Raw genomic sequence first — 57,671 nt, 5'->3', positions numbered from 1 at the left:
ACTTGAATTCCTTCTGATTCTAAAAGTTGCTGCATTAAGTTTGTTCCTCCAAAATGATGTTTTCCAGAAAGCAACCCTACACGATTTACAACTCTATGAGCTGGAATATCGTCCATATTATGAGAAGCATTCATAGCCCAACCGACCATTCTTGCTGAACGAGCTGCTCCAAGTGCTTTTGCAATGGCTCCATAGGAAGTCACTTTGCCATAAGGAATTTGTCGAGCTACTTTATAAACTCGCTCAAAAAAATTGTCATTATTAGGGTTCTGTTTTTGCAAATCAATTATGTTGAAAACATTTTATACAAAGAAGTTATTGCTACAATTCCGGTTACAGCTGCAATTAAAAAATTAATATTATTGGTAATAAATCCAACCCTATGCTCTATTTTTTTGAATAATAATGCATAAATATAAAAAATAAAATAAGTTCCTAATGCTGCTGCAATGGAGAAAATTATAATTGACAATAAACTAAAGTTAAAAATATTTTTAGAAGCTAATGTTAAACTTAAAAAAGCATAATATGGAACTGCAAACATATTTAAAGAAGACAAGGTAATTCCATAAATAATTCGGTTTTTTTTATCTTTTATTTCAACCTCTACATTTGGTTTTTTAGATTTCAATCCAGCATAAATAAATCCAATTGTCAGAAGAATAAAAATTACAACTCCAAATTTCTTTAAGTTATCACTAATTACTGGATGACTATCTAAAAATTTTGCAAAATATAAACCAGTAAAACATTGAATTAAAACTACAAAAACAGCACCATAAGCAAAAAGTAAAGCTTGTTTTTTATTCTCGGTTATGCTCAATTTAGCAATAGTCATATTTAGCATTCCTGGAGGAAAAATGCCTATTGCAGCAATAAAAAAACCTAGAACAAATGGTAGAATTATAGACATGAATGTGTTTTATTTTATTCTGAATTTAATATAAGTAATAGCTTTATTTTTCTCTAAATATTGATTTTCATAAAACGTTTGTATACTTGTAACCTCTTCTGGTGAACCTTCATTTTTATATACATCATGATTGGCATAAATAACTTCATGACCTTCACCGTGTAATAATCCTAAAGTATAACCATGCATGAACTCGCTATCTGTTTTTAAATTCATAATTCCATTTTCTTTCAACACTCTTTTGTAGCGTTGTAAAAACTCAGTATTAGTCATTCTATGCTTAGTTCGCTTATATTTTATCTGAGGATCAGGAAAAGTAATCCATATTTCATCCACTTCATTTTCGGCAAAACAATCTTCAATTAATTCAATTTGAGTTCGCAAAAAAGCTACGTTTTTCATTCCTTCTTCAACAGCTGTTTTTGCACCACGCCAAAACCTTGCTCCTTTGATATCAATTCCTATGAAATTTTTATTGGGACTATGCTTTGCTAAACCTACGGAATATTCTCCTTTTCCACAACCTAATTCTAATACTAAAGGATTGTCATTTTTAAAGAAATCGCTATTCCATTTACCTTTCAAAGGGAAATTTCCAGAAGTTACTTCATCTCTCGTTGGCTGAAATACATTTTCAAAAGTTTCGTTTTCTTTAAAGCGCTTTAATTTGTTCTTACTTCCCACTGAAATTTAATTTTTGGTAAAATTAATAAAAATAAAGTTTTGATAATCTTTATATAACTTTATTACTTCTAAAAAGTTCTTTTTTTGTAAAAATATTTTATTTTGAAGAAAAGAAAAGTTGAACTGGTTGTAATTTCTGATGTACATCTTGGAACATATGGGTGTCATGCTAAAGAATTACTGGATTATTTAAATTCAATTAAACCAAAAACACTGATTTTAAATGGTGATATAATTGATATTTGGCAATTTAGAAAATCCTATTTCCCACAAAGTCATTTAAATGTTATCAAAAAAATAATTTCTTTAAGTTCAAAAGGCACAAAAGTGCATTATTTGACAGGAAATCACGATGAATTTTTACGAAAATTTACTGATTTACAAATGGGTAGTTTGAGTTTACTGAATAAATTAGTGATAGATTTAGACGGACAAAAAGCTTGGATTTTTCATGGTGATGTTTTTGATTCTTCCATAACGCATGCTAAATGGCTAGCAAAATTAGGTGGTTGGGGTTATGATTTGCTTATTTTAATTAACCGATTCATCAATTGGATTTTATCCAAAATGAAAAAAGAACCTTATTCACTTTCCAAAAAGATTAAAAACAACGTAAAATCTGCTGTAAAATTCATTACCAATTTTGAAAATGTTTGTACCGAATTAGCTATTGAGAACAACTATGATTATGTAATATGCGGCCACATTCATGAACCAAAAATGGAAAAAATCAAAACCGATAAAGGTGAAACGATGTATCTAAATTCAGGTGATTGGATTGAAAACTTGACCGCTTTGGAATACAACAATAAAAAATGGAAATTGTATCGACATGAGTTGCATAAAATTGCTGTAGATGAGGAACATTTTGAATATGAAAATAAATTAGCGGAACAATTTATTTCTGTTTTAAAAAATTAAATTTGTAAACAATTCATTGCCATGAAGAAAATTATAGTTGCTCCTTTAAATTGGGGTTTAGGTCATGCTACTAGATGTATTCCAATTATTCAAGGATTATTGGATAATGGTTACGAACCTATAATTGCTTCAGATGGAGTTGCTTTGGAGTTACTAAAAAAAGAATTTCCTAAACTTATTTCTTTTGAATTGCCTTCCTACAATATTCAATATGCTCAAAAAGGCAAAAATTTTAAATGGAAAATGATTGCACAAATCCCAAAAATCATTTCAACCATAAAAAAAGAAAGAAGAAAAATACATAAAATTCTTAAAGCCTATAATTTTGATGGAATAATTTCGGATAATCGTTTAGGTGTTTATTCAAAAGATGTTCCTTCTGTTTTTATTACACATCAATTAAATGTTTTAACCGGAAACACTTCTTGGATTACCACAAAATTACACAAAAAATACATTCAAAAATTCAATGAGTGTTGGGTTCCTGATGTTGAGAAAAATCCAAATTTATCTGGAAAATTAGGTCATCCGACAGAATTAATAAAAAATGTAAAATATATTGGTCCATTAAGTAGATTGTGCAAAAAACCAATGCCAATTAAATATGATTTGATGGTTTTACTTTCTGGACCTGAACCTCAACGTACTATTTTAGAAGACAAAATCATTACTGAATTAGAACACTATCCAAAAAAAGTAATTTTTATTAAAGGAGTAATTGAAAAAAAGCAATTTAAAGAAAAAATAGGAAATATTACCTTTTATAATTTTATGAATAGTGAAGAACTTGAAACCACTTTTAATGAAAGTAATCATATTCTTTGTCGTTCTGGTTATACTACTGTTATGGATTTAGCCAAATTAAATAAGAAAGCTTTTTTTATTCCAACTCCTGGTCAATATGAACAAGAATATTTAGCTAAAAAATTTGACAAGGAAGGCATTATTCCAAGTTGTAAACAAGAAAAATTTAAAATCGAAAAGTTAGAAAAGATTACTTTCTATAAAGGCTTTACTAATTATAGCAAAAAAATAACTTGGAAAGAATTATTTGATCTTTTCTAAAGTAAAAGAGAATTCTGAACCAACACCATATTCGCTTTCTATATAGATTTTTTCATCGTGACCTTCCACAATATGTTTTACTATTGCTAAACCTAATCCAGATCCACCTTCGCTACGAGCACCACTTTTATCAACTCTATAAAAACGTTCAAACAATCTTGAAATGTGCTTCTTTTCTATTCCTTCACCATTGTCAGTAATTCTTACAATGACTTTATTATTAACTAAATCTTCAATACTAACTTCAGTTGTGCCATTTTCTTTTCCATATTTAATGGAATTCATAACCAAATTAGTAACAACTTGTTGAATTTTTTCGTGATCCGCAAAAACTAAAACTTTTTGTTTGTATTTAACATCAAAAGTAAGTGTGATATTTTTCTTTGAAGCGCGCATTTCTAATAAATCGAACACATTTTGTACCACTTCAACTATATCAAATTCTGATAATTCAAGATTAATATCTCCAGTTTCAAGCTTGGTTATCATATCCAAATCTTTTACAATATAGATAAGACGTTCAACTCCTTTTTCGGCACGTTGTAAATATTTTTTTCGAATATTTTTATCGTCCATTGCACCATCTAAAAGTGTCAACAGATAACCTTGAACCGTGAAAAGTGGTGTTTTTAATTCATGAGAAACATTTCCTAAAAATTCTCGTCTGTATTCTTCTCGAATTTTTAAGGTTTCAATTTCAAGCTTTTTATCTTTTGCAAATTTTTGAACTTCTTTAGTCAAAGTTGCCATGTCAGTAGTAATAGACTGATTTCTAAAAGAGCTATTTTCTAAAAGTGAAACATCATCATAAATCTTTTTAACCCTTTTATAAATAAATTTTTCTACACGATATTGCAATACAAGAAAAGAAAAGGAAAAAGTGGCTATTATAAATAATACAAAATATAGAATTGGTATCTCTGTTATAAAAAAATGAGTTATTCCTAATAAAACACCCAAAAACAGACTTATGTATAAAGAAGATATTGTGGCAAATTTGTATGACTTTTTGAAATTAAATAGCATTAAAATTCAATTTTATACCCTACTCCTTTAATAGTTTTGAAGAAGTCATCTCCAATTTTTTCACGAAGTTTTCTAATATGAACATCAATAGTTCTTCCACCAACAATTACTTCGTTACCCCAAACTTTATCAAGGATTTCATCTCTTTTAAATACTTTTCCAGGTTTTGAAGCTAATAAATAAAATAATTCAAATTCTTTTCTTGGTAAAATTATCTCTTTACCGTCTTTAACAATTTTATATTCTTCTCTATTAATTTCAATACCATTAACATTTAATATATCTTCTTTTTCTTCTTTTTCTTTTAAACGTCTTAATAAAGCCTTAACCTTGCTAACAAGAATTTTTGGTTTTATGGGTTTAGAAATGTAATCATCTGCTCCTGCATCAAAACCTGCTAATTGCGAATAATCTTCAGCACGAGCCGTTAAAAAAGTAATAATTGTATTTTCTAATTCGGGTAATTTTCTAATGTTTTCACAGGCTTCAATACCATCCATCTCTGGCATCATCACGTCCATGATAATTAAATGAGGAATTTCTTTTTTGGCTTTTGTAACAGCTTCTCTACCATTAGTTGCAGTAACTACTTGATAGCCTTCTTGTGATAAATTATAACCTACGATTTCTAAGATATCTGGCTCATCATCAACCAATAAAATTTTAATTTCTCTTTTTTTCATGTAACAAAAAGTTTTGATTTTGTTTGACAAATGTAAAGATAAAATAAAATCTTTTAACCAGTTAACAATAATTTAATCTATTAACATTATGGTAACCTCAGATAAACCTATTCATAACAAACGAGTAACACTAAAGTAATTTAACGACACGTTCTTTGCACAAAATATAAAATCACAAAATGAGACTACAATTTTTATTATTTACCTTATTATTATCTTCTTTCTGTTTTGCACAAAAAGCTACAGTTTCTGGTGTTATACTAGATAAAGAATATGACAACGAACCTTTAGCTTTTGCTAATGTTATGCTGAAAGGCACTTCAAATGGTACTTCAACAGATGAGAATGGGAAATATACTTTAACTGTTTCTCCAGGAAGCTATACTTTAGTAGTAGGATTTCTTGGATACAAATCTGCAGAAATTCCTTTTACTGTAAAAGCAAACGAGAAAAAAGTTATTAACTACACTTTAGAAACTGAAGGTGTAACACTTGAAGATGTTGTATTAACTGCAACAGTTACACAAGAAAGTGTTAAGGCCCTTTTGCAAGAGCAACAAAAAGCAGTTGAAATTAAACAATCAATTGGAGCAGAAGAAATCTCAAACAAAGGTATTAGTGATGTAGCTGCTGCTGTAACTAAAACAACAGGAATTACTAAACAAGAAGGTTCAGGAAGTATCTACGTTAGAGGATTAGGTGATAGATATAATTCTACTACTTTAAACGGCTTGCCATTACCATCAAATGACCCTACAAAGAAAAATATTAATTTAGAAATTTTCTCAACTGATATTGTAGAGTACATTGGAATAGACAAAACTTTTAATTATAAAAATTATGGAGATTTTGCTGGAGCAAATGTTGATATTGTCTCAAAAAATTATAAAGGTGATGGAACTTTAGAAGTTGGAACTGGTTTTGGAGGAAATTCAAATGCAATGCAACAAGATAAATTCTACCTTCAAGATGGTCCTAGCTTTCATGGTTTTAGTAATGAACCAATTCCTAATGATCCTTTGTCAGCCTATAACTTTTCTACTAGTTGGGACAAACAAGCTGCAACACCTGTAAATAGTTCTTTATATCTAAGAGGTGGAGATTCATATTCATTTGGGGATTATAGCAAAATCAGTTTCTTTGTAAATGCTTCTTTTGACAATGCATATACTTACAAAGAAGGTGTTAGAAGAGGTAGTGTAAATGCTCAAAGTTTAGCTATTAAAGATCTTACAAGAAAAGCATATGATTATCAAACCAATTCAAATGCAATGGCAAACATTAATTATAGAATCAATGAAAATCATAGCCTTCGAATTAATTCAATGTTAATTAACTCAGCTTCTCAAAACCATGAAGAGTTCAACGGAATTATTGATGCAAACGGAACAGCACAAAATGGTGGTGGTTTTATACGTCGTTCAACTTTTGACAGAACTTACTTATTGGTAAACCAACTTTTAGGTGACCATAAATTTGGAGAAAGAATAAAATTAGATTGGGGATTATCATACAACTCATTGACAAATGTGATTCCAGATCGTATGCAAAACACAATAGTTCCTATTCAATTTGATGACCCAAATTCTCGTTTAGTAGCTTCTGATATCAATCAAGCAGATAACCACAGATATTATCAAGAGATGACTGATGATGAGATTGCAGGTAACATAAATTTATCTTACAAATTTGGAAAAAATGAAGATGGTAATTACAAAGGAAAATTAATTGGAGGTTATAGTGCTCGTTATAAAGAAATTAACTTTGACGCAACTCAAATTAACTTAGCAGTTACAAGAAGTAACTTCGATTCACAACCAACAGTAGACTTAAATAATCTTGATGGATATTTCAACCAATCAAATCTTGATGCTAACTTCTTTAAATTAAGAACTTTTAGAGGAGACGTTAATACTGCAAACGCATTGGATCCTCAAAATTTTAATGGTCAACAAATAATTTCTGCTGGATTTGGAGCTATTGAATACCAATTTACCCCAAAATTATATGTTATTGGTGCTTTTCGTTCTGAATTCATTATTCAAGATATTTTTTATGATACTTCATTAAAACAAGGAAAGACACTTTTTGACACTATGGAATATCTACCATCTCTATCTGCTAAATATGAATTAAATGAAAAACAAAATTTAAAATTAGCAGCTAGTAAAACCTATACTTTACCACAATACAAAGAAAGAGCACCTTTCTTATTTGAACAAGTTGGACAATCTTACCAAGGGAATACTAATCTTTACAATTCAACTGACTACAATTTTGATTTAAAATGGGAATATTTTCCTAAAGGTGGTGAAGTTATATCTATAACAGGTTTTGGAAAATATATCCAAAATCCAATCAACGAAGTTATTATTGCATCAGCAACTAATGATATTTCTTGGGTAAATTCAGGAGAAAAAGCAGTTGGTATTGGTGCTGAGTTAGAAATCAGAAAAGATATCTTTAGTTTAGAAGGTTCTAATGATAAGAAAATTAATCTTTCTTCAGGATTAAATATATCTTATTTACATACAGATCAAGATTTAGATTCTGAAAAAGTATTTAGAGAAACTAATGGAACTTTTACTTCTTTCTTCACAAATAAAAATTCAAGATTAACAGGTGCATCAGATTTATTGGTTAATGCGGACGTAAGTTACAATCAAGCATTCTCATCTGAGCAATCTTTAACAGCAACTTTATCAGGAGCTTATTTCTCAGACAGAATATATTCTTTAGGGTCATCTTTAAAAGGAGACTTAGTGGATAGTGAAGTCATTACTTTAGATTTTATTTTAAAATTTAAATTAAATAAGAACATTGGATTTGGCATCAGTGCAAAGAATTTAACTAATCCTACAATTGAAAGAGTACAAAAAGGTGCTACAATTGAAGATGTTAAATATAATGATGTAGTAGTTGACTCTTATAAAAAAGGTAGAAACTTTAGTTTTTCAATGAAATATTCATTCTAAACAATTAGTTAACATTAAATAAATATTAGAGAGGTTTTTATAAAGCCTCTCTTTTTATTTTTAATAAACACTTAACATACAGGTAAAATTATAGTAGCACTACACAACTACATTTGTACCATCAAAATTAAATAACACAAAAAACACAATGAAAAAACTTATTTTATCAACATTAGCAATTGCTGCTTTAGTATTTACATCTTGTTCAAGAGATGAAGATTCAACTCCAACCCCAAGTGGTGTGGTTAACATTAATTCAGAAGATTTTAAAGGAGAATTAACTGCTGGTCAATCAGCTACTTTAGACGCTTCTAAAACTTATAAATTAACAGGTTCATTCATAATTAAAGCAGGTGCTACATTAACTATTCCTGCTGGAACAAGAATTGAAGCTACTGGTGGAACTTCTTCTTATATTGCTGTTGCTCAAGACGGATTAATTTACATTAACGGAACTGCAACTAGTCCAGTAGTTATGACAAGTGGTAAATCTGTTAAAGCTACAGGTGACTGGGGTGGTTTAGTTATTTGCGGAAGAGCAAATACTAACAAAGGTGGTTCAAACGGTGAAACAGCAACTTCTGAAGTTGGAGATTTAACTTACGGTGGAACTGAAAACAATGATAGCTCAGGAGTTATCAAGTATTTAAGAGTTGAGTACACTGGTGCTGCTTTTAATGCTGATAAAGAATTTAATGGAGTATCGCTTTTTGGTGTAGGTGCTGGTACTACATTTGAATATGTTCAAGCTTACAAAAGTGGTGATGATGGAATCGAATTTTTTGGTGGAGCTGTAAATGCAAAATATTTAATCGCTTTACATAGTGAAGATGATGCATTAGATTTTGCTGATGGATTCTCAGGTTCAATTGAATTTGGTTACATTAAAGATGTTGCAAAAGCTGGAATTGAAGGTTCAAACAATGGAGATAATGGATCTGCATTACCAACAACAAATGCTACTTTAAAAAACATATCTATTGTTAAAGGAGCATTAGCTGGACAAGAACATGGAATGTATATTAAAGAAGGTGGTGGAAAATGGACTGCTCAAAATATCTATATTCAAGATTTTGCTAAAGGAATCAAAATTAATGCTACAGATGCTCCAGCAAATGCAAGTATTACTAATGGATTTATTACTTTTAGTCCAATACAATTTTCAAACATTGCAGGTGACTTATCAGAATATGCTGGTACAAATACAACATATATGACTCAAGGAACTGCTAATGGTGCTGGAAACAACGGAGATACTCCAAGTTGGGCTGCTGGATGGACTGTAGGTCTATAATTAAACCAAGATAAAACTTATAATTAATCCCTCTTCGGAGGGATTTTTTTTGTGGTATACTTATTGTTATTAATATTTTTGTATATTTACACTATTAAATTCATCCCCAAATGAAGAAAAATTACGTTTTAACTCTAATTTTAGCATTTTGCTTCCTTACTTTCGAAGGTTTTTCGCAAGAAAGCAAGTCTGCTATGGGTAATTCTCAAGAACCTACTATTGAAGGATTATCAATCTACCCAAACCCCGTTAGTAACGGCAAATTGTACATTACATCAAAATTAGGATTAGAAAAAGAAATTCAAATTTATGATGTACTGGGCAAAAAAGTGTTTGACACTACTACAAGCGTAAAAGAAATTAATATTTCAAACTTAAACGCTGGAGTCTATATTATAAAAATCAAAGAAAAAGAAGCAACTACCTCAAGAAAACTTATAATCAAGTAGTTAATAGGTATTTTTTTTTATTTTTTGTATATTATTATTTTGTTAACTATTTCACAGTTATGCAAAAAATAACTACTTTTGTAACAAATTAAAAAAAACAAAAAATGAAAAAACTTTACTTTTTATCTTTATTATTAGGTTCTGCAATTGGTTTTGCTCAACCTGTTTTGACAGCAGTTGTAGATGGGCCATGTACAGGAGGTACTCCTAAAATGTGTGAAATTTTTGCTAAAGGGACTGTTGATTTTACACAGTTTTCAATACAAAACCAAACTAATGCTGGAACTACTTGGGGAGCAACTCTTGACTTATCTCCTCTTGGAACAAGAACTAATGAATTTGTTTATGTATTAAACACTGGAAGTTTAGTTTTTGCAACTCCTGAATTCCCTTCTGTTGTTGCAGGGAACTCTATTGAAGGTGGTGTGTTAAATTTAAATGGAGACGATCGAATTAGAATTATCAACACTGCAACAACTACTGTGATTGATCAATTTGGAGTTTCTGATGTTGACGGAACTGGAACAACTTGGGAATGGTTAGATACTTATGCAAAAAGAAACAATGGTACTGGACCTGATGCAGGTTTTGTTGAAGCTAACTGGACATTTGCTGCTGTTGATGGTTTAGATGGAACAGGAACATGCTCTAATGCTACAAACCCTACATTACAAACTATAGTTGGTTTAGGAGGTTATACATTATCTACAAAAACTTTTGATGCAATCGCTGGTTTATCATTATATCCAAACCCAGTTTCTGGAAATGTATTAAACATTACTTCTGCTGCTAATTTAGATATGAATGTAGCTATTTTTGATGTATTAGGAAAACAAGTTATCAATACAAAAGTAACTAACAACACTGTAAACGTTTCTAACTTAAACGCTGGTGTTTATATCGTTAAAATTACTGAAGACGGAAAAACTGCAACTAGAAAATTAGTAGTAAAATAGGTTTAGATGCTGAAATAAATTCAGCATGACAAAATATATATTAAAAGCATCAACATTACGTTGGTGCTTTTTTATTTTATATTTTTGCTAAAAAATTTACATTGATTCATTCTAACGATATATTTACCATTGCTTCCAAAAAGGAATTTGAGAAAATCGCACTTAAGGTTTTCCGTTTTCAATTTGATAATAATATCGTATATCAAGAATTTTGTCAACTTTTAAATAAGAACAAAGAAAATGTAAAGTCTCTAACTGAAATTCCATTTTTACCGATTCAATTTTTTAAAAGCCACAAAGTTTTAAGTTCTAAAGATGTTATTCAAACAACATTTACAAGTAGTGGAACAACCGGAATGCAAACCAGCAAACATTTAGTAACAGACATTTCTTTATATGAAGAAAGTTATAGAAGTGCTTTTTCTGAATTTTATGGAAACATTGAAGATTATTGTGTTTTGGCTTTGCTTCCTTCCTATTTAGACCGAGAAGGTTCTTCTTTAATTCACATGGTTGATGATTTGATTCAGAAAAGTAATCATATAGATAGCGGGTTTTATTTAAACAACTATGAACATCTTTTAGCAAAATTAATGCAATTAGATGCTATGGGTGAAAATGTTTTATTAATTGGTGTTTCTTACGCGCTTTTGGATTTAGTAGATGCTATAAATAAAAAAGAACATTCTTTTTTAGAAGCTTGGAAAGGATTAAAAAATACTATCATTATGGAAACTGGTGGCATGAAAGGCAAAAGAAAAGAAATGATTCGAGAAGAATTACATGAGATTTTATGCCAAGGTTTTGGTGTTCCTGTAATTCATTCTGAATATGGAATGACTGAATTATTATCTCAAGCTTATTCATTAGGAAACGGAATTTTTGAATGTCCCAATTGGATGCAAATCTTAATCAGAGATACTGAAGATGCTTTGTCTTATGTAAACGAAGGCAAAACAGGTGGAATTAACATCATTGATTTGGCTAATATCAATTCATGTTCGTTTATTGCTACGCAAGATTTAGGCAAAAAATATCCCAACCATTCTTTCGAAGTGCTGGGACGTTTTGATAATTCTGATATTCGTGGATGTAACCTTATGGTTATTTAGTTTTTGTTGAATCGAATTACAATTTAACGATTTCACAGTTTAACAATTAAACAAATTTAACCACAAAATAATTTTTCTTTCCTCTTTGCAATAAAACAAATTTGTTACTTACTAAATCATTTGAAGTCAGATTGAATTCTTCTGTAACTTTTTCTTTATTTACTGAAATTGAATTTTCTTTCAAAGCTCTTCTTGCTTCTCCGTTTGAAACTAAAAATCCCGTTTTTTCATTTAATAATGTAACGATGTCAATTCCTTCATTTAAATCCGACAAAGAAACTTCAGCTTGAGGAATTCCTTCAAAAATTTCAGCTAATTGATTTTCGTTTAGTGTTTTTAAATCTGACATGTCTTTACTAAAGAAAGCTCCAGATGCAAAAATAGCACTGTCTAAATCTTCTTTTGAATGTACTAACAACATTAATTCTTCTGCCAAACGTTTTTGTAAAACTCTTAAATGTGGAGCTTCGTTATGTTCAGCAATTACAGCTTCAATCGTTTCTTTATCCAAAAATGTAAAAATCTTAATATATTTTTCAGCATCAACATCTGAAGTATTTAACCAAAATTGGTAGAATTTATAAGGTGACGTTTTATCAGCTGTTAACCAAACATTTCCTCCTTCTGATTTTCCAAATTTAGAACCATCAGCTTTTGTAATTAACGGACAAGTCATTGCATAAGCTTTTGAACGCTCTTCATTATCCACGTTCATTCTACGCACTAATTCTGTTCCAGTTGTGATGTTTCCCCATTGGTCACTTCCACCCATTTGTAACAAACAGTTGTATTCTTTATTCAAATGGTAAAAATCATATCCTTGAATTAGTTGGTAAGTGAACTCTGTAAAACTCATCCCTTCACCAGCATCACCAGACAAACGTTTTTTTACAGAATCTTTTGCCATCATGTAATTCACAGTAATTCTTTTACCCACATCACGAGCAAAATTAATGAATGAGAATTCTTTCATCCAGTCGTAATTATTGACTAAAATTGGTGCGTTTTCATCTGTTGCGTCAAAATCTAAAAAGTTAGAAAGTACATTTTTAATTCCGTTTACATTGAAATTTAATGTTTCTTCATCTAACAAATTTCTTTCATCAGATTTCCCAGAAGGATCACCAATCATTCCTGTTGCACCACCAACTAATGCAATAGGTCTATGTCCAAAATTGCGTAAATGTTTTAACAAAATAATTGGAACTAAACTTCCAATGTGTAATGAATCTGAAGTTGGGTCAAATCCTATATAAACTGTAGTAGGTTCTTTTAATAATTGCTCTTCTGTTCCTGGCATCATATCGTGTACCAAGCCTCTCCATTGTAATTCTTCTACTAGATTTTTCATTTTATACTGAAATAGGGTTATACTAATTTTTGCAAATATAGGGCATAGTTTTAAAATTCTTAAATCAAAAATCGTTAATCATCAATCTTAAATTAAAAGAATCTATTTATCTTTACAATATGATACTAGTTACAGGAGCAACAGGTTTAGTAGGTTCACATTTATTGATTTCTTTATTGCAAGAAAATAATGATGTAAAAGCTTTATATCGAAATTCAAAACACATTGAAAAAGTAAAGAATGTTTTTACTTATAAAAAGCAGTTAGATTTATTTGATAAAATCAATTGGGTGGAAGGTGATATTACTGATATCCCATCGTTAAATGTTGCTTTTGAGAAAGTAACAATAGTTTATCATTGTGCTGCTTTGATTTCTTTTGACCCAAAAGATGAAGATAAATTACGAAAAGTAAATATAGAAGGAACAGCAAATGTCGTGAACTGTTGTATTGATTTTGGAGTAAAAAAACTTTGTCACGTTAGTTCTATTGCCGCTTTAGGAGACACCAAAGAAGGAGAAGTCTTGATTACAGAAGAAACAGATTGGAATCCCGAAAAATTACACGGTGATTATGCCATTTCTAAATATGGTGCCGAAATGGAAGTTTGGAGAGGTTTTCAGGAAGGTTTAGAAGTTGTAATTGTAAATCCAGGTGTTATTTTTGGGTATGGTTTTCCTGAACAAGGTAGTAGTGTAATTTTTAAATCTGTTAAAAAAGGATTCCCCTTTTACACTAAAGGTAAAACAGGAATTATTGCAGTTGAAGATGTCGTAAATTGCATGATACAACTAATGAAAAGTAATATTAATCGACAGCAATACACATTAGTAGCTGAAAACCCAACCTTAGAAACAGTTCTGTTTACAATTGCTGATGGATTAGAAGTAAGAAAACCCTCTATTTATGCCAACAAAACTTTAACTAGAATAGCTTGGAGATTAGATTGGTTTTTATCAAAAATTATTGGTCGAAAGAGAAGCTTCACAAGAGCTACTTCAAAATCATCGCATTCTTTGGATATTTATGATAATTCTAAAATAAAAAAAGAATTAAACTATACTTTTTTGGACATGAAAAACTATCTAATTAGTTTGTCTGAGGAATATAAGTAGCAGGATTGTCTGGAACTTTTATCTTTTTTTCTTTCAATAAAGTATCAATTTCGCTCTTTTGATTTACAATACGTTCATTTACATGTTTGTATATTTTCTTGAAAGATTTAATATCTGATGCAAAGTACTTGTAGTTTTGGAAATAAGTAGCACTATCTATTTTATATTTTTTATAGATAAAATCCTTAATTTTAATATTATTATCACTAAGTTTTTGAGGTTTGTGTGTTTCTGCAGCCTGTAAAATTGCCATATCATAGATAATTTCTTCCATCACTTCCTTGCTCAACAAATTATCTGGTTTTGGAACAGGTTTTTCATTACATGAAATTAATAGTACTGAAATAAATATGAATATTAGTTTTTTCATAACAAGTTATTTTCTGTCAAAAAGTAAACGTTGACCGTGATTTCCTTTTGCTACTTTTCCGTTAGAATATACAATTTTACCATTAACCAATGTATGCATAATTCTCGATTTAAAATTAGTTCCTTCAAAAGGAGACCAACCACATTTAGCTAAAATATTTTCTTTTTGTACATTCCATGGTGAATGAGAATTTACGATTGTTAAATCTGCATAATATCCTTCTTTAATAAATCCGCGATTTCTAATTTTAAAAATTTTAGCTGGATTGTGACACATTTTTTCCACAATCTTTTCTATTGAAATCATACCTTTTAAATGCTTTTCAAACATAGCAACTAAAGCATGTTGCACTAATGGTCCTCCAGACGGTGCTTTTAAATAAGTATTTTTCTTTTCTTCTAAAGTGTGAGGAGCATGATCTGTAGCAATTACATCAATTCTATCGTCTAATAAAGCTTCCCATAAAGCATCTTTATCTTTCTGGGTTTTTACTGCAGGATTCCATTTGATAAATGACCCTTTTGTTTCATAATCTGCATCTGTAAACCATAAGTGATGAATACAAACTTCTGCTGTAATCATTTTTTCCTCTAAAGGAATTTTATTGGTAAACAAGTCCATTTCTTTAGCTGTCGACAAATGAAAAACATGTAATCTTGCTCCCGTTTTCTTAGCTAATTCAATAGCTTTTGAAGACGATATATAACAAGCTTCTTCACTTCTAATCAAAGGGTGATATTTCATGGGAATATCTTCCCCAAATTCTGCTTTATATTTTTCTGTATTTGCTTTTATTGTTCCTTCATCTTCACAATGAACAGCAATTAACATTTTGGTTGATGAAAATATTTTTTCTAAAACTTCTGGATTATCCACCAACATGTTACCAGTTGAAGAACCTAAAAACAATTTAATTCCAGCAACATTTTCTGGATTTGTTTTTAAAACTTCTTCTAAATTATCATTTGTTCCACCCATCATAAACGAATAATTTGCATAAGATGTTTTTGCGGCAATTTGATATTTGTCTTCTAATAATTCTTGTGTAACTGCATTTGGAACTGTGTTTGGTTGCTCAATAAATGAAGTTATTCCACCTGCAACCGCAGCTCTACTTTCCGATTCTATATTTCCCTTATGTGTTAATCCTGGTTCTCTAAAGTGAACTTGATCATCAATAACTCCTGGCAACAAATAATTTCCTTCTGCATCAATAATTATGGTTTGAGAAGACTTTGAACTTATTTGTGGGGCAATTTCAACAATAAATTCATTTTCAACCAAAACATCTCCTTCAAAAATCTGTCCTTCGTTAACTATTTTAGCGTTTTTTATTAAAATTGAACTCATTATAATATATTAAATATTTTTTTTATTCTTAGTAATATTACTCCAAAAACAGCTTCTTTGATAATACTTCCACTCATTTTTGATTGTCCTTTTGTTCTATCTGTAAATATAATTGGCACTTCAACTATCTTAAATTTATTTACAAAAGCTCTATATTTCATTTCAATTTGAAAGGCATAACCAATAAATTTGACTCTATCTAAATCAATAACTTCCAAAACATTTCGTTTATAACATACAAAACCAGCTGTGGCATCAGCAATTTTCATGCCTGTAATTAATCGCACATAAACAGATGCAAAATAAGATAATAGAACCCTACTCAAGGGCCAATTTACCACATTAACTCCTTTTGAATACCTTGAGCCTATTGATAGATCAGCTCCTTCTAAACAAACTTCGTATAACTTTTCTAAATCATTTGGATTATGTGAAAAATCAGCATCCATTTCAAAAACATAATCATAATTGTTTGCCAATGCCCATTTGAATCCATGTACATAAGCCGTTCCTAAACCTGATTTTTTTTCACGTACTTCTATAAAAAGTCTATCTGAAAATTTAGCCTGTAGCTCTTTTACTTTAGTTGCTGTTCCGTCAGGAGAATTGTCGTCAACAATAAGTACATCAAACGTTTTTTTTAAAAGAAAAACTGCATTTATGATGCTTTCTATATTCTCTATTTCGTTGTATGTTGGAATTATGACAATCCTTTTGTCCATTTGGCTTAATAATTTCTACAAAAGTAAACCTTTTTAAATATATTTTTTATTAATAAAATTATAATAATTGAAATCCAGTTAATTTTGTAATTTTACGCTCCATATGATAGCATTACAATTACAAGAACGAATAATTGAGAACAAAGATTGGGCAACTTTTCTGTTTTTGTTATGCTTTGTAGTGATTGCGATTGTAAAATCTCTTTTTGAAGTTCAATTTAGTGAATTTTTGAGGCTGCCTTTCTCCAAAAAATATACATCAACATACAAAGACACTTCTAATTTATATAGCACTTTTACAATATCTTTGTTTTTTGTTCAATTAATTTCGTTTTCTTTTTTAATTCAAATTGTATTAAGTTATTTTGATTTTACTACAAAAACCAATTGGATTACTTTTATTCAAATATTTACTACTCTATTTGTGGCTATTTTAATAAAGTTTTACATCGAGAAAATTGTTGCAAATATTTTTGAAATCGAGGAGTTTTTAGAAATTTTCAACTTAAAAAAAGTAACTTTTAGAACATATATTGGGCTTATTTTCCTTCCAATTGTAATTTTACTTTATTATAACAATTTTTTAAGCGTAGGAATAATCTCATTGTTCCTAGTGGTCATAGGCATTGCGATGGTATATTTTTACTTTTTATCGATTCTTACCTATCAAAAGCTAATTCTAAGTAGAATATTTTATTTTATTTTATATCTTTGCACCCTTGAAATAGGACCTTATTATTTACTATATCATTGGTTTACAAAAAAATAGATAAGATTGCATATGTCAAACTTAAAAGTTAAAACAATTTTAGTTTCTCAACCAGAACCTAAAGTAGAAAATTCTCCATATTTTGACCTTCAACAAAAGTTGAAAGTTAAAATAGATTTTAGAACATTCATTCACGTTGAAGGTGTCTCTGCTAAAGATGTAAGACAGCAAAAAATAGATTTAAACAACTATACTGCCATTATTTTAACTAGTAGGAATGCTATTGACCATTTTTTTAGAATAGCTGAAGAAATGCGTTACAAAGTACCAGAAGACTTGAAATATGTTTGTCAGTCTGAAGCTATTGCTGTTTATTTACAAAAATATGTAGTGTATAGAAAACGTAAAATATATGTTGGACAAAAAGATTTTGCAGATCTTACTCCAATATTTAAAAAATACAAAGACGAAAAATTCTTATTACCTGCTCCTGATAATTTGAATGATGATGTCCCTCAAGTTTTAGATAGTTTAAAACTAAACTGGACAATGGGTGTTTTTTATAAAACAGTGATGAGTGATTTATCTGATTTAAAAGATGTTTATTATGATATTCTAGCATTTTTTAGTCCAATTGGAATTCAATCATTGTTCAAGAATTTTCCAGATTTCAAACAAAATAATACTCGTATTGCTGTTTTTGGAGCCACAACTAAAAAGGAAGCTACTGATAGAGGTTTACGAGTAGATATATTTGCACCAGCACCAGAAACACCATCTATGACAGGTGCATTAGAAAAATACATCACAGAAGTTAATAAAGGAAAGTAATTATTTTCTTTTATTCCATAAAAAAAGCCTTTCAAATTGAAAGGCTTTTTTATTTATATAGAGTAGACTACTAAACTTTTGGTCCAGCGTTAACAAGGTTTTTACCTTCTTCGTTGTCTGTATATTGTTCAAAATTAGCAATAAAACGCTTAGCTAAATCTGTTGCTTTATTTGTCCACGTTGAAGCATCTTCATAAGTGTTTCTTGGATCAAGAATTTCTGAATTTACATCATGTAAAGTAGTTGGTACTTCAAAATTAAAAATAGGAATTATTTTTGTTTCTGCTTTTTCAATAGAACCATCTAAAATTGCATCAATAATAGCTCTAGTATCTTTAATTGAAATACGTTTCCCTGTTCCATTCCAACCTGTGTTAACCATATAAGCTGTAGCATTATTTTGCTCCATTTTCTTAACTAATTCTTCACCATATTTTGTTGGATGAAGTGATAAGAATGCTTTTCCAAAACAAGCTGAAAAAGTTGGTTGTGGCTCAGTTACACCTCTTTCTGTACCAGCTAATTTAGCCGTAAATCCTGACAAGAAGTAGTATTTAGTTTGTTCTGGTGTTAATTTAGAAACTGGAGGCATAACTCCAAAAGCATCTGCAGTTAAGAAAATTACTTTTGTAGCATGACCTGCTTTTGAAACTGGTTTAACTATATTTTGAATATGATTAATTGGATAAGAAACTCTTGTATTTTGAGTTACAGAACCATCTTTAAAATCAATTTTACCGTTTTCATCAAGTGTAACGTTTTCTAACAAAGCATCTTTCTTAATTGCTCCGTAAATGTCTGGTTCGTTTTCTTTACTTAAATCAATTGTTTTTGCATAACAACCTCCTTCAAAGTTAAAAACACCATCATTATCCCATCCGTGTTCATCGTCACCAATTAATTCACGTTTTGGATCAGTAGATAGAGTTGTTTTTCCTGTACCTGATAAACCAAAGAAAACAGCTACATCACCATCTTTACCTTTGTTTGCCGAACAGTGCATTGAAGCAATTCCTTGTAATGGCAAATAGTAGTTCATCATTGAGAACAATCCTTTTTTCATTTCTCCACCATACCATGTTCCACCAATTAATTGGATTTTTTCAGTAAGGTTAAAAGCTATATATACTTCCGAATTTAATCCGTGAGCTGCATAATCTTTAAATGAAGTTTTTGAACCATTCATTACTACGAAATCTGGCTCACCATAGTTTTCTAATTCATCTTCAGTAGGTCTAATAAACATATTTTTTACAAAATGTGCTTGCCATGCTACTTCCATAATAAAACGTACTTTTAATCTAGTGTTTTCATTAGCACCACAAAAAGCATCTATTACATATAATTTTTTTCCAGATAATTGTTTTACTGTATTTTCTTTTAATGCATTCCAAGTATCTTGAGAAATACCTTTATTGTCATTTGCTGCTTTATCAGATGTCCACCATATAGTATCTTCAGTAACACTGTCTTTTACTATATATTTGTCTTTAGGAGAACGACCAGTAAATTCACCAGTCATTACATTAACAGCTCCTAGTTCTGACAATTGACCTCTTTCAAATCCTTTTAAGTTGGTATCTAATTCATCATTGTACAATTCATCATATGATGGATTATAGACTATTTCATTTACATTATTAATACCGTATTTTTCTAACGAAATCGTTTTCGTAAATTGAGTGTTTGAATTCATAAAAATTTAGTTATGTTGCTTCTATTTCAGAATGCAAAATTAAAAATATTATTTTATATATTGTGTTTTAAATCTATTTTTTAGCAATAATGCAATAAAACAGATAAATCCATGAAGATATTAACAGTAAACCTCCTATTGGAGTTACAGGTCCTAGAAATTTGGCTTTAATGTTTGTGATTGTGGAAGTAGCTAATAAATAAATTGAACCACTAAATAATAGTATTCCAAACAATGTCAATAAAAAAACAACCATTTTCTGCTTATCTGTAGCATAACTTGTCTGAGCTACAAACAATAAAAACAACGCATGATACATTTGATAACGAACTCCTATTTCAAAGGAATTTAATTGTTCAATTGATAAAAACTTTTTTAATCCATGAGCTCCAAATGCTCCTAAAACTATAGCTAAAGCTCCTATAATCAAAGCAGTAAGCAGTATCTTTTGCGACATAACATTATTTTATAATACAAAGGTATAAAATCAAATCCTTGTGGAGTGTGATTTAAATCATAAAATTCTTTTAAAAAGTATAACAATTACGTAGTTTTGTGTGACATTTATAACAATCATAATGAGAAACATCCTGCTTTTTGGTGCTGGAAAATCAGCATCGTCTCTAATAAAATATCTTTTAGACAAGTCTGAATCTGAAAATCTACACTTAACAATTGCTGATTTAAATATTGATTTAGCAAAAAATAAAACCAATAATCATAAAAATGCAACACCAATTGCCATTGATATTTTTAATGAAAGTGATAGAAAAAAGGCAATTGAAAAAGCGGATATAGTAATCTCAATGCTTCCTGCTCATTTACACATAGAAATTGCTAAAGATTGTATTGCATTTAAAAAACATATGGTTACAGCTTCCTATATTAGTCCAGCTATGCAAGAACTAGATGAACTTGCCAAAAAAAATAATTTGGTTTTCATGAATGAAATTGGACTTGATCCAGGAATTGACCATATGAGTGCCATGAAAGTTTTGGATGAAATCAGAGCTAAAGGTGGAAATGTTATTTTATTCGAATCTTTTTGTGGAGGTTTAGTGGCTCCAGAATCTGATTCTAATTTATGGAATTACAAATTCACTTGGAACCCTAGAAACGTTGTTTTAGCTGGTCAAGGTGGTGTAGCTAAATTTATTCAAGAAGGAACTTATAAATATATTCCATATAATAAATTGTTTAGAAGAACCGAATTTTTAGAAGTAGAAGGTTTTGGACGATTTGAGGCTTATGCCAATAGAGATTCCTTAAAATATAGAAGTGTTTATGGTTTAGATGATGCTTTGACCGTTTATAGAGGAACTATGCGAAGAGTTGGTTATTCTCGTGCTTGGGATGTTTTGGTTCAACTTGGAATGACTGATGATTCTTATACTATGGAAAACTCAGAAAATATGAGTTATAGAGATTTTACCAATTCATTTTTACCTTATCATCCTACGGACACTGTTGAGATTAAATTGCGTTATATTCAAAAAATTGAACAAGATGATATCATTTGGGATAAATTGGTAGAATTGGATATTTTCAATGCCAATAAAAAAGTAGGACTTAAAAATGCAACTCCAGCTCAAATTTTAGAAAAAATATTAACTGAAAAATGGACCTTACAACCTGACGATAAAGACATGATTGTTATGTATCATAAATTTGGTTATGAATTAAATGGTGAGAAAAAACAAATTGATGCTACAATGGTTTGTTTGGGAGATGATCAAACATACACTTCAATGGCTAAAACAGTTGGTTTACCCGTTGCAATTGCTACACTTAAAATTCTAAATAAAGAAATTACAACTTATGGTGTTCAAATGCCAATTACCAAAGAGATTTATCTTCCTATTTTAAAAGAATTAGAAAGTTATGGTGTTAATTTCAAAGAAATTGAAGTACCTTATTTAGGTTATAATCCTTTAAACATAAAAAACTGAAGAGCAGTTGTTTCTTCAAATGAAGAAATGCTTTGTGTTTAATTATTTTATTGCTATTTTAAATCAATTGTGTATTTTTACTTTATATTTTAAATCATATGAAAGTAAATCACCTACAAATTGAAATTGATGGAATAGATAAAGAAATTCTTCGTGATTTAATGGAAGATGCACGAAAACCTATTCTTCAAATTGCAAAAAAAGTTGGAATTTCGGGTGCTGCCATACATCAAAGATTAAAAAAACTAGAACAAGCTGGTGTTATTGTGGGTTCAAAATTTATAGTAAACAATAAAGTTCTTGGCTATACAACAGTAGCATTTGTTGGAGTTTATTTAGAAAAAGCAGCCAATAATAGTGTTGCTGTTCGAGAATTAAAAAAAATTCCTGAAGTTTTAGAATGTCATTACACGACAGGAAATTGGAGTATTCTAATAAAAATAATTTGTAAAGACAACGAACATTTGATGCAAATGCTAAATAAAAAAATCCAAACAATTGAAGGTGTTTCAAGAACGGAAACTTTTATTTCTTTGGAACAACAAATTGAAAGACAAATTCAGTTATAAAGTGTGAGTTGTGGGTAAATTTTAAAATTAATAAATAGATGAAACTATTTTGTACATTACTTTTGGTTTTTTTTGCCAATCATTTATATGTAAAAAACATTGAAGGAAAATATAAAGGATATTATAAATCCAAAACAGGGGCATATAATTCTAAAAGTTTTGAAATTGTTTTTGACAAATTAAATTATGTTAAAACTTTTAATGATGGAGAAAAAGTAAAAGGCACAAAGCAACAAATTAAAAATTCAAATAATAAATCCATTACTTATTTATATGACTTCGTATTTACTCAACCAGTAATCAAATTAGATTCATTAGAAATTAAAATGTTTGGAAAACCAATTATTGAAATCAATGAAAGTAAATCAGATACACTTTTTTTTCGAACAACATATAGCGGACAACTAAATGTTACAATAAATGAAGGGATATTGGTACTAATAAAATAAAACTATTTTAATTAATTTAAAAAATTATAAAAAAATCCGTTTCATAAATTTACGAAACGGATTTTTAATTTATGTAAATACTTATTTATCTTCTTGCTAAAATTTGATAAGCAAAATAAATTAAAGAAGCCAATGCTCCTAAAGCAGCAACTAAATAAGTTCTTGCAGCCCATTTTAAAGCATCTTCTGCACCAGCATATTCTTCTTGACTTACCATGTTTTTTCCTTTTAACCAAGCTAATGCTCTGTTACTTGCATCATATTCTACTGGTAAAGTTATGAAACTAAACAAAGTTGCAATTCCCATTAAAACTAAACCTGCAACTGCTACATAAATTCCAAAACTTGAAACTGCCATTAAAATCAAACCACCATAAATTACCCATTGCGATAATTTTGATGAAATGTTTACCATTGGAACCATATTTGAACGCATAGTTAACCAACTATAAGCTTGAGCGTGTTGCACAGCATGTCCAACCTCATGAGCAGCAACAGCAGCTGCAGCAGCATTTCTTTGATTGTAAACAGCTTCTGATAAATTCACCGTTTTATCTGCTGGATTATAATGATCTGTTAATCTTCCTGGAGTTGAAATAACTCTTACATCTCTAATTCCATTATCTGCTAACATTTTTTCGGCAATTTCTGCACCACTCATTCCATTTCTCAATTGTACTTTTGAATAATATTCAAACTTACTTTTTAATTTTGAACTCACTAGCCAACTTACCAGTGAAATAGCTCCAATTAAAATTAAATATCCTAATCCCATTTTTTTATTTTTTTAAGTTACAAAATAAATATCAAATTATGTTCCAATCTTTTAGAATGACAAAATGACGTTATTGATTAGTACTCATTACTGGTTTAACACCTTTATTGATATCCATAACTGGCAACAAACCATTTGAAGGAACGTAAATAATTTGTGGTAAATCTCCTTTATCAGCAATTTTTTCTAAAGTTCTAATGAATAAATATTGATTATACGTTTCGCTTAATGTTCCATTTTCAACTTTCATAGCTTCAGCCATTCCTTTTGCACGTTCAATTTCGGCTTGAGCGTTTAGTTTTTCCGCTTCTAATTTGGCTTTAGCTTCTTCTACTAAAATTCTTCTATTTTGTTCGGCTTTTGCCATTTCAGCTTTTCCAGCCATTTCTTGTTGCCATACATTATATCTTGGCAATCCAAACATCATTGAAGCAATTAATACAAATGCAAAAAATATTATTCCAAAAACTAAAGCAGCTCCATTTCTTCTCATTTTATTAAATTTTAAGTTATACTTATTATACGTAAAATTTAAAAAAAGTTACAAAAAAACCCAAACTCAACAGAATTTGGGTTGAAATTATAATGTTCGGTTTTCTATAAAAATGAAATACCAAACACAAATCTATTATTTCCGTTTTCTTTAACAGTGTTTTCAACTGAAGCAAAATCTGATTTGTATTTTCCGTTAGTAAAAGCAAATTCATATCCAAGATTAGCTCTGATTTTAGTTGATTTATTGTTAAACAAATACAACGAAACTGATGGTCCCACAAAAAACACTTGATTTCTCAAAGAAACATGTCCACTATTGTTCAATGGCTCTAAATCATTTAAATCAATAACATTATTCTTATTATAAATATCAATTTGGTAACCAGTAGCCGCTAAATTTAAACCCCCAGTAAAAGCAATTTTTTCACTATTTACAAAATTATAATGCACTCTTAATCTAGAAGTAAATCCAAGGTTTTGATTTTCTGAATCACCTTTTTTATTTTTTGAAAACAGAAATCCAAATTCGGCATCACCTGAAATTTTATTACCAAAAATATTCATCCCAATTTGAAGTTCAGGCATAGTTTCATTTAATTCAGGCAGATTAGCTGCTTTTAATTTGTCGTTTAAATTAAATTTACTTTGAAATTGAGCACCCACTCCAAAATAAAAATCAACATCCACTTTTTTATTAGCTTCTTCTTCAGAAGATTGTGCATTAATTAAGTTACTTGCAACTAAAAATAAAAGAATTAAAATTTTTTTCATAGAAATATATTTATTGGTTTTAGTATTAACGAAAAAATCAACATATTAATTATGTTGATTTTAAAAGTTTATTGTTTAAAAGAATGAATTTCTCTTTATTATGATACATTTTTAAGGTCCTTGCTTTTTTTTACCTCATCAAAAAGTTGTCTTCTTAAACTTTGCTCTCTTTCCACACAAACACCTCTGTAGTTTTGATATTCTTCTTCTAAATCAGCTAATAATGTTTTTGATTCTTTGGTTACTTTATTCGCTCTTTTAAAGCTTAAAAATAAAATCACTGCTGCAGCTAATGCTCCCAGAAACAAAGCCCACATTGTGATTGAATAACTCTCTTTACTAATAGAAAGTCCTAAAAAATTAATGTTTGCTTTTTCTGCTGCTAATTTTTCATTGGTGTTCTTAATGGTTTTCAACTCTTTTTCTAGAGCGTTAATTTCCTTATTATTAGCATTTATTTGATTTTCAAGATTCGTTTGAATGCTTTGCTCTTGTTTAATGTAGCTATTTAATGAAGCTTGAAAATTTGTTATTGATGCTTTTTTTATTACTTTATAATCTTGGAAACTATTTGATTTATCGATTAGATTACTTAAATCATTTGTCAGTTTTGTACTTTTTTCTTGTGCTTGCAATGTGATTATTGAGGTGCACAAAATAAAGAATGCTAGAATTGAATTTTGTTTTATTCTTTTCATGTTTTTAGATTTGTTTAAAAAAAATTGTGTTGAAGTAAAAATCAAAAATGTGCCGTTTTGATTTAACTTATAAATAGTAAAGTAAAAAACTCGATTTTATTGTGTAGAATATAAGTTTTTAACGATTTTTAATGCTTTTTTTATTTAAAAACGCATTTTAACAAGTAAACTTAATGAAAAAATCAATAGTATAAAAAAATCCCAAACATTATTTTAAAAATAACATTTGGGATTTATAATTTTAGTATTGGTATTTTGTAACCAGATTATCCCACCAAATTAATAATTTTTCCAGGAACTATGATTACTTTTTTAGGAGTATTTCCTGCTAATTGTGCAATGGTTCTTTCGTCTGCCATTACGATTTCTTCAATTTGTTTTGGAGTTAAATCCAAAGGTAATTTCATAGTGAAACGCATTTTTCCATTGAAAGAAATTGGATATTCTTTTTCTGATTCTACTAGGTATTTAGCATCAAAAATTGGGAAATCTACGGTTGCAATTGAACCTTCGTAACCTAATTGTTTCCATAATTCTTCAGCAATATGAGGAGCATAAGGAGAAATTACAACAGCTAAAGGTTCTAAAATAGCTCTATGATGACATTTTAAAGTAGCTAATTCATTCACACAAATCATGAATTGTGAAACCGAAGTATTAAATGAGAAATTCTCTATATCTTCCGTTACTTTTTTGATGGTTTTGTGTAGCGATTTGTACATTTCTGCTGTTGGCTCGTTATTCGTTACAATTGAACCATTATCATCAAAATACAATCTCCATAGTTTTTTTAGAAAACCAAAAACTCCAGTAATTCCAGCTGTGTTCCAAGGTTTGGCTTGTTCTAATGGTCCTAAAAACATTTCATACAAACGCAACGTATCAGCTCCATATTCATTACAAATCTCATCTGGATTGACTACGTTGTATTTTGATTTAGACATTTTTTCTACTTCTCGACCAACGATGTATTTTCCATCTTCTAAAATGAACTCTGCATTTTTATAATCAGTATATACAGGATGATTTTTGAATTTTTCTCTATCTAATTCATTTGTAATATCATTAATTACTGATAAATCTACATGAATTTTCTGAAATCCAAAACTTAATTTGTCAATTAAATGTGAATCATTTGGAAAATAATTTTTTAAAAAATTTGGAATAGTTAATATAAAATCATCAATTTCTTTTTCCAATATTTCTTTTGGTTTATTAATATTAGATTTAATATCATATGAATCCGTAAAAGCTTTACTAATAAAAAATTTATTATTGGTTTTTTTGATAAATTCTAATATTTCTTTATTTTCTTCTGATAAATCAGATTTTATTTCAATGCCTTCTGAATTATGATTGCAAATTAATCTATACACAAAAGCACTCATTCCCAAAATCATTCCTTGGTTGATCAACTTTTTGAATGGTTCTTCTGTTGGTGCAAAACCTCTATCTTTTAAGAATTTATTCCAAAAACGAGCATATAATAAATGTCCGGTTGCGTGTTCGCTTCCACCAATGTATAAATCTACATTTTGCCAATAGTCTAACGCTTCTTTACTTGCAAAATCTTCTTTATTGTGTGCATCCATATAACGCATCCAATACCAAGAAGAACCAGCCCAACCAGGCATTGTATTTAATTCTAAAGGAAAAATAGTTTTGTTATCAATCAAATCATTGCTAACTACTTCATTGGTTTCCGTATTCCAAGCCCAAATTGTTGCGTTTCCTAAAGGTGGTTGTCCATCTTCTGTTGGTAAATATTTTTCAACTTCTGGTAAAGCAATTGGCAAATGTTTTTTATCAATCATTTGTGGTAACCCATTCACATAATAAACTGGAAACGGTTCACCCCAATATCTTTGACGAGAGAAAACAGCATCACGTAAACGGTAATTTACTTTGGCTTTTCCTACTCCTATTTTTTCTAGTTCTTCAATGACTTTTTTGGTTCCTTCTTTATACCCTAAACCGTTTAAGAAATCAGAATCTACTAATTTAAAACCTTCTTTGGCTCCAAAAGCTTCTTCCGAAATATCTTGGTCGAAAATGTTTTTAATTTCAGGCATTCCGTTAGTTCCTTTGAAGAAATTCGCGAAAGCATAATCACGTTCATCACCACAAGGAACGGCCATTACTGCACCTGTTCCATAACCTGCTAAAACGTAATCTCCAATCCAAACTGGAATTGGTTCTTTGGTAAATGGATGTTCCGCATAAGCACCTGTGAAAACTCCTGAAATGGTTTTTACATCTGCCATTCTTTCTCTTTCGGAACGTTTTGCAGTGGCTTCTACATAAGCATCAACAGCTGCTTTTTGTTCAGGAGTTGTGATTTGAGCAACCAATTCGTGTTCTGGAGCTAAAGTCATAAATGTTACTCCAAAAATGGTATCAGGTCTAGTTGTAAATACTGAAATTCTGTTTTCTGAATTCTGCAACCTGAAATCAACCATTGCTCCCACACTTTTTCCAATCCAGTTTCTTTGCGATTCTTTTAGAGATTCTGTCCAATCGATTTCGTTTAAACCTTGCAATAATCGTTCTGCGTAAGCTAAAATTCGCATCGACCATTGAGTCATTTTCTTACGAATTACAGGATGACCACCACGTTCTGAAACTCCGTTTACAATTTCGTCATTGGCTAAAACAGTTCCTAAGGCTGGACACCAATTAACTTCTGTCTCTGCTAAATAAGTTAATCTGTATTGTAAAAGTATTTTTTGTTGTTGTTCTGATGAAAAAGCGTTCCATTCGCTTGACGAAAAAGAAACAATATTATCATCGCAAACTGCATTTACATTGACATTTCCGTTTTTCTCAAATTCTTGAATTAAGGTACAAATGCTTTCTGCTTTATCTGAATTGTTATTGTACCAAGATTCAAATAATTGGATAAAAATCCATTGAGTATGTTTATAATAATCTGGATTTGAAGTACGAACTTCTCGACTCCAATCAAATGAAAATCCGATTTTATCTAATTGTTCTCTGTAACGAGCAATATTTTCTTTGGTCGTTTTATCTGGATGTTGTCCTGTTTGAATGGCATATTGTTCAGCAGGTAAACCAAATGAATCATATCCTTGAGGATGCAATACATTAAATCCTTTGTGACGTTTGTATCGAGCCACAATATCAGAAGCAATATAACCTAGTGGATGCCCAACATGTAAACCTGCTCCAGATGGATAAGGGAACATGTCCAATACATAATATTTAGGTTTTTCTGAATGATTTGATGCAGCAAAAGTTTGGTTATCTGCCCAATATTTTTGCCAATTAGCTTCGATTTCGTTTGGATTGTATTTCATTACTTTGGTTAAAAGTTTAAAGGGTTAAAAGGTTAAAAGTTGTTTTTAACTGATTTAATCCTTAAAAATTAAGGTGCAAATTTACATTTTATAATACTAAAGTTAAAACTTTGTTGTTATATTCTGTATAAACCAATTTTCTTTTTTATTTTTACAACTTAATTTAATATGTACTATGGCTTCATCATTTGAAAAGTATAATAAAAGAAGACTAATTTCATCGTATTTTTCAGTAATTTTAAGTATATTTTTGGTGCTTTTTCTTTTAGGAGCATTGGGATTATTTGTGATTAATTCTAAAAAACTGACGAATGATTTTAAAGAAAACATTCCGATGACTGTGTTTTTTAAAAACGAAGCAAAAGATACTTTGTTGAGTGCTTTTGATGTAGAATTAAAAAACTCCAAATTCATTAAAGAATATGCTTTCATTCATAAAGATAGTGCAGCCAAAAATAATGTTGATATTGTTGGTGAAGACTTTTTAGAGTTTTTAGGAGTTAATCCTTTGCAAAATTCTTTTGATATTAAATTAAAAGGAGACTATGTGCAAGCAGATAGCATTAAGAAGATAGAAACGAATATCAAGAAAAACGAAATGGTTTCTGAAATCATTTATGACAAACAATTGGTTGATTTAGTTAATGAAAACATCAAAAAAATTAGCTGGTATATTTTAATAATAAGTGGTGTTTTAGCTTTAGTTGCTATGCTTTTAATAAACAGTTCTTTGAGACTTTCTGTATATTCTCATCGATTTATAATCAAAACGATGCAAATGGTTGGTGCTACAAAAGCATTCATTAGAAAACCGTTCATTTGGAGAAGTATAAAATTAGGCTTAATTGGTTCAGCTTTAGCGGTTGTTGGTTTATTGTTTTTAGTATATTATGTTGACTCTAAGTTGCCAGCCTTGGGAATTTCTAAAGACTATGTTTCACTAGGAATTGTCTTTGCAAGTGTTTTTCTTGTTGGAATTATTATAACATGGATTAGCACTTATTTTGCCACACAACGTTTCTTGAATTTAAAAACTGACGATCTTTATTAGATATCAGATATTCAGACTTTAGCTATTCAGATTAAAAAAAATAAATATGAAAAACGAAGAAAACAAACCTGCTTTTTTATTCGAAAAAGTAAATTATAAAATTTTATTTATTGGAGTTGCCATAATTGCTTTAGGTTTCATTCTAATGACTGGTGGTGGAACAGATGATCCAAACACATTTGATGCTGATGCCTTATTTAGCTTTAGAAGAATTAGATTAGCTCCAACATTAGTTTTAGCTGGTTTTGGTGTGACTATTTATTCGATAATGAAAAATCCTTTTAAGAAGTAATTAGTAACAAGTGATTAGTAATTAGCTATGAATAATCGTATTCAAAAGTCAATATTTTCTTTTTTAATTTTAATCACTTTTGCTTTTAGTAATTGTAAATCTACTAATAAAGAACCTGTTATTACAAAAATTACTGCTGAAAAATATAAAAATCTCACTCAAAACCTTTCTAAAAAAACAATTGTTCACTATTGGTTTTCTTTTTGTGAGCCTTGTATCAAGGAAATTCCAGATTTAGAAAAAATTGTAAAAGAAAATAAATTAGATGTAATTCACATTAGTGCTGACAAAAGCGATAGCAAAATGCAAGACAATTTGGCAAAGGTGATGAAAAAGATAAAAATGAAAGATTGTTATATTGTAGACTATGATAACCTTTACCCAAATGGTACAGATTCAATGTTCATTCAAAAAGATTTTGCATATAAAGTAGGTTGGAAAGAATTTGGAAGTCCTTATTATTTACTTTTAGATAAAAATGGAAAAACAATAATTGCTTCCAATGAATTGACAAAAATTAAAGAAAAACTTTAAAAAGAGTGATTAGTGTTCAGTATTTAGTTGGCAGTAGCTACTAAATACTAATCACTAATCACTAATTACTAAAACATGAATACACTACAAGCCATAATTCTTGCTATCATTGAAGGATTGACCGAATTTTTACCTGTTTCTTCAACAGGACATATGATTATCGCTTCTTCTTTTTTTGGCATTGCTCAAGATGATTTTACTAAACTTTTTACGATTGTAATTCAATTAGGCACAATTCTTTCTGTTGTGGTTTTATATTTTAAACGCTTTTTTCAAACGGTTGATTTTTACTTCAAATTATTTGTAGCATTTATTCCTGCTGTAGTTTTAGGTTTATTATTGAGTGATTTTATCGATTCACTTTTAGAAAATCCAATTACAGTTGCTGTTTCTTTAGTGCTTGGAGGAGTTTTACTTTTAAAAGTTGATGATTGGTTTGGAAACACTCCAAAAGAAGACGTTCCAGAAACGATTAGTTACCCAACAGCTTTTAAAATTGGACTTTTTCAATGTTTAGCTATGATTCCTGGAGTTTCACGAAGTGGTGCAAGTATTGTTGGTGGTATGACTCAAAAATTATCTAGAACAACTGCTGCTGAATTTTCATTTTTTTTGGCTATTCCAACAATGTTTGGAGCAACCGTTAAAAAATCATATGACTTTTACAAAGATGGTTTTGTGTTAACTAATGAGCAAATAAATCTTTTGATTATTGGAAATGTTGTTGGTTTTATAGTGGCAATGATTGCTATAAAATCATTCATAGGTTATTTAAGCAAACATGGTTTTAAAATGTTTGGTTACTATAGAATTATTGCAGGAATTGCTGTTTTATTAATTCACTTTTTTGTTCAGAAATTAACGGTTATTTAATGACAAAAGAAGATATCTTAAACGGACAAGTATTATTGATTGACAAACCTTTAAAATGGTCGTCTTTTCAAGCGGTGAATAAACTGAAATATGCTTTAAAAAATCATTTCGATTTACCTAAGAAATTCAAAATTGGTCATGCTGGAACTTTAGATCCATTGGCTACTGGTTTATTGATAATTTGTACAGGAAAATTCACAAAAAGCATTTCTGAAATTCAAGCCCAAACTAAAGAATATACAGGAACAATTACTGTTGGAGCCACAACTCCTTCTTATGATTTAGAAACTGAAGTTGATGCTACTTTTCCAACTAAACACATTACAGAAGCATTAGTTTTAGAAACCGTAAAACAATTTGTAGGTGAAATTGACCAAAAACCACCTGTTTTTTCAGCCATAAAAAAAGACGGAAAACGTTTATACGAACATGCAAGAGCTGGTGAAGAAGTCGAAATTCAATCGAGAAAAACGACTATTTACGAATTTGAAATCACAAGATTTGCTTTACCAGAAATAGATTTCAGAGTACAATGTAGCAAAGGAACGTACATTCGTTCTTTAGCTTATGATTTTGGATTAGCCTTAAATTCTGGAGGACATTTAACTGCTTTAAGAAGAACTAAAATTGGAGATTATTCAGTTGAAAAAGCTGTTTCTCCTGATGATTTTGTAAACAATTTATAAAATGAAATCAAAAATCATACTTATCTTTTTAATTACTTTTTCAACTTTTGCTCAAAAAAAAGTCAGCCTAAAAGAGGGTGACATCATTTTTCAATCCATGAATTGTGATTTATGCAAAGCAATAAATGCTGTTACAGAAGGATTTGAAGGAAAAGATTTTAGTCATTTAGGCATGATTCACATTCAAAATGATTCTATTTATGTAATTGAAGCAGCTGGAAAAAATGTAAAACTTACTCCTTTAGAAGCTTTCAGAACTTACACTTCTGATACCATGTATGTGGGAAGATTGAAAAGAAAATATCGCAAATATATTCCAAAAGCTATCGAATTTTCACTTTCGCAACTAGGAGTTCCTTATGATGAAGCTTATTTATATGACAATGGAAGTTACTATTGTTCGGAATTGATTTATGATGCTTTTTTGGCAGCTTATGAAAAACCTTTTTTTGAGTTAACACCAATGACTTTCAAGGAACCTAACTCAAATGAGTATTTTCAAGTTTGGATTGACTATTATGAAAACTTAAAAATCGAAATTCCAGAAGGAGAACTTGGTTGTAATCCAGGTGGAATTTCGACTTCAGATAAATTAAAAATTATTGGTATTGTAGATTAAACCAATTCCTTACTTTTCATCAATTGCATAATTTCATTTTGAGTAGAAACTCCTTTATCTTGCAAATACCATTTCTGTAATTCTATTTTTATGGGTTCATCAACTACTCCATTTGCTACTTTATAATCTGCAATAAGTTTTCTCGCTGGTTCTGGTCTCGGTCCAAAATCTCCAATCACATTATACTCTTCATCCAAAATAATTAATTTCGGAATTGCTTTTCCACCATTGGTTAAAAAATCATTCATCAAGGCTTCATTCTCATCTCGAAGTACAATTTTTAAATCTATATTTTCAGATAATTCAGCCATTTTATAAATGATTGGTAAAATTTGAGCAGCATCACCACACCAACCTTCAGCAATAACCAACCAAGTTACTTTTGTTTCTAATTGGTTAATTTGTGCTAGAACTTCATCGGTAATTTTGATTGTTTTTTCTAAACGATTCATTCTACTTTCATTCAATTCTGAATAGTGTAATAAATCATCAGATTGTGTGTTTCCTGTAGATTTTCCTTCTAAAATTAAGGCAGAAACTAAACTTCTATATTCTTGGTAGCTATAACTTTTTAATAAAGCCGATTTTATATTTGTATTCATCTAATATTAATTTTTATTGTACAAAATTACTACTAAATTTGATAACTGAATGTAAGCTATGTTACACAAAAAAAAATCAGAATGGATTTTTCTTCAAAATCAATAGGTTTAGTATTGTCTGGTGGTGGTTCAAAAGGGATTGCGCAAGCTGGAGCTCTAAAATTTTTAGATGAGCAAAACATAAAACCTTCTCATATAGCAGGAACAAGTGCTGGTGCTATTATTGCAGCATTATATGCTTTTGGTAAAAAACCAGAGGAAATTTTAGAATTTTTTAAATCCATCTATTTTTTTCATTGGAGACATTTTACGTTTAAAAAAGCTGGAATTATTGATTCGGATTCCTTTAAAAATTATTTTAATTTGATTTTCCAAGATGCTACCCTAAGTGACTTAAATATTCCAACATTTATTACAGCTACTAATTTAGTTTCAGGAAAATTGAAAGTTTTTAATGAAGAAACAAAAATTACAGATGCTATTTTAGCTTCTTCGTCTTTTCCAGGAATGCTATCTCCTTATGAACTAAATGGTAGACTTTATAGTGATGGAGGAATTCTAAATCATTTCCCAACCGATTTATTACAAGGAAGATGTGATTCGATAATAGGAATATATGTAAGTCCCATTCAAACCATTGAAGCCAAAGACTTAAGATCCATAAAATCTGTAACAACTAGAGCTTTTGATTTATTATCTGCTCAAGGAAACTATCAAAAATTTAGTTTTTGTGATTGGATAATTGAGCCTAAAGAGTTAGCCAACTTTAGTACTTTTGAAACCAACAAAATAAAAATGGATTTGATTTTTGAAATAGGATATCAAGCCGCAAAAGAATCATTTGAAAAATTGGCTCCATAATTATAAACTAGATTTTTTTTAAATTAGATAATAACTATATTTGCATCACTAAAATCATACATAATGACTCGAGCTTGCGACAGCATGACTCCATTAAAACATAAACTGGAATGAAGTATAAAAGAATTCTCCTTAAGTTAAGTGGTGAAGCCTTGATGGGTGACAGAGCTTATGGAATTGATCCAAAACGTTTAGCTGAATATGCTGCTGAAATTAAACAAATTCACGAAAAAGGCATAGAAATTGCAATAGTTATTGGAGGAGGAAATATCTTCAGAGGTGTTGCTGGTGCTAGTAATGGAATGGACAGAGTGCAAGGTGATTATATGGGAATGCTTGCAACCGTGATAAATGGAATGGCTTTACAAGGTGCTCTTGAAGAAGCTGGAATGCAAACAAGATTACAAACTGCCTTAAAAATTGAAGCTATTGCTGAACCTTACATCAAAAGAAAGGCAACCCGTCATTTAGAAAAAGGAAGAATTGTTATTTTTGGTGCAGGAACAGGAAATCCGTATTTCACGACAGATACAGCTGCTGTTTTAAGAGGTGTTGAAGTTGGTGCTGATGTAATTTTAAAAGGAACTCGTGTTGATGGTGTTTATACAGCTGATCCAGAAAAAGATAAAAACGCAACTAAATATGATTCTATTACTTTTGAAGATGTAATTGCAAAAGGATTAAATGTAATGGATTCAACAGCTTTCACGTTAAGTCAAGAAAATAAATTACCAATTATTGTTTTTGATATGAATATTGATGGTAATTTATTAAAAGTTTGTGAAGGTCAAACAGTAGGAACAACAGTTACTATATAATTAGTAGGAAAAATTAAACGATAGATATCTAAAATCTAAATAAAATGACTGAAGAAATTAACTTTATTATAGAAACAGCAACCGAATCAATGAATGGTTCAATTGCTCATTTAGAAAAAGAATTTTTAAATATTAGAGCTGGAAAAGCTTCTCCTCAAATGTTAGGTGGTGTTTTTGTAGATTATTATGGATCACAAACTCCTCTATCACAAGTAGCAAATATTAATGCTGCTGATGCAAGAACTTTAACAGTTACTCCTTGGGAAAAAAACATGATGCAACCTATTGAAAAAGCAATTCAAATTGCTAATTTAGGGTTAAACCCAATGAACAATGGTGAAAACATTATCATTAATATTCCTGCTTTAACAGAAGAAAGAAGAAAGGAATTAGTGAAACAAGCAAAAGCTGAAGCTGAAGATGCTAAAATCGGAATCAGAAATGCTCGTAAAGATGCTAACAACGATATCAAAAAAGAAGAGAAAAACGGTTTAGCTGAAGATATTGCTAAAAAAGCTGAAGATGATGTTCAAAAATTAACAGATGCTTACATCAAAAAAATTGATGATCATTTGGCAGTGAAAGAAGCTGAAATTATGAAAGTATAAATTTTAAGTCCTGATTAACATCAGGACTTTTTATTTTTAAATATCTTTGTCATCAATCGAAACTTTTTTAATGCGATATTCCTATCTGTTATTTTTATTTTTACTTACAAGCTTTGTTTTTGGTCAAACAAAAATCAAAGGGCAAGTTATCGATTTTGACACCACTATTCCTATTGCTTTTGCAAAAATTACTTATGAAAAAACAACTGTTTTTGCAGATTGGGAAGGGAAGTTTTCAATAGAAGTTACTGATTTCAAAAAACCTATGTATGTTCGCTACAAAGGTTATTATGAAAAACCTGCTTATGCTTCTAATGATGGAAATCTTTTTATTATTAAACTTACTCAAGATATTAACAAAGTAAAAAATGAATATTATTCGTTGAATAAAGTGAATCATATTGTCAAAAAAGTAATTGAAAACAAAGAAAACACCCAACCTGAAAGAGCATTAAATTCCTACGAATATAAGAATTATGAATTTATACAAATAACCGCAAATCCAGATAGTATTACTGGTGAAATTGATAAAACCTACAAAAGAAATATTTTTGGAAAACGAATTGTAAAACTAGATTCTACGAATTATAAATTTAAAAAACTTGTTGAAAATAGTCACATTTACCAAACGGAAAAAGTTAATCTTATTCAACATCAAAACCGAACAAACAAAGAAACAGTATTAGCTTCTAGAATGGCAGGTTTTAAACAACCTTTGTACGAGTTTTTAGGTTTAAAGTTAATCTCCTATTCAGTTTATGAAAACCCTTTTGAAATATTAGAAATTCCGCTTCAAAATCCAATTTCAAATTATGGGAGAAAATTATACACTTATCATTTATTAGATTCAACAGAAATTCAAAATCGAAAAGTATATCGCATTTATTTTCAACCAAAAAAATTAAGAGCTAATAGATTAAGAGGAATTCTATATATTGATGCACAAAATTTTTCAGTTGCAAAAGCATATTATAGAATTTATGGAATTGTAAATGTAAATGCAACATACACTTTTAATTATCTGAAAAAAGAAAATATTTGGTTTCCCGAAAAAAGAAAAATTGTTTTAAGCAAAGGAAGTAATTCTGAAGATTTAACCATTTTGGGTGGAACGATGAAATTTCGATCAAGTTTAGAGCAAGATTTAGATAATAATGCTTCAGATAGAACTGTACTGATTCTTGAATCAACTCCTTTTGATATAAAAATAAACCAACCTCTTAAACTCAAAAATGATGGAATAAAAATTTATGTTCCAGAAAACAGTTTGTCAAAATCTGAAAAATATTGGGGTTCAATAGCAAAAGACACAGTTGATATTCGAAAAATGAAAACTTATATTTCATTAGATAGTTTGTCGCAATCAAGTAATATTGAACGAAAAATATTTTTAGGAAAGAAAATCATAAATGGCTATTTACCGATAAGTTATGTTGATTTGGATTTAAGAAGTATCATAAAATTCAACAACTTTGAAGGATTTCGATTAGGACTTGGTGCTGTTACAAATGATAAAGTTTCTGAAAAATATAAAGTAGCTTTTTATGGAGCTTATGGTTTAAAAGACAATGGTTTTAAATATGGAATTACTCCTTCATACTTGCTTAATAAAGAAGATGAAACTTGGGTAAGTGCTTCATATAGTGATGATGTTAATGAAATTGGTCAAACTACTTTTGCAACTGATACCAGACGATTTAAGGTTTATGATCCAAGACCTTTTAATATTTCTACTTTTTATAATAGCAAAATGGCTTCTGCTTTTATTGAAAGCAAAATTTTACCAAAAACATCAACTTATTTTTCATTATCTCGAAATGAAATTACTCCATTGTTTGACTATACCTTTATCAACAACGGACAAAGTTTTACAAATTATAATGTAAGTTCTATGCAATTTGCCATTCAATGGAATCCTTTTAGTAGTTATATGCAAACTCCTTTAGGTAAAATTGAAATTGAAAAAAGACATCCAAAATTTTCTTTGCAAATCACTCAAACAATTCCAGAAATACTAGGAAATGATTTTGATTTCACAAAAGTAGATTTTAAAACTTTTTATGAAATTCCGTATTTATCTGGTCAAAAAAGTTCACTCTTATTTCAAGCTGGTATAGCATATGGTGATATTCCATTAACTCAATTATATGCAATTGCTCCAAATAATTTGAACAAAGATGCTATTTTAAGAAGGATTACGTTTGCTGGTAAAAACAGTTTTGAAACCATGTATTACAATGAATTTTTCTCTGATAAATATGTTTCACTTCAGTTAAAACACACTTTTAATAGAATCAATATTGGTTATAAATTAAATCCTGAATTTACTGTTGTCACTAGAATGGCTTTTGGTTCAATTGACAATAAAGAAAATCATGTTGGTTTGCCTTTTAATTCTTTGGAAAAAGGTTTTTTTGAAAGTGGTGTGGAATGCAATAAATTGTTCAAAGGATTTGGTCTGGTTGCCTTTTATCGTTATGGAAATTATCAATTACCAAATTTTGATGATAATATTGCCATTAAGATTTCATTTTCACTCGATTTAGGAATTTAAATTATTGTAATTCTTTGTGCTTAAAACTAACAATTTAATCAATAATACTTACCTTTGCAGACTAAATTTTAGAAGATGTTTAAATGGCTAAATAGTCGTTTTTGGAATTATATTGCAGGACGAATTTTAAGAAATAGAATTGGACTACTAATTTTAGTTGGGCTTTTCACAGTTTTTATGGGTTTCCAATGGAAAAACATGCGTTTTACGTTTACAGAAGCTAATTTACTACCAGACCATCATGAAGTAAATGTTCAATATCAATCTTTTTTAGACAAATTTGGTGAAGAAGGAAACCTAATTGTTGTTGGGTTTAAAGATTCTACTTTTTTTACGGCTAAAAATCTTAAAATTTGGGATGCTTTTGTAGATGATATAAAAAAAGACAAAGCTGTAGATTTAACACTTTCTATTGAAGATTTACAAGTACTTTCTAAAGATACAACTGCTCAAAAATTCAATCTTGTTCCTTTTGTAAATAGAAAATCAATAACAGATGCTTACGTAAAAGAAAAAGAAAAAGAACTTTTTAACGATTTGCCTTTTTACGAAGGAATGCTATTCAATAAAGAATCTGGAGCTGTTAGATTTGCCATTTACATTGACAAAAAAATTGTAAATACTGCTGCCCGAAAAGATTTTGTTTTTAAACATTTCAGTCAAGAAAAAATTGATGCTTTTGAAAAAGAAACAGGTTTAGATATGCATGTTTCTGGAATGCCATACATCAGAACTTTAAATGCACAAAGCATAATTGATGAAATTGGTTTGTTTGTTGGAGCAGCTCTATTAATTACATCGCTATTATTTTTCTTCTTTTTCAGAAGTTATAGAGCTACATTAATTTCAATGTGTGTTGTAATTATTGGTGTAATGTGGTCGTTTGGTACACTTGGTTTATTGCATTATGAAATTACTGTTTTAACAGCAATTATTCCACCATTAATCATTGTAATAGGAATTCCTAATTGTATTTTCTTAATTAATAAATATCAGCAAGAAATAAAGCTTCATGGAAATAAAGCTAAATCATTGCAACGAGTTATTTCTAAAGTAGGAAATGCAACATTAATGACTAACTTAACCACAGCTGCTGGTTTTGCAACTTTCATTTTTACCGACAGTAAATTATTGACTGAATTTGGAATTGTAGCTTCTTTAAATATTGTTTTCCTATTTATTTTATGTTTGATAATTATTCCTATTATCTATAGTTATATGCCTTTGCCTAAGGACAAACATTTAGAGCATTTAGGAAAAAACTACATGAATTCATTTATCAAATGGATTGAGAACACTATTAAAAATTATAGAATTGCTGTTTTTGCAACTGCTATTATTGTTTTGGTTCTAGGTGTTATTGGAATTAATCAAATAAAAATTTCTGGAAGTATTATTGAAGATATGCCAAAAAAAGCTCCTTTCTTCAAAGATATTTTGTTTTTTGAAAATGAATTTGACGGTGTAATGCCTTTGGAAATAATGATAGACACTAAAAAACCAAAAGGTGCCATGAAGTCTGTCACGTTAAAAAGAATTAACGAACTTCAAGAAGAAATTGAAGAAATTCCAGAATTATCAAAACCTGTTTCTATTGTGAATTTGGTTAAATATGCCAAACAATCTTACTACAATGGAAACCCTGATTATTATGAATTACCTTCAAGCAAATTAGAAGAAGGTTTTGTTTTGACTTACGTTAAGAATTCAACACAAGAAAACAGCCAAAATCTTTTAAAAAGTTATGTAGATAGCACAGGTCAATATGCTCGTGTAACAACATTCATGAAAGACATTGGAACCGACAAAATGGCTAAAATTGAAGAACGTCTTCAAGAAAAAATAGACAAACTTTTTCCTAAAGAAAGATACAATGTAACCGTTACTGGAAAAGCATTTGTTTTTGAAAAAGGAACTCATTATTTGGTTCACAATCTAGTTTTATCATTATTATTTGCCATTATTTTGATTTCACTTTTAATGGCTTATTTATTCAGATCTTTCAAAATGATAATTATTTCTTTATTGCCAAATATTTTACCCTTAATTATGACAGCTGGTTTAATGGGCTTTTTAGGCATTCCTATCAAACCATCAACTATATTAGTATTCAGTATTGCATTTGGAATTTCAGTTGATGATACGATTCACTTTTTAGCAAAATACCGTCAAGAATTGAAACAAAATAATTGGAGAATTAAGAAATCGGTTTATAATTCTATCAAAGAAGCTGGTGTAAGTATGTTTTACACTTCAGTAGTTTTATTCTTTGGGTTTTCAGTGTTTACATTGTCAAGTTTTGGAGGAACAATTGCCCTAGGAAGTTTAGTAGCTCTGACTTTGTTATTTGCTATGATTTCTAACCTTATATTGCTACCAGCATTATTACTATCTTTAGAAAAAACTATTGCTAATAAAGAAGAGTTTATTGAACCAACAATAGATATTTTATCAGAAAATCTCGAAGAAGACGAAATATCAAACGAAGAATAATTTTATATTTGTATTTAAATTAATAAAAGAATGAAACATACTAAAGTCATCGACCTTTTAAATAGCACAAAAACGTTACATGAAGTAACAGCTAAAGGTTGGGTTAGAACATTTAGAAACAATCAGTTTATAGCGTTGAATGATGGTTCTACGATTAATAATATTCAATGTGTTGTAGATTTTGAAAACACACCTGAAGAAACTTTAAAAAGAATCACAACTGGAGCTGCTGTAAAAGTGGTTGGAATTCTACAAGAAAGCCAAGGAAAAGGGCAAAATGTGGAAATACAGGTTTCAAAAATTAGCATTCTTGGAGATTCAAATCCTGAAGAATATCCTATTCAACCTAAAAAACACTCTCTTGAATTTTTAAGAGAAAATGCTCATTTACGTGTAAGAACAAATGCTTTTGGAGCGATTATGAGAGTTCGTTCAGTATTGTCTTTTGCAGTTCATAACTATTTTCAAGAAAAAGGTTTTGTCTATGTAAACACACCAATTATTACTGGAAGTGATGCTGAAGGAGCTGGTGAAATGTTTAAAGTAACGGCTTTACCTTTTGATAAAACTCCAAGAACTGAAGAAGGAACAGTAAATTACAAAGAAGATTTCTTCGGTAAAGAAACAAACTTAACGGTTTCTGGTCAATTAGAAGCTGAAACTTATGCAATGGCTTTAGGTCAAGTGTATACTTTTGGACCAACTTTTAGAGCAGAAAATTCAAATACTTCTCGTCACTTGGCAGAATTTTGGATGATTGAGCCAGAAGTTGCTTTCAATGACTTAGATGCTAATATGGATTTGGCTGAAGATTTTATTCAGTATGTAATCAAATATGTTTTAGAAAAATGTGGTGATGATTTAGCATTCTTAGAACAACGTTTATTAGATGAAGAAAAATCAAAACCTCAAGCGGAAAGAAGTGAAATGAGTTTGTTACAAAAATTAAACTTCGTTTTAGAAAACAACTTCAAACGTGTTTCTTATACAGAAGCTATTGATATTTTAAGAAATTCAGCTCCAAATAAAAAAGGTAAATTCAATTATATCATCAAAGAATGGGGAGCAGATTTACAAAGTGAACACGAACGCTATTTGGTTGAAAAACATTTCAAATGTCCTGTAATTTTATTTGATTATCCTGCAAATATCAAAGCCTTTTACATGAGATTGAATGACAACACTGAACCAGGAAAAGAAACAGTTCGTGCCATGGATATTTTATTCCCAGGAATTGGTGAAATTGTAGGTGGTTCTCAAAGAGAAGAGCGTTATGATGTATTGGTAAAGAAAATGCACGCTTTAGGAATTGAAGAAGAAGAATTATGGTGGTATTTAGATACTAGACGATTTGGAAGTGCAGTTCACTCAGGTTTTGGATTAGGATTTGAACGTTTAGTTCTTTTCGTAACTGGAATGACTAATATTAGAGACGTAATTCCTTTCCCAAGAACTCCACAGAACGCAGAATTTTAGAATTTTGTTAAATTGTTTAACTGTTGAATTGTTAAATCGTAAATTTGATAAAGAATCCAACATTTAAACAATTAATCAGTTAAACAAAGAAATATTAATGTTAAAGCATAGTTTACAATTTAAATTATCTCAAAAATTATCTCCACAACAAATACAGTTGATGAAGTTAATTCAATTGCCTACGCAAGCTTTTGAACAACGCTTAGAAGAAGAATTAGTGGAAAATCCTGCTTTGGAAAATGGAAAAGAGGAAACAGATGATTATGATGATGATTTCAATGATGCAGCTGACGATTATGATGATGATAATGAAAGAATTGAAACTGAAATCAACATTGATGAGTATTTAAGTAATGATGAAACTCCTGATTATAAATATCAGGCAAATAATTATAGTGATGATGATGAAGATAAAAGCACACCTATTGCTGCTGGTATTAGTTTTCATCAAGATTTAATCAACCAATTGAATACTTTTATTCTAAATGATGATGAACGAAGTATTGCCGAATTTCTAGTTGGAAGTATCGATGATATGGGTTACATCCGAAGAAGCGTTCAAGATATGGTTGATGATATGGCTTTTACACAAGGAATTTATACGGATGAAAAAACGGTTGAACGTATTTTACAAGTGGTTCAAGAGTTAGAACCCTCTGGTGTAGGTGCTCGTGATTTGCAAGAATGTTTATTGCTTCAATTGAAACACAAAACACCTAATGAATCCATAGATTTAGCGACTAAAATTATTGAAGATCAATTTGATGCTTTTTCAAAAAAACATTACGATAAGTTACTTCAAAAATTTGATGTTTCTAAAGACCAATTGCGAAAAGCTATTGACGAAATTGAAAAATTAAACCCAAAACCAGGTGGTTCATATGATGGTAATCTAAAAATGACTGAACATGTTGTGCCAGATTTTACCATTAAAATTATTGATGGTGAACTAGATTTAACTTTAAACGGAAGAAATGCACCTGAACTTCACGTGTCTAAAGATTATCAAGACATGTTGAAAACCTATAAAGATACTAGCGAAAAATCAAATTCGCAGAAAGATGCTGTTCAGTTTATCAAGCAAAAATTAGATTCAGCTAAATGGTTTATTGATGCTATAAAACAGCGTAGCGAAACTTTATATGTTACTATGAATGCTATTATGCATTATCAACAAGAATTCTTTTTAGATGGAGATGAAACCAAACTTCGTCCAATGATTTTAAAAGATATTGCTGATATGGTTGGTTTAGATATTTCAACGGTTTCGCGTGTTGCCAATAGTAAATATGTGGATACTCCTTATGGAACAAAATTAATCAAAGATTACTTTAGTGAATCCATGACTAATGATCAAGGTGAAGAAGTTTCTACCATTGAAATTAAAAACATCTTACAACAAGTAATTGAAAACGAAGACAAAAAGAAGCCTTATCCTGATGATAAATTGGCTGAACTTTTATTAGAAAAAGGATATCCTATTGCACGTAGAACTATTGCTAAATATAGAGAATTATTAGATATTCCTGTAGCTCGTTTGCGTAAGAAGATATAATTCTGGTTATGGATTTAAAAAAAACATTACCTTTATTTTCCTATATATTTCATCCCATATTCATAACTTTTTATGGTGTTCTACTATACATTTGGCTTGCTGAAGTAGGTATAAATTCATTATCCTTATTATTACTAATTCAAGTGATTATACTAACAATTTTTTTACCGTTATCTATTTATTATCTATTAAAAGCAACTGGCCATATAAAATCATTCACAGAAGCCACAATAAATGAAAGAAAGTTTCCCATATTATTACAAGCTACTTTTTTATTTATTTTATTGAAATTTAGTGGCTTTATAGAAGATTTAGCACCTCTCTATTTTTTTATGTTAGGTGGTTTAATTGCTTCTATAGTGGCTTTTGTAATGACTTTTGTTAATTTTAAAGTTAGTTTGCACATGATTGGAGTTTGTTCCTTATTGCTCTTTATAACTAGCTTAAGTATAAGTTTAAATATATCAATAATCCCTTTAATAGCATTAATGATTGTAATTGTGGGAAATGTAGCTTCTTCAAGACTTTTTATGAAATCACATGATGCTACAGAACTTATTGCAGGTTCATGTATTGGGTTTTTATCACAAGTAATTTTATGGCAATTCTATTTATAAGATATAGAATACAAAACCAATATTGAATGAACTAAGTTCTAATTTTTTATCATTCAATTTAACATCTTCAAAAATTGGAGTTAATGAATATTGTAAGTAAATATTTCCAGTGTTATTTCCCACAGACAAATAAGTTGCATATTTAATTTTAGATAAATCTCCATTACTTCTAATAGTTATATCTTCAGTATCTGATTTAAAAACTGCCTTATCAGCAAACAAATAAGAAATTTTGAATCCTCCATAAATACGCCAAAACTTATGACTCTCAAAAGTTGAATTTCTCCAACGTATTTCAATGGGAAGTTCTAAATGATGTAATACCAATTTGTTTTTATCGAAACTATTATCAATTGTATAAGTATTTATTGATTCAACATTTTCAATCTTAATATTATTTTTTAAATTATTATAAGAATAGCCTAAACCTGCAGCAAATGCCCAAGTTCTTTTTTTATTAAAAGGCATATCACGAAGAAAACCAACTGTTATTCCAGAAGATAAAGAGTGTTGGTTAAAACCTGCTGGTCTATTTTGAACAAGATTAAGAGACAAAGTTGCATACATTTGATCTTCTCTATATAAAGAATCTACTGTTGTTTTCTGTTCTTCCTGAGAAAAAACAAACACACTGAAAAATATAAAAAAAGACAATAGTAGGTTTTTCACTTTCAAATTTTTTATAAAAATAATAAAAAAAGGCATCCAAATGGACACCTTTTTATTTTATTAAAGCAAATTAATTATTGATTTGTTACACTTCCTTGAGTAGTAGTATAATTAACTTTTAATTGTTCTGCTTTTCTTAATTCTTGTTTAATATCTGTTACTAATCCCATTTTAACATCTCTATCAATTTTTAATGAAGCTGTTAAATATGGCTCCGCATCAGAATTTCTAGCTTGTCTTTCCATAGCAACAAAATTTTGAATTTCGCTAGGATTAGACAGTCTATCATTCAATTGAATTCTTGGATTACTTCCATAAGTACTTTGATACCTATCGCTTGGTTTTCCAGCATAAATATACATTACATATTCTTTTTTGAATAATTTAGCTGTTTGATCAGCTTTAGGCAATTTATTTTCTATCATTAAATCACTATCTTTCATAGTAGTAGCAACCATAAAGAAAAACAATAGCATAAATACAATATCTGGTAAAGATGCTGTTGAAATTGCTGGCATATCGCCCGATTTTTTCTTGTTAAATTTAGACATTTTCTAAAATTTATTAGTTACGTTTTGGTTCTGCTTCTGAAAGTCTTTGAGGAAATAATTCTTGAATATATTTCACTTTTTCTCCAATCTTATCAAGTTCTACATCTGAATATTCTCCTTTTGATGCAGGATCACTATAAATGTATTCTAATTCTGAAAATGTAACTCCATATTTTTTCAAACTTTCTCTGTTTCTTAAAATATTATAAGCAGCTACTAACTCATTTTGAACAGCAATGTAAGTTGCGTAAGTTGTTTCAGAATCGTTTGATAAAGAAATTACCGCATCTAATGGACTATCTGATGAAGAAGGATCTTTTGAACCTTCGCAGTAGCTACAAATATTTTTTCCGTTATTTTCAAGAAAATCAATTGCAGCTTGTCTAAGATCTTTAATATCCATTAATTGTTCTTCAACTAATATTTGATTATTCATATTAACCAAAACAGTCAATATATTTCTCTCATTGATATTTGGTGGATCTACAATATCTTGCATTGGTGGCAATTTTCTATTAATTCCTTGATCTACTCCAATAGTTGTTGTAACTAAGAAGAAAATAAGCAATAAGAAGGCAATATCTGCCATAGAGCCTGCATTTACTTCTGGTGGTGCACCTCTTTTCTTTGCCATATTATTATTTTTTTGCGTTTTTAAACATGAAGAAGAATAAAGATCCTAGGGCAACTGTTCCTAAAATGTAAGTCATGTTTAAACCTGTACTTACCCATTTAGATGAGCTTCCTGAAACCAATAATTCTTTTTTAACATTATAAACATCTGAACCATCAGCTACAACATAAGATATAACTAATACACCTGCTAATATCCCAAGGGTTATCAATGTTCTTTTTAATGTGTCTTTGTGCGTAAACAGATTCTTTAATACATATATTAAAACTATTGCAACACATGCAAATAGGATTACATAAGATAAATATATAAGGGCTGATATCCAACTTTCATTATTACCATCTCCATTAGCCATAACTAGTGCTAAAAACACTAAACTAAGAACTGCAATAATAAGAGCTGCTATTTTTGTTACTTTATGTAAATTCATAACAGTTATATATTTTATTAAGTTATTATTTTCTGTAGTCTGATAACATATCTATTAACATGATAGAAGCATCTTCCATGTCGTTAACGATTGAATCAATTTTTGCAGTGATGTAGTTGTAGAAAACTTGTAAAATCATTGCTACAATAAGACCAAATACAGTTGTTAATAAGGCAACTTTAATACCTCCAGCAACTAAAGATGGCTCCATAGATCCAGCAGATTCGATGTTATCAAATGCTTCAATCATACCAATTACAGTTCCCATGAACCCTAACATCGGTGCTAATGCAATAAATAAAGAAATCCAAGAAACGTTTTTCTCTAATTGTCCCATTTGAACTCCACCGTAAGCTACAACAGCTTTTTCAGCAGAATCAACTCCATGATCGTATCTGTCTAAACCTTGGTAATAAATAGAAGCAACTGGTCCAGATGTATTTCTACAAACTTCTTTTGCAGCGTTAACTCCACCAGATTTTAATGCATCTTCTACATCAGCAACTAATTTCTTAGTGTTAGTAGTAGATAAATTTAAATATATAATTCTTTCAATAGCAATCGCTAAACCTAAAATTAAACATAATAATACAATTCCCATAAATCCAGGTCCACCTTCAACGAAACGTTGTTTTAATTTTTGGGTAAACGATGCTTCAGCAGCTGGTGCGTCTTCGTCAGCAGTTGTTGTTTCTACTGCATTTGCTTCGTCTGCTTGAGCTGCAACTTCTTCAACTTGTGTTTGTGCTGCTGCTGTAGAATCTGTAGCTTCTTGTGCTTGTACGCTTCCGAAAGCCATAATCCCTGTGATTGCTAAAATAGAAAATAATCTTTTCATTGCTCTTGTTCTTAAATTTTAATTAGTTAATTTGGTTAAAAGTATAAAATATTTATTAAAATACAAATTGTTTGTGCGGAGAGGAAGGGATTCGAACCCTCGATACCCTTTTGGAGTATACATACTTTCCAGGCATGCTCCTTCGACCACTCGGACACCTCTCCAGAGGAGAACTGAATTTGAAGATGCTAAATAACATAAAAATTCTCACGTGAAAAAATTTTCTTTGTTATTTTTATATCATTTCGCCTCTCAAAGGTGTTTCAAAAATGGTTTTGAACACTTTAGGAGAGACATTTTGACCTAATAAGTACATCAATTTAGTTATTGCTGCCTCAGAAGTAATGTCTTTTCCTGAGACTATTCCTATGTTTTTCAACTGTGTACTTGTTTCATACTGACCCATGTTGACACTTCCACCACTGCATTGCGTAACATTAATAACGCAAATATTATTTTTTATTGCATTAGATAATTCAGAAATAAACCAATCCGAAGAAGGTGCGTTTCCAGAACCATATGTTTCCAAGATAATTCCTTTTAAATTTGGTGTTTTCAAAACAGATGCTAAAAGGTTTTTATTAATACCAGGAAATAGCTTAATGATAGCAACATTGTCGTCAAATCTAGTGTTAACTTTTATTTTTTTTGCACCTCTATTTTTTAACAATAGTTCTCTATTTACCTTTAAATGAACTCCTGATTCTGCTAATTCAGGAAAGTTTGGTGAAGCAAAAGCATTAAAATGTTCGGCACTTATTTTTGTGGTTCTGTTTCCTCTGTATAACTTGTATTCAAAATACAGACATACTTCATTAAAAACTGGCTTTCCTTTTTCTTGTAAAGAAGCAATTTGAATAGCAGTAATCAAATTTTCTTTTGCATCCGTTCTTAAATCTCCAATTGGCAGTTGTGAACCTGTAAAAATAACAGGTTTTGACAAGTTTTCCAACATAAAACTCAAAGCAGATGCACTATAAGACATTGTATCTGAACCATGTAAAACTACAAATCCATCAAAATCTTCGTATCGCTCTTCAATCGTTGTTGCAATATTTTGCCAATTTTCTATTTGAATGTTTGAAGAATCTATTGGGTTTTCAAAAGAAACTGTATCAATTTCGCAGTCTAATAAATGCAACTCTGGAATTCGTTTCAATAACTTTTTAAAATCAAATGCTTTTAAAGCTCCTGTGTCATAATCTTTAACCATACCAATGGTTCCACCAGTATAGATAAGTAATATTTTTGATTTAGACTGTGGCATTATTATATTTCAATTTATTTACAACAGGATTAGCATACATCGCTAAAAAACCTTCTCTTAAAACAGTTGAGTTTTCATCAATACGAAGTTCCAATCTTCTTTGAAATAATTGTTTTTCATCAACAGTATATTTGCTTTCAAATTGATTTGTTTTATACAACATATCAAAAGCTATATAATTTGTTGGCCACAATTTATAAGATTGCAAAATAGAATCATCTATTTTTTGGGTCAATAATTGAATTTGCTTATTAGGATTTTGTTCTTCCGCAACAATTTCATCTATTTCTGAATCTAAAATATCTCCAATGTGAATGTGAATTCTTTTCTTTTGTCCAATAATTCCACTCAACAAGGTGATAAAATCTTCATTCTTCTCCTTAATATATATTTCTTTTTTTGCTTCTGCTAAAAGTTGAGGCATTTTTAGAGCATCGGTTGGATCATATTCATAAGAAAGTGAAACAGGAACAATTTTAATTTTTTTAAAATAGGCCATGATGTCTTTATCATCCGAACCCATAGATAACATTTTTAAAACTCCTGAATGAGTAGCGTCATTACCATCTTTTGTTCTTCCTTCTCGTTGAGCAATCCAAACCGAACGGTTTTCATGGAGCAACAACTGAGCAATATATTCTGACATATTTTTAGAACTTCCTAATAATTCTCTTGGAGAAAGCCCTCTTTGAACCACAAAATTTCTATTTAGTTTTGAAAGTGTATGCAAAAATGCTTTTTTGACTAAATTATCTCCAATTGCTGAAGCTGTCATCACTAAACCATTATCAAATAAAGCAACATTTAAAAGTGATGTGTCTAAAATTATATCTCTGTGATTTGAAATAAAAAGATAAGAAGTATTTGGCTCCAACTTTTCAAATCCAGAAGTGGTTAATCCGTCTGAACTTTTTTCTAAAACCTTTTGAACCGATTTATAGATAAAATTACATTGAAAATCTCTGATGGAATGTGTTTCACTCAACTTTGTTTTCCAAACTTCATCATCAACATCAGGGAATGTGAAATCCATTAATGCTTTCATCATGGGGTGATTTAATGAAGATTTTAAAGCATTATTTACTTCACTATCATAAAAAGGTCGAATAGCATCAAACTTTGACATGTATCAATTTTATTTTTTAAGAAAAACAAAAGAACAAAAAAATAATGAATTTAAGGAGAAATTTACGTTAAATCCCAAAAATAGCTTTTGAATTTTCTGTTGTTACGTTGGCAATTTCATCTACTGAAACGTTGTAAATTTCAGCTAACTTTTGGGCAACTAACAAGGTATAACTGCTTTCATTTCTTTTACCACGATATGGAACTGGTGCCAAATAAGGTGAATCTGTTTCTAAAACAATATTTTTTAAATCAATTTGATTTAAGAATTGATCTATTTTGCCATTTTTAAAAGTAGCAACTCCACCAATTCCTAGTTTCAAACCAAGAGAAATAGCTTGCTGAGCTTGTTCAAAATCTCCAGTAAAACAATGAAAAATACCGAATAATTTGTCATCTTTTTCAGATTCTAAAACTTCAAAAACTTCATCAAAAGCATCTCTACAATGAATGTTTATAGCCAAATTATATTTTTTAGCCAATTGAATTTGATGCTTAAAAACTTGTTTTTGAATATCTAAAGTGGTTTTATCCCAAAACAAATCAATTCCTATTTCACCAACGGCATAAAATTTTCGTTTAGCCAATTCTGTTTCTACAAAATTTAATTCTTTTTCAAAAGATTCTGGCTTTACATAACAAGGATGCAAACCCATCATTAAAAATATATTTTCAGGAAACTGGCATTCTAAATCATACATTTTTTGGGTATAACTCGAATCAATTGAAGGAATAAAAAAACGTGAAACTCCAGTGTCAATTGCTTTTTGAATTACTTCTTTTCGGTCTTCATTGAATTGTGAAGAATATAAATGGGTATGTGTATCTGTTAAAATGGGTTTCAAAATTTCTATTTTCAATGTTTAGATTGCAAAGTTACTCTAAATCATTTAAAAGTTTTTGAGCAGAACTATACTTTTCTGAATCTTCTGTAATTTGTTTCAGATACTTTTTAGATTCATCGTATTTTCTCTGTTTTAAAGATGATAAAGCTAAATACCAAATTGCCTCTTCTTTGTAAACTGAATTACCTTGACTCACATTTTCTAATAAAATTTTTGCTTTTGAATATTTATCAGTTTCAATCAAACTTATTGCATAAAATAATTGAACTTCAGGATTTGTCAAGTTATCTATTTTAGCAAAACTTTCAGAGGATTTTTGATAGTCTTTAGCATTGAAATAATCTTGTGCAGCTTTTAAGTCAGGATTTCCTTCACTTCGTTCTACAAAGTGAGCTTCATTATGAAAATTATAATCAGAATAAGATGGATTTGTACCTTGATTTAAATACCAAACTCCAATAAACACAACTAACATAGCTGCAATAGCAAACCATTTTGATTGTAACGAAATAACTTTTGATTTCTTTTTAGTTGAATTTGCAAAATGATTTTCTGAAATTGACTTTAAATTTTCTTTAAAATCAGATGTTTCCTTTGAAAACTTTACTTCTAAAAACGAATTGGTTTCTTTATATAACTCAAATTGTTTTTTGAAATCTTCATCATTTTGAAGTTGGTTTTCAAATGCATTTTTCTGCTCTAATGTCATTTCATTATTGAGATAGTTTTCAAATGCTATGTATAATTCTTCTTGCATCACTTTACTATTTTAAAGATTGGTATCGACCAGATTGTTGTATTAATTCCGTTAATTGACCTGTGCAAATGGATTTTTTCTTTCTTACATAAGCATAAGTCACGTTCATTTTACTGGCTACTTCTTCCATAGTTTTGGTTACAAAACTCAATTTCAAAACTTCTTGACATTTTTCTCCTAATTTTTGAAACATTTCGTCAAACAGAGATTGTTTTTCGTCTTGAACTTCGGTTTCGATAGCTAATTTTTCAACGTCTTTGTCTATAGATACATTTTCATCTTTAATTGTTACCTCTTTATTAGAAGGTTTTTTTAATTCGTTTAGCCATTTTCTTTTGCACAATAGAAAAAAATAGGCATCAAAAGGACAAGTTAATGCTAACCCATTTGTTTTCGCTTGATTATATATTGTAATTAAGACTTCCTGAATTACATCTTGAGCTTCATCTGCACTTCCACTATTCATCTTTATATAATGAGTGACTTTAGGGGCAAACTTTTTATATATAGTTTCTATGATTGATGAATTATTGTTACATAATCCTTCAATATAAATTTGATCATGATGCAAAATTTTTGAAGTCATAAAACCTTTATTTATCAGCTAATATAAAAAGAATTAAAAAATATTCTGATTTAATGGGTAACAATCTTTCAACCCATTTTATATATAGATGTAATCGTTCATCAAAATCTTGTTTTTAAAATGCTTCCTAAAAAAAATAAAAAACATGGGTAACAAATTAAAACGTGAGTTGATATAACATTAGAAAACAAAAATTAATAAAAATCAAATCTGAAAATAAATTCAGATTAAAAATTTAGAAATCATGAAAAAATCAATCTTTACCATCGCAATTTTAGCTTTATCTTTTTTAAACGTAAACGCTACAGAAGTAACAACAACTTCAAACAATTTAGAAATCGCAACTTCAATTTCAAGAGAAAACATCGTAGAAGTTTATGATTGGAGTGTAAAAACTACAACTGGTAATTATTCTGGAACTTCAAACACTATTGAAGAAGCTCAAAAAATGATACAACTAGTTTCTGCAGGAGAAGTCATATTAGACCAAAAAATTGAAACATTTTTTCAAATTAAAAACGAAGTTTCAAACAACAATTTAAGATTTTTCTTTTGGGAAGTTGAAACTACAAACGGAAAAGCAAAAGGTTTTTCAAGTTCAGAAAATCAAGCCAAAAAAATGATTGAACTAGTTAGTACAGGTTCTATTCTGAACTTCAAAATAGTAATTGCTGCAGAATTTAAATAAAAAAATAAATCAACTGGGTAACAAATTCATTATCCAGTTGATATACTAATATAACTTCAAAAAATTAAAAATTATGAAAACTTTAAAAACTCTTTTACTTTCACTTTTTATAATAGTAATAATAAGTTGTGACAACGACAATGATCCTACTAATAATGTTTGTGATTCTAGTTATTTGAGTGTTGCTAGTTCTACAGTATTTACTACTGCAAATGGCTATACTCTTAATGAAACAATGGATTTAGAAACTCATGAATACACTATGGTTGTCAATTCTTCTGGAGAAATATGTAGCATTGGATATCAAAACCCAACAACATACGCAGGAACATATGAAATGGAAGTAGAAAATAGTACAACTAATATAACTACAACAGATACTTTTAGTTTTTCACAATCTAACATTCAGTATCAAAACTTTACGGTACCTTTAATAGTGAATTCTGGAGACACTATTGTAGTTAGAAGAACTATTTCAAATGGATACACTCTTCTAAATGAAACCATTGGAAGTATTTACATAAATAGTAATCCCAATCCTTTTCCAATAGCAATTAGTGCAAATGCTACAATTATAAGTTCAAACTTTTATGGTGCTGGAGGACCAGTTCCAAACTTTGGAGTTCCATTAATTGGAATTGGATTTAAACTTAATTAAAAATAATAAAACTAAAATCTAGAAATTATGAAAACAATTGAAACAAAAAACTACTTATGGGCAAACAGATTCTTTGTAATGATTTTTGCCTTAACTATGACCTTTACAAGTTGTAATTCTGATGATGATTCAACTTCTCAAAACAATGTTCCTTCTTCAACTGCATTTAATTCTATTAGACAAGCTGCTTTAGAAGATATGACTCAAAACTTTCAAATTGATGTTGCCAATGGTATGACTACCTTAACTTCTGCAAATGGTGTAGAAATAGACATTGATCCATATTGTCTTACATTAAATGGAAATGCAATAACTGGACAAGTTGACATTGAATATGTTGAAGTTTTTGATGGTGGACAAATGCTAGTTACTGACAAAACTACCATGGGAAAATTACCAAATGGAGATATGGCAATGATAATCTCTGGTGGTGAATTTTACATCAATGCGACACAAAACGGACAACAATTAGATTTAGGTTGTACAATGAATTTAAGAATTCCTGCTAGTTTAACCGCTCCAGATAATGGTATGACTTTATGGAATGGTGTAATTGATAATGATGGAAATTTAGAATGGGAAGAAGAAGATAATACTGCACCAGGTCAAGGAGGTGTTTTCTTAGAACAAGGTGCTGGTGGGCAATCATACTATGCTTTCTTTAATAACTTCGGTTGGACAAACGTTGATAAATTTTACAGTTACGCTGGATTAAAAACGCAAATTTTAGCAAGTGTTCCTTCTGGATATAATTTTGAAAATAGTGCTGTTTATTTACATTATGATGGTGAAGGAAATGCGTTAGCAAAACTTGATAATTATGATGCAAATTCTGGTTTATTCTCTGAACATTATGGTCAAATTCCTGTTGGATTAGCTTGTCATATCATATTTGCAACTGAAGAAAATGGTCAATGGAGATATGCTATTAAAGCTGTAACTATAACTGAAAATGCCGTTTACCCTTTTGCCCTAAGTGAAACAACCATTGGATCTGAAGCACAATTAGTTGCTGCTATAAATGCCCTACCCTAAATTGCTATGATTTAGTTTACTGAAAAAGTGGTGATTAGTTCATCACTTTTTCTTATATTTAATCTTTAAAAATCAGTTAATCATGCTAAAAAATACTCTCCTACTACTCTTATTCTGTTCTAGTGTTGTTTTTTCGCAAACAGTAGTAAAAGATACTACAACTCGATTAGCAAAAATAATTCCGGTTCAAAATAAAAACTCTTTTACTTTTAAATCTGAAAAACCCGAATTGAACCAAATTGCTGGTGCTCCAAAAGCGTTTTATAGTCATTATTGGGAATTTGGAGATGGTAATTTTTCTACCAAAGAAGAACCCAATCATACCTATAAAGAATCTGGTGAATATGAAGTAAAACTTTGGGCAACCAACAATTATGATTCGGGAAAAACACCAACAACTCGACCGCAAAAAGTAAAAACAAACGACAAAGCTGATGCTTCCGAAAACGAAATTCAACTTATGGGTGACAATATCGTTTTAAGACGTAATCGTGAACCTTTACCTGATGAAGAATTTGTGGTAATCTTAAGTTATAAAAACGAAAAAGACTATGTTACCAATGGAAAAATTTATTTTTATTACAACGAAAAAGAATTTAAAAACGATAATTTTGATTTAATAGAAACCCGAAATTATCACAATGAAACTGTTGAAGAAATTTCAAGTGATTTGGTAAATAATGATGATTTTGACAACAATAATTCATTTTATGCTTCCTCTGAAAATATAATTTATTCCAACACAAAATTTCAAGATACCACAGTTAGAAAAAATTTGCCTTTATCCTTAGAAGAAGCCAAACAAAAATTTAAAAAAGGAAAAACCATTGCGTTCACTAATATGAATCCAAATGAGCAACGTAATATCTTTTTTACTTTAAAAACTACTCCAGAAATGATAAAAGATACAAGTGCTATTTTAAAAGTACGAAGTATTTATGTGCCAGATTCCAACTACGAAAATCACAAAATAAAAGACATGGAAATGGAAATTGTGACTTCTCATGATCCGAACAAAATGTCAACAAATGGTTTATTTATTAATTATCGATTGGTTCGGTTTAAAAGAGTAAAATTTAAAACTCGTTTTCAAAATAATGGAGAAGGACCAGCCAAAACTATTCGACTAGAAACCGATGTTCCTGATATGTTTGACAAAACAACACTTCAAATAGAAAGTATGTATCCTGAATGTCCTATTTGTCCTAAAAATCAAGAAGTACGTTATAGTTGTTTAGATACTATTGTAGCAGAAAAGCAAATTATTTTTACCTTCAAAAACATATATTTACCTGGAAGCGAACAAAAAAATGTAACCGAAAAAGATTCAACCAAAGGCTTTGTAAAATATAGTTTAAAATTTGGAAAAGATTTTCATAAAGTAAAAACCAAAAGTAGAACGGCTATTATTTTTGATAAAAACGATCCAATAATTACGAATTATTCAGTGACGAGATTTAATCCTGGAATTTCAATTGGAGCAAAAGTCGGTTATAATTATTTTCCAAAATTAGACAATGCTAAAAGCTATTTTGTGGGTGCGACAATTTCTCCTTACAAATCGTATCGTTGGTATTGGCAATCCGAATTGCTTTTTAATAAATTAGATTATAATGGAGTTAGCACAATTTCAGAATTTACTCAATTTGAATTCAATCCATCTATTCAAAATCCAGACGGAACAGTTTCTGATATCGGTTTTGAAAGAAAAACTATTACAAGTCAAATCAATAGATTAGTAACTGATATTGTACCTATTTCACTAAGATATAATGTGAATAATTACATTGGTATTGGATTTGGCCCACAACTTTCAACTACTATTTCATCAAAACAAGAAACAACTGAAACCTATCAATATTATCAAGCTATTCAAAACACAACTGGGTTTGTTCCTGATGCAGAAATTCCACAATTGAAAAGAGAAATCAACACTTCAACCAAAGAAAAAACCCAAGTGCAAACCCAATTATTGGCTGATGTAACTTTAGGTTTTGCTCGAATTGGTCCAAGTTTAGGAATTCGATATTATAAAAACCTTAAAAGCGATTTTGATTCGTGGCAATTCTATGCAATTTGGAAATTTTAAGATAATTGTTTTAATCTTCTTTTTTACTTCTATAGGTTTTTCACAAACTTTAGAAGACCAAATTTATGATGCTGTTGATTCTTTTATTTCGAATACAAATAAAAAATCTTTAGAAATTTTAAATGGAAAAGAAAAAGACTTTTCTAAGAAAGTAAAAACCTTTGATGAACAATTGGCTTTAGTGATTTTGTATTGCAACAAAGGTTCTTTTGAAATGAAAAATAACCTTGAGAAGAATGCCATAACTACTTATGAAAAAGCTTGGAAATTATTCGACAAAAATAAATTGTCAAATTATGATATAGTTGAATATTGTTTGAAACCTTTAGGAACATTATATACCAAATCGGGCAATTTTACTTTGGCTGAAAACATCATAAAAAAATACATTTTCATTGCCGAAAAAGAAGATAATCAGACTACAATTATTTCAGGTTACATCAATTTATCCATCGTTTATAAAAGCATTGGAAAGTATCAAACTGCGATTGATTTACTTCAAAAAGTTGCTAAAAATAAAGCTGTTTCTTCCCTACAAAATAAAAGAATTCAAGAAGAATTAGCTGTAAATTTTCTGGGTTTGAAAAAGTTTGAAAATGCGAATCAATTACTTAA

59 protein-coding genes and 1 tRNA gene (2 of these 60 running past the window's edge) are annotated in these 57,671 nt (G+C 29.6%); 32 read left to right on the top strand and 28 right to left on the bottom strand.

Annotation, left to right across the window (positions count from 1 at the left end; all coding sequences use genetic code 11):
• The 3 genes in view from ACFO3U_RS01745 to trmB are tightly spaced (at most 9 nt apart) and all read right to left on the bottom strand, a layout consistent with a single transcriptional unit that may run on beyond the window.
• A protein-coding gene (locus ACFO3U_RS01745) for an MGMT family protein (RefSeq protein ID WP_379737848.1) crosses the window boundary here: on the bottom strand, nt 1-281 show its 5' portion. 55 nt of this gene lie to the left of the window's left edge; the window shows 281 of its 336 coding nt (coding positions 1-281); it begins with the start codon at nt 279-281; its stop codon lies off the left edge, out of view.
• 5 nt (nt 282-286) lie between these two features.
• Nucleotides 287-913, bottom strand: coding sequence for a LysE family transporter (locus tag ACFO3U_RS01740; protein WP_379737846.1), 627 nt, complete (start codon nt 911-913; stop codon nt 287-289).
• 9 nt (nt 914-922) lie between these two features.
• Nucleotides 923-1,597, bottom strand: coding sequence for a tRNA (guanosine(46)-N7)-methyltransferase TrmB (gene trmB / locus ACFO3U_RS01735; RefSeq protein ID WP_379737845.1), 675 nt, complete (start codon nt 1,595-1,597; stop codon nt 923-925).
• Nucleotides 1,598-1,699: 102 nt separating this feature from the next.
• Here trmB and ACFO3U_RS01730 point away from each other — a divergent pair, with 102 nt between their 5' ends.
• On the top strand, nt 1,700-2,518 hold the full coding sequence (locus ACFO3U_RS01730) for a UDP-2,3-diacylglucosamine diphosphatase (protein ID WP_379737843.1): 819 nt from the start codon (nt 1,700-1,702) through the stop codon (nt 2,516-2,518).
• Between the two features lie 21 nt (nt 2,519-2,539).
• Nucleotides 2,540-3,583, top strand: coding sequence for a glycosyltransferase (locus ACFO3U_RS01725; protein ID WP_379737841.1), 1,044 nt, complete (start codon nt 2,540-2,542; stop codon nt 3,581-3,583).
• Here the strand turns inward: ACFO3U_RS01725 and ACFO3U_RS01720 are convergent.
• Both ACFO3U_RS01720 and ACFO3U_RS01715 read right to left on the bottom strand, forming a co-directional pair.
• Nucleotides 3,566-4,609 (bottom strand): sensor histidine kinase, encoded by a 1,044-nt coding sequence (locus ACFO3U_RS01720; RefSeq protein ID WP_379737839.1) that lies wholly within the window; start codon nt 4,607-4,609, stop codon nt 3,566-3,568. The genes ACFO3U_RS01725 and ACFO3U_RS01720 overlap by 18 nt on opposite strands.
• Nucleotides 4,609-5,292, bottom strand: a complete 684-nt coding sequence (locus ACFO3U_RS01715; RefSeq protein WP_379737837.1) for a response regulator transcription factor — start codon at nt 5,290-5,292, stop codon at nt 4,609-4,611. Before ACFO3U_RS01715 ends, ACFO3U_RS01720 begins: the two co-directional genes overlap by 1 nt.
• A 179-nt stretch (nt 5,293-5,471) precedes the next feature.
• Here ACFO3U_RS01715 and ACFO3U_RS01710 point away from each other — a divergent pair, with 179 nt between their 5' ends.
• The 5 genes from ACFO3U_RS01710 (at nt 5,472) to ACFO3U_RS01690 (ending at nt 12,078) form a co-directional block, all read left to right on the top strand.
• A complete protein-coding gene (locus tag ACFO3U_RS01710) occupies nt 5,472-8,267 on the top strand; it encodes a TonB-dependent receptor (protein ID WP_379737835.1) in 2,796 nt (931 codons plus the stop codon).
• A 148-nt stretch (nt 8,268-8,415) separates the two neighbouring features.
• Nucleotides 8,416-9,561 (top strand): hypothetical protein, encoded by a 1,146-nt coding sequence (locus tag ACFO3U_RS01705; RefSeq protein ID WP_379737833.1) that lies wholly within the window; start codon nt 8,416-8,418, stop codon nt 9,559-9,561.
• A gap of 110 nt (nt 9,562-9,671) precedes the next feature.
• Nucleotides 9,672-10,010, top strand: a complete 339-nt coding sequence (locus ACFO3U_RS01700) for a T9SS type A sorting domain-containing protein (RefSeq protein ID WP_379737831.1) — start codon at nt 9,672-9,674, stop codon at nt 10,008-10,010.
• A gap of 104 nt (nt 10,011-10,114) precedes the next feature.
• Nucleotides 10,115-10,966 (top strand): T9SS type A sorting domain-containing protein, encoded by an 852-nt coding sequence (locus ACFO3U_RS01695; protein ID WP_379737829.1) that lies wholly within the window; start codon nt 10,115-10,117, stop codon nt 10,964-10,966.
• A 101-nt stretch (nt 10,967-11,067) separates the two neighbouring features.
• Nucleotides 11,068-12,078 (top strand): LuxE/PaaK family acyltransferase, encoded by a 1,011-nt coding sequence (locus tag ACFO3U_RS01690; protein WP_379737827.1) that lies wholly within the window; start codon nt 11,068-11,070, stop codon nt 12,076-12,078.
• Between the two features lie 46 nt (nt 12,079-12,124).
• On the opposite strand, the gene tyrS is transcribed toward ACFO3U_RS01690, so the two are convergent.
• Entirely contained in the window at nt 12,125-13,429 is a 1,305-nt protein-coding gene (gene tyrS, locus ACFO3U_RS01685) for a tyrosine--tRNA ligase (protein ID WP_379737825.1), read from the bottom strand.
• Between the two features lie 119 nt (nt 13,430-13,548).
• On the opposite strand from tyrS, the gene ACFO3U_RS01680 reads away from it, so the two are divergent.
• Complete coding sequence (locus ACFO3U_RS01680; protein ID WP_379737823.1) at nt 13,549-14,544, top strand: NAD-dependent epimerase/dehydratase family protein; 996 nt, start codon at nt 13,549-13,551, stop codon at nt 14,542-14,544.
• Here ACFO3U_RS01680 and ACFO3U_RS01675 read toward each other — a convergent pair.
• From ACFO3U_RS01675 to ACFO3U_RS01665, 3 genes are read right to left on the bottom strand one after another with little or no spacing between them, the layout of a single operon-like run.
• Nucleotides 14,519-14,914, bottom strand: coding sequence for a DUF4296 domain-containing protein (locus tag ACFO3U_RS01675; protein ID WP_379737821.1), 396 nt, complete (start codon nt 14,912-14,914; stop codon nt 14,519-14,521). The two genes, ACFO3U_RS01680 and ACFO3U_RS01675, sit on opposite strands and share 26 nt — an antisense overlap.
• A gap of 6 nt (nt 14,915-14,920) precedes the next feature.
• Nucleotides 14,921-16,264: a dihydroorotase gene (locus ACFO3U_RS01670; RefSeq protein WP_379737819.1), complete on the bottom strand. Its 1,344-nt coding sequence runs from the start codon at nt 16,262-16,264 to the stop codon at nt 14,921-14,923.
• A complete protein-coding gene (locus ACFO3U_RS01665) occupies nt 16,264-16,986 on the bottom strand; it encodes a polyprenol monophosphomannose synthase (protein WP_379737815.1) in 723 nt (240 codons plus the stop codon). Before ACFO3U_RS01665 ends, ACFO3U_RS01670 begins: the two co-directional genes overlap by 1 nt.
• A gap of 103 nt (nt 16,987-17,089) precedes the next feature.
• Here ACFO3U_RS01665 and ACFO3U_RS01660 point away from each other — a divergent pair, with 103 nt between their 5' ends.
• Together ACFO3U_RS01660 and ACFO3U_RS01655 are read left to right on the top strand one after the other, a co-directional pair.
• Nucleotides 17,090-17,755 carry a DUF4271 domain-containing protein gene (locus tag ACFO3U_RS01660; RefSeq protein WP_379737812.1) on the top strand — a complete coding sequence of 222 codons (666 nt, stop codon included), beginning with the start codon at nt 17,090-17,092 and terminating at the stop codon, nt 17,753-17,755.
• A gap of 12 nt (nt 17,756-17,767) precedes the next feature.
• Complete coding sequence (locus ACFO3U_RS01655; RefSeq protein ID WP_379737810.1) at nt 17,768-18,526, top strand: uroporphyrinogen-III synthase; 759 nt, start codon at nt 17,768-17,770, stop codon at nt 18,524-18,526.
• A gap of 70 nt (nt 18,527-18,596) precedes the next feature.
• Here the strand turns inward: ACFO3U_RS01655 and pckA are convergent, their stop codons facing one another.
• Nucleotides 18,597-20,222, bottom strand: coding sequence for a phosphoenolpyruvate carboxykinase (ATP) (gene pckA, locus ACFO3U_RS01650; protein WP_379737807.1), 1,626 nt, complete (start codon nt 20,220-20,222; stop codon nt 18,597-18,599).
• Nucleotides 20,223-20,295: 73 nt separating this feature from the next.
• Entirely contained in the window at nt 20,296-20,679 is a 384-nt protein-coding gene (locus ACFO3U_RS01645; RefSeq protein WP_379737805.1) for a DUF423 domain-containing protein, read from the bottom strand.
• Between the two features lie 121 nt (nt 20,680-20,800).
• On the opposite strand from ACFO3U_RS01645, the gene ACFO3U_RS01640 reads away from it, so the two are divergent.
• From ACFO3U_RS01640 to ACFO3U_RS01630, 3 genes are all read left to right on the top strand, one after another.
• Nucleotides 20,801-22,171, top strand: coding sequence for a saccharopine dehydrogenase family protein (locus ACFO3U_RS01640; RefSeq protein WP_379737803.1), 1,371 nt, complete (start codon nt 20,801-20,803; stop codon nt 22,169-22,171).
• 98 nt (nt 22,172-22,269) lie between these two features.
• On the top strand, nt 22,270-22,740 hold the full coding sequence (locus tag ACFO3U_RS01635) for an Lrp/AsnC family transcriptional regulator (protein WP_379737801.1): 471 nt from the start codon (nt 22,270-22,272) through the stop codon (nt 22,738-22,740).
• Nucleotides 22,741-22,778: 38 nt separating this feature from the next.
• Nucleotides 22,779-23,189 (top strand): hypothetical protein, encoded by a 411-nt coding sequence (locus ACFO3U_RS01630; RefSeq protein ID WP_379737798.1) that lies wholly within the window; start codon nt 22,779-22,781, stop codon nt 23,187-23,189.
• Nucleotides 23,190-23,274: 85 nt separating this feature from the next.
• Here ACFO3U_RS01630 and ACFO3U_RS01625 read toward each other — a convergent pair whose 3' ends face one another.
• The 5 genes from ACFO3U_RS01625 to ACFO3U_RS01605 all read right to left on the bottom strand — a co-directional run bounded on the left by ACFO3U_RS01625 (nt 23,275) and on the right by ACFO3U_RS01605 (nt 29,245).
• Nucleotides 23,275-23,964: a zinc metallopeptidase gene (locus ACFO3U_RS01625; RefSeq protein ID WP_379737795.1), complete on the bottom strand. Its 690-nt coding sequence runs from the start codon at nt 23,962-23,964 to the stop codon at nt 23,275-23,277.
• Between the two features lie 70 nt (nt 23,965-24,034).
• The gene (locus tag ACFO3U_RS01620) at nt 24,035-24,457 is read right to left on the bottom strand and encodes an SPFH domain-containing protein (protein WP_379737792.1); all 423 of its coding nucleotides are present in this window, start codon (nt 24,455-24,457) and stop codon (nt 24,035-24,037) included.
• A gap of 104 nt (nt 24,458-24,561) precedes the next feature.
• Complete coding sequence (locus tag ACFO3U_RS01615) at nt 24,562-25,230, bottom strand: hypothetical protein (RefSeq protein WP_379737789.1); 669 nt, start codon at nt 25,228-25,230, stop codon at nt 24,562-24,564.
• 98 nt (nt 25,231-25,328) lie between these two features.
• Nucleotides 25,329-25,928, bottom strand: a complete 600-nt coding sequence (locus tag ACFO3U_RS01610) for a hypothetical protein (RefSeq protein WP_379737786.1) — start codon at nt 25,926-25,928, stop codon at nt 25,329-25,331.
• A gap of 266 nt (nt 25,929-26,194) precedes the next feature.
• Nucleotides 26,195-29,245, bottom strand: coding sequence for a leucine--tRNA ligase (locus tag ACFO3U_RS01605; protein ID WP_379737783.1), 3,051 nt, complete (start codon nt 29,243-29,245; stop codon nt 26,195-26,197).
• A 175-nt stretch (nt 29,246-29,420) separates the two neighbouring features.
• Here ACFO3U_RS01605 and ACFO3U_RS01600 point away from each other — a divergent pair, with 175 nt between their 5' ends.
• The 6 genes from ACFO3U_RS01600 (at nt 29,421) to ACFO3U_RS01575 (ending at nt 33,300) form a co-directional block, all read left to right on the top strand.
• Entirely contained in the window at nt 29,421-30,296 is an 876-nt protein-coding gene (locus ACFO3U_RS01600; RefSeq protein WP_379737781.1) for a cell division protein FtsX, read from the top strand.
• A gap of 46 nt (nt 30,297-30,342) precedes the next feature.
• On the top strand, nt 30,343-30,588 hold the full coding sequence (locus ACFO3U_RS01595) for a DUF3098 domain-containing protein (protein WP_379737779.1): 246 nt from the start codon (nt 30,343-30,345) through the stop codon (nt 30,586-30,588).
• A 27-nt stretch (nt 30,589-30,615) separates the two neighbouring features.
• Nucleotides 30,616-31,122, top strand: a complete 507-nt coding sequence (locus tag ACFO3U_RS01590) for a TlpA family protein disulfide reductase (RefSeq protein WP_379737777.1) — start codon at nt 30,616-30,618, stop codon at nt 31,120-31,122.
• Between the two features lie 75 nt (nt 31,123-31,197).
• Nucleotides 31,198-31,995, top strand: a complete 798-nt coding sequence (locus ACFO3U_RS01585; RefSeq protein ID WP_379737774.1) for an undecaprenyl-diphosphate phosphatase — start codon at nt 31,198-31,200, stop codon at nt 31,993-31,995.
• A complete protein-coding gene (truB, locus tag ACFO3U_RS01580) occupies nt 31,995-32,681 on the top strand; it encodes a tRNA pseudouridine(55) synthase TruB (RefSeq protein WP_379737772.1) in 687 nt (228 codons plus the stop codon). The genes ACFO3U_RS01585 and truB overlap by 1 nt, the downstream gene beginning before the upstream one ends.
• Nucleotide 32,682: 1 nt before the next feature.
• Nucleotides 32,683-33,300: a YiiX/YebB-like N1pC/P60 family cysteine hydrolase gene (locus ACFO3U_RS01575; protein ID WP_379737770.1), complete on the top strand. Its 618-nt coding sequence runs from the start codon at nt 32,683-32,685 to the stop codon at nt 33,298-33,300.
• On the opposite strand, the gene ACFO3U_RS01570 is transcribed toward ACFO3U_RS01575, so the two are convergent.
• Nucleotides 33,297-33,902 (bottom strand): thioredoxin family protein, encoded by a 606-nt coding sequence (locus ACFO3U_RS01570; protein WP_379737768.1) that lies wholly within the window; start codon nt 33,900-33,902, stop codon nt 33,297-33,299. The two genes, ACFO3U_RS01575 and ACFO3U_RS01570, sit on opposite strands and share 4 nt — an antisense overlap.
• An 81-nt stretch (nt 33,903-33,983) precedes the next feature.
• On the opposite strand from ACFO3U_RS01570, the gene ACFO3U_RS01565 reads away from it, so the two are divergent.
• The 8 genes from ACFO3U_RS01565 (at nt 33,984) to ACFO3U_RS01530 (ending at nt 44,884) form a co-directional block, all read left to right on the top strand.
• Complete coding sequence (locus ACFO3U_RS01565) at nt 33,984-34,763, top strand: patatin-like phospholipase family protein (RefSeq protein ID WP_379737766.1); 780 nt, start codon at nt 33,984-33,986, stop codon at nt 34,761-34,763.
• 110 nt (nt 34,764-34,873) lie between these two features.
• The gene (pyrH, locus tag ACFO3U_RS01560; protein WP_379737764.1) at nt 34,874-35,581 is read left to right on the top strand and encodes a UMP kinase; all 708 of its coding nucleotides are present in this window, start codon (nt 34,874-34,876) and stop codon (nt 35,579-35,581) included.
• A gap of 44 nt (nt 35,582-35,625) precedes the next feature.
• A complete protein-coding gene (frr, locus tag ACFO3U_RS01555; protein WP_379737762.1) occupies nt 35,626-36,189 on the top strand; it encodes a ribosome recycling factor in 564 nt (187 codons plus the stop codon).
• 46 nt (nt 36,190-36,235) lie between these two features.
• A complete protein-coding gene (locus ACFO3U_RS01550) occupies nt 36,236-38,743 on the top strand; it encodes a DUF5686 family protein (protein ID WP_379737760.1) in 2,508 nt (835 codons plus the stop codon).
• 75 nt (nt 38,744-38,818) lie between these two features.
• The gene (locus ACFO3U_RS01545; RefSeq protein WP_379737758.1) at nt 38,819-41,236 is read left to right on the top strand and encodes an efflux RND transporter permease subunit; all 2,418 of its coding nucleotides are present in this window, start codon (nt 38,819-38,821) and stop codon (nt 41,234-41,236) included.
• Between the two features lie 30 nt (nt 41,237-41,266).
• A complete protein-coding gene (gene asnS / locus ACFO3U_RS01540; RefSeq protein WP_379737756.1) occupies nt 41,267-42,712 on the top strand; it encodes an asparagine--tRNA ligase in 1,446 nt (481 codons plus the stop codon).
• A 97-nt stretch (nt 42,713-42,809) separates the two neighbouring features.
• Entirely contained in the window at nt 42,810-44,267 is a 1,458-nt protein-coding gene (gene rpoN, locus ACFO3U_RS01535; RefSeq protein WP_379737754.1) for an RNA polymerase factor sigma-54, read from the top strand.
• 8 nt (nt 44,268-44,275) lie between these two features.
• Entirely contained in the window at nt 44,276-44,884 is a 609-nt protein-coding gene (locus ACFO3U_RS01530) for a hypothetical protein (RefSeq protein ID WP_379737752.1), read from the top strand.
• Here ACFO3U_RS01530 and ACFO3U_RS01525 read toward each other — a convergent pair.
• The 11 genes from ACFO3U_RS01525 to ACFO3U_RS01475 form a co-directional block, all read right to left on the bottom strand.
• Entirely contained in the window at nt 44,879-45,553 is a 675-nt protein-coding gene (locus tag ACFO3U_RS01525; RefSeq protein ID WP_379737750.1) for a porin family protein, read from the bottom strand. The genes ACFO3U_RS01530 and ACFO3U_RS01525 overlap by 6 nt on opposite strands.
• Before the next feature lie 74 nt (nt 45,554-45,627).
• A complete protein-coding gene (locus tag ACFO3U_RS01520; RefSeq protein WP_379737748.1) occupies nt 45,628-46,104 on the bottom strand; it encodes an ExbD/TolR family protein in 477 nt (158 codons plus the stop codon).
• A 13-nt stretch (nt 46,105-46,117) separates the two neighbouring features.
• Nucleotides 46,118-46,738: an ExbD/TolR family protein gene (locus tag ACFO3U_RS01515; protein WP_379737746.1), complete on the bottom strand. Its 621-nt coding sequence runs from the start codon at nt 46,736-46,738 to the stop codon at nt 46,118-46,120.
• A gap of 4 nt (nt 46,739-46,742) precedes the next feature.
• The gene (locus ACFO3U_RS01510) at nt 46,743-47,168 is read right to left on the bottom strand and encodes a hypothetical protein (RefSeq protein ID WP_379737744.1); all 426 of its coding nucleotides are present in this window, start codon (nt 47,166-47,168) and stop codon (nt 46,743-46,745) included.
• 25 nt (nt 47,169-47,193) lie between these two features.
• On the bottom strand, nt 47,194-48,006 hold the full coding sequence (locus ACFO3U_RS01505) for a MotA/TolQ/ExbB proton channel family protein (protein ID WP_379737742.1): 813 nt from the start codon (nt 48,004-48,006) through the stop codon (nt 47,194-47,196).
• 76 nt (nt 48,007-48,082) lie between these two features.
• A tRNA-Ser gene (locus tag ACFO3U_RS01500) sits at nt 48,083-48,170 on the bottom strand.
• Between the two features lie 71 nt (nt 48,171-48,241).
• On the bottom strand, nt 48,242-49,273 hold the full coding sequence (locus ACFO3U_RS01495) for an asparaginase (RefSeq protein WP_379737740.1): 1,032 nt from the start codon (nt 49,271-49,273) through the stop codon (nt 48,242-48,244).
• On the bottom strand, nt 49,260-50,399 hold the full coding sequence (locus tag ACFO3U_RS01490) for a 1-acyl-sn-glycerol-3-phosphate acyltransferase (protein WP_379737738.1): 1,140 nt from the start codon (nt 50,397-50,399) through the stop codon (nt 49,260-49,262). Before ACFO3U_RS01490 ends, ACFO3U_RS01495 begins: the two co-directional genes overlap by 14 nt.
• 67 nt (nt 50,400-50,466) lie before the next feature.
• Nucleotides 50,467-51,258, bottom strand: coding sequence for a TatD family hydrolase (locus tag ACFO3U_RS01485; RefSeq protein WP_379737736.1), 792 nt, complete (start codon nt 51,256-51,258; stop codon nt 50,467-50,469).
• 16 nt (nt 51,259-51,274) lie between these two features.
• Nucleotides 51,275-52,000 carry a tetratricopeptide repeat protein gene (locus ACFO3U_RS01480; protein ID WP_379737734.1) on the bottom strand — a complete coding sequence of 242 codons (726 nt, stop codon included), beginning with the start codon at nt 51,998-52,000 and terminating at the stop codon, nt 51,275-51,277.
• Nucleotides 52,001-52,007: 7 nt separating this feature from the next.
• On the bottom strand, nt 52,008-52,586 hold the full coding sequence (locus ACFO3U_RS01475) for an RNA polymerase sigma factor (protein WP_379737732.1): 579 nt from the start codon (nt 52,584-52,586) through the stop codon (nt 52,008-52,010).
• 244 nt (nt 52,587-52,830) lie between these two features.
• On the opposite strand from ACFO3U_RS01475, the gene ACFO3U_RS01470 reads away from it, so the two are divergent.
• The 5 genes from ACFO3U_RS01470 to ACFO3U_RS01450 form a co-directional block, all read left to right on the top strand.
• Nucleotides 52,831-53,274: a hypothetical protein gene (locus ACFO3U_RS01470; RefSeq protein ID WP_379737730.1), complete on the top strand. Its 444-nt coding sequence runs from the start codon at nt 52,831-52,833 to the stop codon at nt 53,272-53,274.
• A gap of 73 nt (nt 53,275-53,347) precedes the next feature.
• Complete coding sequence (locus tag ACFO3U_RS01465) at nt 53,348-53,932, top strand: hypothetical protein (RefSeq protein ID WP_379737728.1); 585 nt, start codon at nt 53,348-53,350, stop codon at nt 53,930-53,932.
• 27 nt (nt 53,933-53,959) lie between these two features.
• A complete protein-coding gene (locus ACFO3U_RS01460; RefSeq protein ID WP_379737726.1) occupies nt 53,960-54,967 on the top strand; it encodes a hypothetical protein in 1,008 nt (335 codons plus the stop codon).
• A gap of 82 nt (nt 54,968-55,049) precedes the next feature.
• Nucleotides 55,050-57,056, top strand: coding sequence for a PKD domain-containing protein (locus ACFO3U_RS01455; RefSeq protein WP_379737724.1), 2,007 nt, complete (start codon nt 55,050-55,052; stop codon nt 57,054-57,056).
• Nucleotides 57,037-57,671, top strand: partial view of a CHAT domain-containing protein gene (locus ACFO3U_RS01450; protein ID WP_379737722.1) — the beginning only. It continues 1,963 nt past the right edge of the window; the window shows 635 of its 2,598 coding nt (coding positions 1-635); its start codon is at nt 57,037-57,039; its stop codon lies off the right edge, out of view. The genes ACFO3U_RS01455 and ACFO3U_RS01450 overlap by 20 nt, the downstream gene beginning before the upstream one ends.

It is taken from the genome of Flavobacterium ponti, assembly GCF_042652765.1.
Taxonomy (GTDB): Bacteria; Bacteroidota; Bacteroidia; order Flavobacteriales; family Flavobacteriaceae; genus Flavobacterium; species Flavobacterium ponti.
This window is presented reverse-complemented; position numbering and strand designations above follow the sequence as displayed.

Coding starts and splice junctions, on each gene's coding strand:
- ACFO3U_RS01740 (WP_379737846.1), bottom strand. CDS start 913: ATGTCTATAATTCTACCATTTGTTCTAGGTTTTTTTATTGCTGCAATA.
- ACFO3U_RS01725 (WP_379737841.1), top strand. CDS start 2,540: ATGAAGAAAATTATAGTTGCTCCTTTAAATTGGGGTTTAGGTCATGCT.
- ACFO3U_RS01720 (WP_379737839.1), bottom strand. CDS start 4,609: ATGCTATTTAATTTCAAAAAGTCATACAAATTTGCCACAATATCTTCT.
- ACFO3U_RS01715 (WP_379737837.1), bottom strand. CDS start 5,292: ATGAAAAAAAGAGAAATTAAAATTTTATTGGTTGATGATGAGCCAGAT.
- ACFO3U_RS01710 (WP_379737835.1), top strand. CDS start 5,472: ATGAGACTACAATTTTTATTATTTACCTTATTATTATCTTCTTTCTGT.
- ACFO3U_RS01705 (WP_379737833.1), top strand. CDS start 8,416: ATGAAAAAACTTATTTTATCAACATTAGCAATTGCTGCTTTAGTATTT.
- ACFO3U_RS01700 (WP_379737831.1), top strand. CDS start 9,672: ATGAAGAAAAATTACGTTTTAACTCTAATTTTAGCATTTTGCTTCCTT.
- ACFO3U_RS01695 (WP_379737829.1), top strand. CDS start 10,115: ATGAAAAAACTTTACTTTTTATCTTTATTATTAGGTTCTGCAATTGGT.
- tyrS (WP_379737825.1), bottom strand. CDS start 13,429: ATGAAAAATCTAGTAGAAGAATTACAATGGAGAGGCTTGGTACACGAT.
- ACFO3U_RS01680 (WP_379737823.1), top strand. CDS start 13,549: ATGATACTAGTTACAGGAGCAACAGGTTTAGTAGGTTCACATTTATTG.
- ACFO3U_RS01675 (WP_379737821.1), bottom strand. CDS start 14,914: ATGAAAAAACTAATATTCATATTTATTTCAGTACTATTAATTTCATGT.
- ACFO3U_RS01670 (WP_379737819.1), bottom strand. CDS start 16,264: ATGAGTTCAATTTTAATAAAAAACGCTAAAATAGTTAACGAAGGACAG.
- ACFO3U_RS01665 (WP_379737815.1), bottom strand. CDS start 16,986: ATGGACAAAAGGATTGTCATAATTCCAACATACAACGAAATAGAGAAT.
- ACFO3U_RS01660 (WP_379737812.1), top strand. CDS start 17,090: ATGATAGCATTACAATTACAAGAACGAATAATTGAGAACAAAGATTGG.
- ACFO3U_RS01655 (WP_379737810.1), top strand. CDS start 17,768: ATGTCAAACTTAAAAGTTAAAACAATTTTAGTTTCTCAACCAGAACCT.
- pckA (WP_379737807.1), bottom strand. CDS start 20,222: ATGAATTCAAACACTCAATTTACGAAAACGATTTCGTTAGAAAAATAC.
- ACFO3U_RS01645 (WP_379737805.1), bottom strand. CDS start 20,679: ATGTCGCAAAAGATACTGCTTACTGCTTTGATTATAGGAGCTTTAGCT.
- ACFO3U_RS01640 (WP_379737803.1), top strand. CDS start 20,801: ATGAGAAACATCCTGCTTTTTGGTGCTGGAAAATCAGCATCGTCTCTA.
- ACFO3U_RS01635 (WP_379737801.1), top strand. CDS start 22,270: ATGAAAGTAAATCACCTACAAATTGAAATTGATGGAATAGATAAAGAA.
- ACFO3U_RS01630 (WP_379737798.1), top strand. CDS start 22,779: ATGAAACTATTTTGTACATTACTTTTGGTTTTTTTTGCCAATCATTTA.
- ACFO3U_RS01625 (WP_379737795.1), bottom strand. CDS start 23,964: ATGGGATTAGGATATTTAATTTTAATTGGAGCTATTTCACTGGTAAGT.
- ACFO3U_RS01620 (WP_379737792.1), bottom strand. CDS start 24,457: ATGAGAAGAAATGGAGCTGCTTTAGTTTTTGGAATAATATTTTTTGCA.
- ACFO3U_RS01615 (WP_379737789.1), bottom strand. CDS start 25,230: ATGAAAAAAATTTTAATTCTTTTATTTTTAGTTGCAAGTAACTTAATT.
- ACFO3U_RS01610 (WP_379737786.1), bottom strand. CDS start 25,928: ATGAAAAGAATAAAACAAAATTCAATTCTAGCATTCTTTATTTTGTGC.
- ACFO3U_RS01605 (WP_379737783.1), bottom strand. CDS start 29,245: ATGAAATACAATCCAAACGAAATCGAAGCTAATTGGCAAAAATATTGG.
- ACFO3U_RS01600 (WP_379737781.1), top strand. CDS start 29,421: ATGGCTTCATCATTTGAAAAGTATAATAAAAGAAGACTAATTTCATCG.
- ACFO3U_RS01595 (WP_379737779.1), top strand. CDS start 30,343: ATGAAAAACGAAGAAAACAAACCTGCTTTTTTATTCGAAAAAGTAAAT.
- ACFO3U_RS01590 (WP_379737777.1), top strand. CDS start 30,616: ATGAATAATCGTATTCAAAAGTCAATATTTTCTTTTTTAATTTTAATC.
- ACFO3U_RS01585 (WP_379737774.1), top strand. CDS start 31,198: ATGAATACACTACAAGCCATAATTCTTGCTATCATTGAAGGATTGACC.
- truB (WP_379737772.1), top strand. CDS start 31,995: ATGACAAAAGAAGATATCTTAAACGGACAAGTATTATTGATTGACAAA.
- ACFO3U_RS01575 (WP_379737770.1), top strand. CDS start 32,683: ATGAAATCAAAAATCATACTTATCTTTTTAATTACTTTTTCAACTTTT.
- ACFO3U_RS01570 (WP_379737768.1), bottom strand. CDS start 33,902: ATGAATACAAATATAAAATCGGCTTTATTAAAAAGTTATAGCTACCAA.
- ACFO3U_RS01565 (WP_379737766.1), top strand. CDS start 33,984: ATGGATTTTTCTTCAAAATCAATAGGTTTAGTATTGTCTGGTGGTGGT.
- pyrH (WP_379737764.1), top strand. CDS start 34,874: ATGAAGTATAAAAGAATTCTCCTTAAGTTAAGTGGTGAAGCCTTGATG.
- frr (WP_379737762.1), top strand. CDS start 35,626: ATGACTGAAGAAATTAACTTTATTATAGAAACAGCAACCGAATCAATG.
- ACFO3U_RS01545 (WP_379737758.1), top strand. CDS start 38,819: ATGTTTAAATGGCTAAATAGTCGTTTTTGGAATTATATTGCAGGACGA.
- asnS (WP_379737756.1), top strand. CDS start 41,267: ATGAAACATACTAAAGTCATCGACCTTTTAAATAGCACAAAAACGTTA.
- rpoN (WP_379737754.1), top strand. CDS start 42,810: ATGTTAAAGCATAGTTTACAATTTAAATTATCTCAAAAATTATCTCCA.
- ACFO3U_RS01530 (WP_379737752.1), top strand. CDS start 44,276: ATGGATTTAAAAAAAACATTACCTTTATTTTCCTATATATTTCATCCC.
- ACFO3U_RS01520 (WP_379737748.1), bottom strand. CDS start 46,104: ATGTCTAAATTTAACAAGAAAAAATCGGGCGATATGCCAGCAATTTCA.
- ACFO3U_RS01515 (WP_379737746.1), bottom strand. CDS start 46,738: ATGGCAAAGAAAAGAGGTGCACCACCAGAAGTAAATGCAGGCTCTATG.
- ACFO3U_RS01510 (WP_379737744.1), bottom strand. CDS start 47,168: ATGAATTTACATAAAGTAACAAAAATAGCAGCTCTTATTATTGCAGTT.
- ACFO3U_RS01505 (WP_379737742.1), bottom strand. CDS start 48,006: ATGAAAAGATTATTTTCTATTTTAGCAATCACAGGGATTATGGCTTTC.
- ACFO3U_RS01495 (WP_379737740.1), bottom strand. CDS start 49,273: ATGCCACAGTCTAAATCAAAAATATTACTTATCTATACTGGTGGAACC.
- ACFO3U_RS01490 (WP_379737738.1), bottom strand. CDS start 50,399: ATGTCAAAGTTTGATGCTATTCGACCTTTTTATGATAGTGAAGTAAAT.
- ACFO3U_RS01480 (WP_379737734.1), bottom strand. CDS start 52,000: ATGCAAGAAGAATTATACATAGCATTTGAAAACTATCTCAATAATGAA.
- ACFO3U_RS01475 (WP_379737732.1), bottom strand. CDS start 52,586: ATGACTTCAAAAATTTTGCATCATGATCAAATTTATATTGAAGGATTA.
- ACFO3U_RS01470 (WP_379737730.1), top strand. CDS start 52,831: ATGAAAAAATCAATCTTTACCATCGCAATTTTAGCTTTATCTTTTTTA.
- ACFO3U_RS01465 (WP_379737728.1), top strand. CDS start 53,348: ATGAAAACTTTAAAAACTCTTTTACTTTCACTTTTTATAATAGTAATA.
- ACFO3U_RS01460 (WP_379737726.1), top strand. CDS start 53,960: ATGAAAACAATTGAAACAAAAAACTACTTATGGGCAAACAGATTCTTT.
- ACFO3U_RS01455 (WP_379737724.1), top strand. CDS start 55,050: ATGCTAAAAAATACTCTCCTACTACTCTTATTCTGTTCTAGTGTTGTT.